This window comes from Fundidesulfovibrio agrisoli, assembly GCF_022808715.1.
In the GTDB taxonomy this organism is placed as follows: Bacteria; Desulfobacterota; Desulfovibrionia; order Desulfovibrionales; family Desulfovibrionaceae; genus Fundidesulfovibrio; species Fundidesulfovibrio agrisoli.
In genome coordinates this window covers 29,494-84,704 of the sequence record NZ_JAKZKX010000017.1, presented here as the reverse complement: position 1 = coordinate 84,704, position 55,211 = coordinate 29,494, and the positions used below count along the sequence as shown (strand labels likewise).

The following is a 55,211-nucleotide window of genomic DNA, read 5'->3' as shown; positions in this document are numbered from 1 at the left end:
CGTGATCCGCGGTGTCTCCAAGGTGGCCTGCGGGGGGACGGCGCAGGACGATGTTCTTCAAATATATCGGCGTGCGCCGTCCCCCCGCAGGCCACCTGGGAGACTCAAACCCAATTATACGGGAGTCCAGAGGGCCGAAGGCCCTTTGGCCGCCGGAGGCGCCTCCACCCATTCCCCCGCCTACACGGCCACCGGCTCCCCGCCGGGCACGGGCAGCTCCCTGAGGTCCGTGCGCAGGCGCATGCGCACCGTGGTCCCGTTGCCCGGGGAGCTTTCCACGCTGATGGAGCCGCCGTGCTCCTGCAGGATTCGCTGGGCCTTGGTCAGGCCCATGCCCACGCCCACGGGCTTGGTGCTGTGGAAGGGGTCCAGCACGTAGAGCATGTCCTCGGCGGTGATGCCGCGCCCGTCGTCCTGCACGGTGATGACCAGCCACTCCTCCTCTCGCCGGGAGCTCATGGCGATGTGCCCCTCGTCCTTTTCCAGGGCCTCCACGGCGTTGATGGCCACCTCCCGCACCGCCAACGCCAGCAGTTCGGCGTCGGCCCGCACCACGGAGCCGTCGTCCTCCAGGGTCCAGACCACCTGCTTGTTCATGGCCTGGGCCAGGGCCTCGGCGGCTGTCCGGGCCTTCTCCAGCAGGTCCGCGCCGGAGGTGGGGCTGAGCCTGCCCAGGCGGATGGCGCTGTACTCCTTCACGGCGGCGGTGATGTGCTCGATGCGCCGGGCGGCCTCCACGATGCCGTCGAGGTAGTCCAGGTAGCGCTCGCGCAGGGTGGGCTTCTTGAGCAGCAGCCCGGCCAGGCCGCCGATGATGGTGGTGGGGTTGCGCAACTGGTGCGCCACGGAGGAGGATATCTTCTGCAGGCTCTCGATGCGCCGGGCCACCTGCACCACGACCTCCTCGCCGGCGCGGCGGGCCTCGCGCAGGGCCTGCTGGGCCAGGTTGGCCTTGTCCTCCGCTTCCTGGCGGCGGGCCTCGATCTCGCTGATGTTGCGCCGCAGGATCTGCGTCATGCGGTTGAGCGCGGCCTGCATCCGGGTGGCCTCGTCGCGGCCTCCGGCGGAGAGCCGGGTGTCCAGGTCGCCCCCGGCGATGCGCTCGGCCGCGTCGGTCACTTCCGCCAGCGGACGCACCACGCTGTGGGCGATGGCCAGGCAGGCCAGGCAGAGCAGCGCCATCATCAGGACAGTGGCCCCGGCGGCCGCGCCGAGCACCGTCTCGAACAGCTCGGTGACCACGTTGGCGATGGAGCGCATCTCCCGGTTGACGCGGTCCAGGTAGACCCCGGTGCCGATCCAGAGGTCCGTGCCGGGGATGGGCTCGGCGTAGCTGACCTTCTCCTCGAGCACGCCGTCGGGCTTGGTGAAGACGTAATGCACGTAACCGCCGCCCAACTCGGCCTGGCGGGCCAGCTCCCGCACGTAGTAGACGCCGTTGCGGTCCACGAAGTCGTTGAGGTCGCGCCCCACCAGTTCGGGGCGGGGGGGCAGGGCCACGTTGGTGGTGCCCCGGTAGATGAAGAAGTAGCCGGAGGCGTCGTCCTCGAAGCGCACGGGGTCCACGGCCTTGCGGGCCAGCCTGGTGCGCTTGGCCTCGTCGGGGATGTCGGCCATGGCGTTGGCCAGAGCCAGGGACATGGAGTGCGTCAGGGCCTTGATCTTGATCTTTTCGGATTCGAGCAGGGTGGTCTGGGTGTGCCGGACCATCATCTTTTCCAGGCGCGTGGAAGCCAGGCCCAGCACCACGAGGGTGCCCACAGCCGAGAGCAGCACGAGCCCGGCAAGGCCGAACAGGCGCGCAGAGATGGAGAAGCGTCGGAGCATTGGTCCCCCGAGGGCGGCGGATGCTGTTTAGGCACCCATAGCACGGGGCGGGGCGGAAAGCATCCGCTTCGGGGCGGTTTTCGATCGGTTCGGAGCCCTTCTAGCCGTGAAGGGCGGCGTCCAGGTCCGGCGCTGCGTAGAGTTCGCCGCCCAGGCTGTCGTTGACCACCGTCAGGGGGAACTTTTCCACGCGCAGCAGGTGCAGGGCCTCTGGCCCGAGTTCCGGGTAGGCCGCGATGCTGACCTCCCGCACGCACAGCGAGAGCAGGGCCCCGGCACCTCCCGTGGCGGCGAGGTACACGGCCCCGTGAAGGCGCATGGCAGTGAGCACTTCGGGGCCGCGCGCGCCCTTGCCGATGGTGGCTCGCACTCCGGCCTGGAGCAGGCGCGGCGTGTAGGGGTCCATGCGCCAGGCGGAGCTGGGCCCGGCCGCGCCGATGGGCCGTTGCGGGGTCATGGGGCTGGGGCCCACGTAGTAGATCACGGCCCCTTCCAGCTCCACCGGGGGGCTGCCGCGCTCCAGATCCTCCAGGAGGCGCTGGTGGGCCGGTTCGCGCCCCGCCAGCAGGAAGCCCGTGAGGTAGGCCACGTCGCCGCTGCGCAGCTCCGAGGCGGCCTGGGCGCTGAGGGGCGTGGACAGGGCGTGGGTGCGGATCACAGCGTCACCTCCCCGCGCCGGGCCGAGTGGCACTGGATGGCCAGGGCCACGGGCAGGGTGCCGGGGTGGCAGGGCGCGGCCAGGGCGCTCACGCCCAGGCAGGTCGTGGCCCCGCCCAGGCCCAGCGGCCCTGCGCCCAGCCGGTTCGCGGCCTGTGTGAGGGACTGCTCCAGCCCGGCCAGGAAGGGGTCGGGGTTCTCGATGTCCAGCGGGCGCAGCAGGGCGCGAGCGGCAGCCTGCGCGGCCCACTCGAAGCTGCCGCCCACCCCGAGGCCGACCACCATGGGGGCGCACACGCCCCGGCAGGCCTCGGCCACGCCACGGATGGCGAACTCGCGCACGCCCTGCACGCCCAGGGCCGGGTCCAGCATGGCGGCGCGGGAATACTCCGCGCTTGCGCCCTGGACCATCATGGAGATGCGCAGCGTATCGCCGGGCACCATGTCGAAATGCACCACGGCCGGGGAGTTGTCCCCGGGGTTGTCGCGGGTGAAGGGGTCGCAGGTGGACTTGCGCAGGTAGCCTTCGCGGTAGCCCCGGACCATGCCCCGGTTGACGGCCTCGCGCACCGGCAGGCCTTGAACGCGCGCGTCCTCGCCGTGCTCCACGAAGAACACGGCCAACCCGCAGTCCTGGCAGAGGGGCAGGCCCAGCTGCCCGGCCAGTTCGGCGTTGTCCAGCAGTTGGCGCAGGGCCTCTCTGCCCAGCGGGCTTTCGGCGGCCTGGCGGTGCAGGAAGGCCCGGCGCACGTCCGGCGGCAGGTGCCGGTTGGCCGTGACGCACAGCCCGGCCACGGCGTCCTCGACGCTTTGGGATGAAATGACCCGCATGGTGTCTCCTTGGGAGGGGCCCCGGGCGGCCGAAGCCGCCCGGGACGCGAGGAGGGAAACGGGAATCGCCGCGCCTAGGCCCGGGCGAGGTTCCAGGGGAAGCCGATGAGCAGGAACGCGCCGAGGTAGACGATGCCGAACACCAGGCCGAGGATCCAGAAGTCCTTGCCCTTCACGTAGCCCGATCCGTAGTAGATGGGGGAGGGGCCGGTGCCGTAGGGCGTGATGACGCCCATGATGCCGAGCGTCCCGCAGAGCAGGATGGAGACCAGCCTGATATCCAGCCCGGGCACGTTCATGGCGGCGGCCAGCATCACGGGCAGCATGGCCGCCACGTGTGCGGTGACGCTGGCGAACATGTAGTGGCTCAGGAAGAACACCAGCACCAGGCCGACCATGGTGGCCGTTGGCGAGAGGCCCACCATGGAGCCGGAGATGCTCTTGGCGAACCAGGCCAGGAAGCCCACCTTGTTCAGCCCGTCGGCCAGGGTGACCAGGGTGGCGAACCAGGCCAGCACGTTCCAGGCCTGCTTGTAGCCGATCACGTCGTCCCAGCTGACCACCTTGAACACCACCATCAGGCAGATGGCGGCAAGGGCCACGGTGGTGGCCTGCACCTGGTCCTTCAGGAAGATCCAGCTCAGGAGGGCGCCCAGGGCCAGCACGGCCATGAGGATCTCGCGGGAGGTGATGGAGCCCAGCTTCTTGAGCTCGTTGCCCGCCCAGATGGGGGCGTCGTCGGAGGACTTCTTGGTGGGCGGGTAGAGGATGTAGGCCAGCAGCGGGGTGATGGCGAAGAGCACGATGCCCACCGGCAGGAAGCCCATGAACCAGTCGTTCCAGTTGAGCACGACCTTGGTGGTCTTTTCCACCAGGGACTGGGCCAGGATGTTGGGCGCCAGGCTGGTGAGGAACATGGAGGAGGTCACGCAGGTGGTGGCCAGCGCCGTCCACATCAGGTAGCCGCCGAGGCCGCGCGGGTTGTCCTCCGGGGTGGAGCCGTAGAGCGGGGGGATGTTCTTGATGACCGGGAAGATGGTGCCGCCGCTGCGGGCGGTGTTGGAGGGCATGAACGGCGCCAGGATCAGGTCCGCCAGGGCGACGGCGTACCCCAGGCCCAGGGCCTTCTTGCCCATGACCTTGATGAGCGACAGCGCCAGGCGCTTGCCAAGGCCGGTTTTCTCATAGCCCAGGGCGAACATGAACGCGCCGAAGATCAGCCAGACCGTGCCGTCGGAGAAGCCCGAGAGCGCCCACTTGATGGCGTCGGCCGCGGAGGGGTCCTTGCCGGCGGCCATGGGCACCAGCTTGAAGAGCGCCGCCAGGGTCACGCCCGCCAGGCCGGCCAGGGCCGGAGCGATGGGCTCCAGGATGAGGGCGACCACCACGGCCGCGAAGATGGCGAAATACGCCCATGCGTTGGGGGCCAGCCCGGCGGGAACCGGCAGCGCCCACAACACCGCCCCGACGATCAGCGGCGCAAGGGCCTTGAAGTTCAGGCTCATTTCCACTCCTGTGCTTGAGGTTGCTATGCCCGGAATCTTGGTCCGCCGCCTGCCCGCCACTGGCGGGGTGCGGCGCTCCCTTTAAGCAGGGACGATGCCAAATCGGCACGGGGTGGATTTATCCTGAAATGATAGGTGGTTGCGTCTGCGTGGAGGGCGGACGAAGGCCTGGTCGGTCATAACCAAAGTTATGGCCTTGCGGACCTTCTGAGATAATAGCTGTGATTACAAGTAGTTGGGCTGGTTATTTCCCGGTTGCGACCCCATAACCCTGGTTATGGCGTGGCAGAAGCGCATGAGCGTCAGCGCCGCCCACAGGGAACGCGGGCGGGGCGGCTTTGCGGCGGAGTGCGCCAAGGGGCGCGCGTCGCCAGGCTTGCCCGGCGCGGGGGCTCAGGCCCCGTCGTGGCGGCTGAGCTTCAGGCGCTTGCTCAGCGCGGGCTGCGAGATGCCCAGCAGCCGCGCGGCCAGGGTCTGGTTGCCGCCCGAGCGGCGCATGGCCTCGTCCACCAGCAGGCGGGCCGCCTCGGAGAGGCTGGGCAGGTTCTCGAAGGCGGCGAAGGGGTTCTCCGCTCCGGGCTGCGCTCCGGTTTCAGGGGCGAATCTGCCGAGGGCCTTGAGGAAGGGCTCCTGGGGCAGGGCCGCGCCGCGCCGCACGCTCACCGCGTCGTAGACCATGGCCCGCAGTTCGCGCACGTTGCCCGGGAAAGGGTAGGCCGCCAGCCGCCGCGCCAGTTCGGGCGGCAGGGCGGGCCTGGGCCGGCCCAGCTCCCGGGAGCATTCGTCCAGGAAGTGGGCCAGCAGGGGCTCGATGTCCTCCCTGCGCTCCCGAAGCGGGGGCACGTGCACGTGGTGGGTGCGCAGGCGGTAGTAGAGGTCGCGGCGGAAGGTTCCGGCGGCCTCCTTGGCGGCCAGGTCGCAGTGGGTGGCCACCACGATGCGGGCGCGGATGCGCCGGGGCTGGTCGCTGCCGAGGGGGTAGAACTCGCCCTCCTGGAGCAGGCGCAAGAGCTTCACCTGCGAGGCCACGCTCAGGTCGCCGATCTCGTCCAGGAACAGGGTGCCCTCGGCGGCCTCCTCGATCATGCCGCGCCTGGGGGCGTCCGCGCCGGTGTAGGCCCCGCGCACGTGGCCGAAGAGGGTGTCCGCGAAGACGGCGTCGTCCAGCCCGGCGGCGTTGAGGGCCACCAGCGGCCCGGCGCGCCCGCTCAGGGCGTGGGCCGCGCGCACCAGCTGCTCCTTGCCCACGCCGCTCTCCCCGGTGACGAGCAGGGGCTGGGGGCTGGCGGCCACGGCCTCCACGTAGGCGAAGATGGCGCGCATGGCCCGGCTGCGGGTGACGATGCCGGTGAAGGCCTCGGGCTGGCGCGGCCCGCCGGTGACAAGGCGGCTGGCCACCTCGCGGTTCTCGTCGCGTAGCTCCAGCATGCGCACGGCGCGCAGCACGCCGCCCACGATGCGCTCCTCCTCGTCGGTCTTCACCAGATAATCGTAGGCCCCCAGCTTCATGCAGCGGATGGCCCCGGCCAGCTGGTCCATGCCGCTGACCACGATGCAGGCGATCTCCGGGTGGCGCTCCGCGATCAGGGCCAGCAGCTCCTCGCCGCCGAGGCCCGGCATGTTCAGGTCCAGGAGCACGAGGCCCACGCCGCCGCGCTCCAGGATGCCCATCACCTGGGAGCTGTCCTGGCAGGGGAGGGTGTTGGTGATGCCCGCGGCGCTCTCCAGGGTCAGGGCCATGGAGCGCAGCCAGGCGGGCTCGTCGTCCACCAGCAGGATCGTGAAGGAAGGGGAGGGTGTGTTCACGGCAGTTGCTCCTCCGGGACGCCGGGAGCCGGGCCCGGCTGCGAAGCCTGTTGCGCGGCGGGCAGGGAGAGGGTCGCGGCGGTGCCGTGACCCGGGCTGGACTGGAACTCCAGCACGCCGCCCATGTCCTTGACGATGCCCGCCGACACGGAGAGGCCCAGGCCCGTGCCGCCCTGGGCGCGCTTGGTGGTGAAGAAGGGGTCCGTGAGGTGGGGCATGTGCTCGGGGGCGATGCCCACGCCCTCGTCGCGCACGGTGAGCTCCACGCAATCGGAGTCGCGGTTGTAGCGGGTGGCGAGGGTCACGGCGCGGGTGCGGTCCGGCAGGGCCTGGCAGGCGTTGAGCAACAGGTTGACCACCACCTGCTCGATGCGCTGGGCGTTGCCCAGCACCGGGGGCAGGCCCTGGCCAAGGTCCAGGGAGAAGCGGTCCGTGGCCTGGCGGATGGCGCGGTCCAGCAGGCGCGCGGCCTTGCCCGCGGCCTGGTTGACGTCCACGGGCTCACGGGCGCGGGCCTCGTCGCTGCGGGCGAAATCCTTGAGGTCGTTGACGATGCGCTTGATGCGCTGCGCGCCGTCGAACATCTCCTCCAGCATGGCGGGCAGCTCGCGGCGCATGCGCTCGTAGGGGATGCCGCCCAGGCGGAACTCCCCGTGCCGGGCGAGGTGCTCGTCCAGGATGCGGGCCGTGTCCGCCTGGACCTTGCGCAGGATGGGGATGTTCAGCAGGATCAGGCCGTTGGGGTTGTTGATCTCGTGGGCCACGCCCGAAACCAGGATGCCCAGCGCCGCCATCTTGTCCGCCTGCACCAGCTGCTGCTGGTTGCGGCCCAGCTGGTCCAGGGCGTTGGTCAGGGAGCGCGTTCGCTCGGCCACCTTGCGCCTGAGCGAATGCGACCAGAGCACCGTGGCCCCGAGCAGCAGCACCAGCGGGGCCACCACCGCGCCCACGTAGTAGAGCACGGCCTCCCACTGCACGGGGCGGGCCTCCAGCACGCCCAGCCACTTCTGGCGTATCTGCTCGTACTTGCCCGTCTTGTCGATGATGGCCAGGCCTTCGCTGAAGCGCTCCTTGAGGGCGGTGTTGCCCTTCTTCACGGCGTAGCCGTAGCGCACCGTGGCCACCGAGTTGGCGGCCACGTAGAGGTTGTCCAGCTTGTTCTCGCGGATGATGTAGAGCCCGGGGAGCATGGCCGTGACAGCGTAGTCGCAGTGGCCCGAGGCCACCATGCGCAGGGCGTCGGCCGGGGTGTCGCTGAAGTGCAGCTCGTCCGTGAAGCCCATGCCCGCCAGGGTGTCGTGCATGATGCCGCCCCGGTGCATGACGATGTTGCGGCCGCGCAGGTCCTCCAGGGAGGAGACGGGCGGCAGGTCCTTGCGGGCGAACACGGAGTGCACCACGGTGGTGTGCGGCGGGGTGAACTCCACCTCCTGCAGGCGCTCCTCGGAGTAGGACATGCCCTCCAGGATGTCCACTTCGCCCCGGGCCAGGGCGGCGCGCATCTCGGCCCAGGCCCCCAGGCGGAACTCCACGGTGAGGCCCATGACCTCGGCGATGGCCCGGCTGAGGTCCACGTTGTAGCCCGCGGGCTGGCCGTTCTTGTCCAGGAACTCGTAGGGCGGGTAGTCCCGGTCGCCCCCGATGACGATGGGGCGGCTCACGCCGGGGATCTCCCTGCTTTGGGCCGGGCAGGGCCGCGCCGGGGCGAGCAGGGCCAGCGCCGCCAGCAGCAGGCAGGCGGCCAGGGCCGTAAGCGAAGGGCGTTGGGTCGGTTGTATGCTGGGCATGGCTTGGGCGGCGCGGTGCGCCTCGGGCGGCGATACCAAAGCCCGGGCCGCAAGCCAAGGGGCTCCGGTAGTGCTGGACTCCGGGGCCGAGCCGCGCTATGTGCCCGCGTTGCGCGCCGCGCTCGCGAGGGCAGTCCTGTGCGCGCCCAATAATCCCTGCATCTCCAAGGTGATCGCCATGTCTCTTTCCATAGGCATCGTCGGGCTGCCCAACGTGGGCAAGTCCACCCTGTTCAATGCCCTGACCAGGGCCCAGAACGCCCAGGCCGCCAACTATCCCTTCTGCACCATCGAGCCCAACAAGGCCGTGGCCCCCGTGCCCGACCCCCGCCTGGACGCCCTGGCCCGCATCGCCAATCCCCAGCGCGTGCTGCCCGCCACCGTGGAGTTCACGGACATCGCGGGCCTGGTCAAGGGCGCGAGCAAGGGCGAGGGCCTGGGCAACAAGTTCCTGGCCAACATCCGCGAGACCCAGGCCATCCTGCACGTGGTGCGCTGCTTCGTGGACGACGACGTGGTGCACGTTCACGGCGGCGTGAACCCGCTTGAAGACATCGAGGTCATCGAGACGGAGCTGATCCTGGCGGACGCCCAGGCCCTGGAGAACCGCATGGACCGCCTGCGCAAGCAGGCCAAGGCCGGCAAGGAACACCAGGCCAAGCTGGCCGCGGCCGAGAAGCTGCTGGCACACCTGATGGAGGGCAAGCCCGCCTCCTCCATGCCTGGTTCCGACGAGGCCGCCATGGCCGAGCTCTTCGCGGAGATGGGCCCCATCACGGCCAAGAAGGTGATCTACTGCGCCAACGTGTCCGAGGACGGCCTCGGCGAGGACGGCCCCGAGGTGCAGGCCGTGCGCGCCCACGCCGCCAAGACCGGCTCGCCCGTGGTCAAGGTTTCGGCCCGCATGGAGGAGGAGATGGGCGGCCTCGACGACGCGGAGCGCAAGGAATTTTTGGAATCCTACGGGGTCGAAAGCTCCGGCCTCGATCAGGTGATCCGCACCGGCTACGGGGTGCTCGGGCTCATCAGCTACTTCACCGTGGGCCCAAAGGAGGTCCGCGCCTGGACCATCCAAGACGGCTGGAAGGCCCCCAAGGCGGCCTCGGCCATCCACACGGATTTCGAGCGCGGCTTCATCCGGGCCGAGGTCATCTCCTACAGCGACTACGTGGCCAACGGCTCCGAAGCGGCCTGCCGCTCGGCGGGCGTGCTGCGCCTGGAAGGCAAGGAGTACGTGGTGCGCGACGGGGACGTGATCCACTTCCTGTTCAACGTGTGAGCCCATCATGACCGGACCGGACCAGCCCAAGACCCCCGCGCCGGAAGGCCGCTGGCCCTGGGACGAAGCCTGCTGCGGCGTCATGGCCTCCTCCCTTGGGGAGGCCGTGGCCGTGCTGGACGCCTCCCGCCGCGTGCTCATGGCCAACCCCGCCTTCGAGGCCCTGCTCGGCGCGGCCGTACCAGGCTCCGGCGCGCCGGTTTTCGAACTGTTCCCCCAAGCCTGCCGCGCTCCGCTCGAAGCCCTGCTGGAGGCCTGCACCGAGGCCGAGCCCTCCCGGGGCGAGCTGCAGCTGCCCGCGCCCGGGGAAACCAGGCGCATCCTGGCGGCGGCCGCGCATCTGCCCGGCGCGCCCTCCGGCATGACCCTGCTCCTGGTTGACGTCACCGCCTTGGTGACCGAGCGGGAAGAGCTGAACCGGCGTTCCCTGGACGCGCTCAGAAGCAAGGAGCGAGACAGCCGCGCCCTGCTCGACGCCATCCTCGACTCCATGTTCCTGCTGGACCGCGACGGCACCATCCTGGACATCAACGAGCACGGAGCCCGCAAGATGGCCTCCCAGGACGCCCGCTCCGTGATTGGGCGCAACATGGCCGAGTTCATGTCCGCGGACGTGGCCCGCGAGCGGATGGCCCGCGTCGGCCGGGTGATCGAGAGCGGCCAGCCCATGCGCTTCGAGGACAACCGCGAGGCGCTGATATTCGACAACAACCTGCTGCCCGTGTTCGACGACGCGGGGGCGGTCACCCGGGTGGCCGTCTTCGCCCGCGACATCACCCAGCAGCGCGGCAACATGGCCCACCTGCGCAGGCAGGCCTTCCAGCAGGGCGTGGTGGCGGAGCTGGGGCTGTTCGCCCTGGCCAGCCAGAGCCTGGACGAGCTCATGGACAAGACCTGCAGGCTGGTATCCACCCTGTTCGGCGTCGAGCTGACCACCATGCTGGAGCTCACCCCGGAGGGCGACCTGCTGCTGCGCGCGGGCGTAGGCTGGCGGCCGGGCAGCGTGGGCACGGCGCGGGTGGCGCTGGACGCCTCGCACTCCGGGCTGGCGCTCAAGTCCAACGCGCCGGTCATCATGGAGCACATCGACACCGAGAGCCGCTTCAGGCCATCGCGGATCATGCGCGAACACGGCGTGGTCAGCGGCATGAGCGTGGCCATCCTGGGGGCGGAGCAGCCCTACGGCACCCTGGGCGTGCACTCCCTTTCCCCCCGGCGCTTCACGGAGGACGAGATCCACACCCTGCAGGCCGTGGCCAACGTGCTCTCCGAGGCGGTGGCCCGCCTCCAGGCCGAGCAGCGGCTGGAGGCCCTGGGCGAGCGCAACGCGGCCATACTCAACTCGGTGAGCCAGGGCATCTTCGGGCTGGACCTGCGGGGGCGCATCAGCTTCGCCAACCCGGCCGTGGAGAGGATCACCGGATTTTCTTCGAGCGAGCTGCTGGGGCACGAGGCGCACTGGCTCTTCCACCACACCCGCCCGGACGGCTCGGTCTATCCCCTGGAGGAGTGCCCCCTGGAGCTGACGCTCAAGGACGGCAAGTTCCGCCACATCACCGACGAAGTGTACTGGCGCAAGGACGGCTCCAGCTTCCCGGTGGAATATTTCTCCACGCCCCTGTTCTCTGGCGACAAGCTCTCCGGCGCGGTTGTGGTCTTCGAGGACATCACCGATCGCGTGCGCGCCCAGGAGCGGCTCAAGCGCCAGGCCTTCTTCGACGAGCTCACCGGCCTGCCCAACCGGGCCCAGTTCAAGCTCAGGCTGGACGCGGCCCTCTCCAGGCAGGGCGGCGGGCATGACTTCGCCGTGCTCTTCCTGGACCTGGACGACTTCAAGGTGGTCAACGACGGCCTGGGCCACACCCTGGGCGACAACCTGCTCATGGCCGTGAGCCTGCGCCTGCGCAGGACGATCGGCCCCCGGGGCATGCTTGCGCGCATGGGCGGCGACGAGTTCGCCGTGCTGCTGGAGGCGGGCGACTGCTCCGGGGCCGCGCTGGAGCTGGTGGAGCGCATCCGCCGGGAGCTTTCGCGCCCCGAGCACCTGCAGGGCTACGAGCTCTTCGTCTCCGCCAGCGTGGGCGTGGTTCTGGGCCAAGGGGGCTACAAAAGCTCCGAGGACGTGCTGCGCGACGTGGACACCGCCATGTTCAAGGCCAAGTCCCTGGGCAAGGGCGAGAGCTGCATCTTCGACCAGGCCATGCACAACGAGGTGCGCTCCAGGCTGATCCTGGAGAACGACCTGCGTCGCGCCCTGGAGCGCGGGGAGCTCTTCGTGGCCTACCAGCCCCTGGTCTCCCTGCCGGACGGCAGGCCCACGGGGTTCGAGGCCCTGATGCGCTGGAAGCACCCGGAGCGTGGGCTGGTGAGCCCGGCCGAGTTCATCCCCGTGGCCGAGGCCTCGGGCCTGATCCTCAACCTGGGCGAGTGGATACTCTCCGAAGCCTGCTCCCAACTGGCCCGCTGGCGCGCCTCCATTCCGGGCGCGCAGGGGCTCAGCGTGAGCGTCAACCTCTCGGGGCGGCAGTTCATGCAGGCGGACCTCACCGAACGGGTGGGGGCCATCCTGCGCGATTCGGGCCTGCCCAGCGGGGCGGTGAAGCTTGAGATCACCGAGAGCGTGGTCATGCAGAACGCGGAGCGCGCCGTGGAGATGCTTGGCGAGCTGAAGAAGCTCGGGCTGCAGATCATGATCGACGACTTCGGGACGGGCTACTCATCCCTGGCCTACCTCCGCCGCTTCCCGGTGGACGCCCTCAAGGTGGACCGCTCCTTCGTGCGCAACCTGGACAGCGACCGCGACAACCGCCAGATCGTCCGGGCCATCGTGCAGCTGGCCGCCAGCCTGGAGCTTTCCGTGGTGGCCGAGGGCATCGAGCGCCGGGAGGAGCTGGAGACGCTCGGCCACATGGGCTGCGCCCTGGGCCAGGGCTACCTCTTCGCCAGGCCGCTGGGGGCCGGGGCCGCGCAGGAATACCTCAAGACGGCGCTGGCCCAGCCCGATTAGGCTGCTCACTCCAGGCCTGAATCGATCAATTCAGCCTGTTCAAAATAATCGTTGGCAAGGCGCAAGAAAAAGTCAGGCCCGACGCGTAGTTGACATACGCGAGGGTTTGACTTTTTTGAAGCAACGCAGCCAGCGGGAATTTTGCAACAGGCTCCTAGCGCCTGAGCGCCGCCTCGGCCAGGGCGTTGACGCAGGCCGCCGCCAGGGCCGAGCCGCCCTTACGCCCGGCCAGGGCCACATAGGGCGCGTCGCCGCGCGCGATGAGCATGTCCTTCGACTCCGCCGCGTTGACGAAGCCCACTGGCATCCCCACCACCAGCGCGGGGGCCAGCCGGCCCTCATCCATCAACTCCATGAGCCTTAGCAGCGCCGTGGGCGCGTTGCCCACCGCGAAGATCAGCGGCCCCGCCAGCCCGGCGGCGGCCTCCACGGCCATCCTGGCCCGGGTGGTTCCGGCTTCGCGGGCCTTTTCGGCCACGTCCGGATCCTCCATGAAGCAGACTGTGCGGCAGCCCAGGGCGTCCATGCGCCGCCGGGGGATGCCCTTGAGGCACATGAAGGTGTCCGTGACTATGGTGGCCCCGGCGCGCAGGGCGGCCACGCCCGCGTCCACGGCTCCGGGGGAGAAACGCAGCAAGGACGGCATCTCGAAGTCGGCGGAGGTGTGGATCAGCCTGCGGGCCACTTCCCACTCCAGGCCCGTGAAGGGGCGGGGCTCGGGAACCTCGGAGTCGATGATGGAGAAGCTCAGGCGCTCGATCTCTTCAGGGAGCATGGGGGCCTTGATGTCTGGATTCGTCATGGAGCCTGCCTACGCCGTTTCGGGCCGCTCGCCAAGGGTTTGCATCCGCCCTGCTGTCCATGTATACTCTTTCGGAATGCAAGGATGTGAGGCCCTTGAAGCAGGGCCGGACGGAGTTGTGGCATGTGGGTGAGCGAGCTTCGGCCCGGCCTGACGCTGACCAGGCCCGTGCGCGACGTCAACGGCAGGCTGCTCATGGGCGAGGGAACCCTCCTGACGGAGCGGTTCATCTCCGTGCTCAAGGCCTGGGGCGTGGCCGAGGTCGCGGTGCTGGGCGAAGAGCCGTCCTGCGCCGGTGATGGCGCCGCCGATGACCCGCAGCAGGACGCAGACCCGGGCAACGCGGCTCTGGCCCGGGAGATCGTGGCCCTCAGGCTGGCCAACAACCCCGCATCCCACCCCTTCGTCGGCGACGTCCACCGCCTGGCGGTGGCCCGGCTGGAGGCCCGGCTGAACCGGGGCGACAGCTTTCGCGTGCCCCCCGGCGTCACCCCTCTTCCGCTGCAAGGCCCGCCCTCGCAGGCCCCGCTGGACCCCAAGGCCCTGGCCGAATCCAACCCCGTCATCGGGGCCATGCCCGAGGTGCTGGCCCGGCTGGCGCAGGTCATGGACGACCCTTCCGCCTTCCCCGTCGAACTGGCCGAGATCATCCAGGGCGACCCCGGGCTCTCCGCGCGGCTGCTCAAGGTGGTCAACAGCCCGTTCTACGGCTTCTCCCAGCGCATCGACACCATTTCCCGCGCGGTGACCATCATCGGCGTGCAGCAGCTTTCGGCCCTGGCCCTGGGCATGGCCGTGATGGACCTCTTCAAGGACGTCTCCCACGCCTCCCTGGACGTGCGCGGCTTCTGGCGGCACTGCCTGGCCACGGCCTGCGGGGCGCGGGCCCTGGCCTCGGCCGTGGGGCTGCCCAACACGGAGCGTTATTTCGTGGGCGGCCTGCTGCACGACGTGGGTCTGCTGCTCCTGCTGCTGCGCGAACCCCGCAAGGAGTGCGCCGCCCTGGAGCTTGCGCGCGGGCAGGGCTGGACGCTCTGCGCCGCCGAGCGCCACATCCTGGGCCTGGACCACGCCAAGGCCGGAGCAGCCCTGCTCAAAACCTGGAAGCTGCCCCCCGGGCTGGTCCAGGCCGCAGGCTACCACCACAAACCCCTCAATTGCCCCGAGGTGCGCGAGGCGGCCATCGTGCACACGGCGGACTTCCTGGCGGAGGCCCTGGTGTTCGGCTCCGGCGGCCAGACCGTGCTCATGCCGTTCTCCACGGAAGCTTTCGACCGCCTTGGCGCGCCCTCCGGCGTGGCCTGCACGGTTTTCGAACGGGTGGAGAACCAACTGGACCACCTGGAAAGGGTGTTCATGAGCCATGGCGCCAACTAGCGAAAAAATCTCCCTGGCCGGGGGCCTCGGCGACAACGCGGAGGAACCGGCGGCCGTCAGGCACCTGGAGGGCACCACGCGCTTCGCGCTGGACGCCCTGGACCAGGCCGCGGCCCTCTCCGACTTTTCCATGAGCATGGCCCGGCTGGACGGGCCGGAGCCCATCCTGCGCCTGTGCCTGGAGCGCATCGCGGGGCTTCTGCCCTTCACTTGCATGGGCATCATGCTGGTGGACGAGGCCGACTCCTCGTTCAGGTTCGCCCTGTGCCAGCCGGCTTCCGCGCAGCCCGAACTGCAGGAATTCGTCGACGCCCGCATAGACGACGGCTGCTTCGCCTTCGCCCTGCGCGAGAAGCGCGCGGTGCTCTCCCCCCTGTGCTCTGGCGGGTCGCGCCGCCTGCTGCACGTGGTCACCACGGCCTCCCGCACCAGGGGCATGTTCGTGGCCGAACTCGGGGACATGGCCGGGGGCGTCAGCGAGGTGACCCTCTCCATCCTCTCCATCATCCTGAACAACACCGCCCAGGCCCTGGAGAGCCACTACCTCTACCGGCGCATCCAGGACATGAACCAGGCCCTGGAGGAGAAGGTCGACCGCCTGGCCGCCTCCGAGGGGGAGCTGCGCCTCATCCGCGACGGCCAGGAGCGCCTCATCGAGGAGAAAACCTCCGAACTCAAGAGCGCCATGGACCGCCTCAAGGACGAGGTGCGCAGCCGCAAGAAGGCCGAGGCACTGCTGGAAGCCCTGAACCAGCGCCTGGAGAACAAGGTGGAGGTGCGCACCAAGGCCCTGTTCCGCAAGGTGGCCGAGATGGAGGCCGCCAACCGGCAGCTCAAGCAGCTGGAGCGCCTGAAGTCGGGCTTTCTCTCCTCCGTGTCGCACGAGCTGCGCACGCCCCTGACCTCCATCCTGGGCTTCGCCAAGCTCATCGAGAAGGACTTCCAGAAGTTCTTCACCCCCGAGCCGGGCGGCAGCCTGCAGCCCAAGGCCGAGCGCATCCTGCGCAACCTCGACATCGTGGAGAAGGAGTCCGAACGCCTGACCCGGCTCATCAACGACGTGCTGGACCTCTCGCGGATAGAGTCCGGCAAGATGGTCTGGCGCGACGAGATATTGGACGTGGTGGACGTCACCGCGGACGCGGTCATGGCCGTGGAGGGCCGCCTGGAGAACAGGCCGGGCGTGCAGCTCCGGCTGGACCTGCCCGTGACCCTGCCCGTGGTCCATGCCGACCGCGACCGCATCCACCAGGTGCTCATCAACCTGCTGGACAACGCCATCAAGTTCACCCAGGAGGGCCACGTGCTCGTGGAGGCCGGGGTGGACGAGCGCGGCATGCTCGTGGTCTGCGTGGAGGATACCGGCCCTGGCATCTCCCCGGAAGAGACCGAGAAGATCTTCGACAAATTCCACCAGCACGACCGCAAGGACACCCTCAAGGACAAGCCCAAGGGCACGGGCCTGGGCCTGGCCATCTGCCGCCACATCGTGGAGCACTACGGCGGGCGCATCTGGGTGGAGCCGGGGCAGGGCGGCGGCAGCGTGTTCAGCTTCACCTTGCCCGTGCACCGGCCCGGCTGATTCCCCTCCGTCCCCTCCTCACGAATTTCCTTGACCACCCAAGGGAAGGCCGCTAAACAGTATATCAACATATCTTGATATAAAGATTCACGCATGAGCATAGCCGCATATACACCCACCGCTTCTCGGTCCCTCTTCAAGGACGCCTCCCTCTCGGCCGTCACCGCCGGGCTGGTGGCGGTGGCCGTCTCCTTCGGGGGGCCGGCGGCCATCATCTTCCAGGCCGCCTCGGCCGCGAACCTCTCGCCCGCGCAGCTCTCCAGCTGGATCTGGGCCATCTGCATCGGCTCGGGCGTCACGGGGATCTGGCTTTCGCTGCGCTACCGCGACCCGGTGGTTACGGCCTGGTCAACCCCCGGGGTGGCCTTGCTGGCGACCGGCTGGGCGGCCTATCCGTACCCCGAGGCCATCGGGGCCTTCGTGGCGGCCGGGGCGCTCATCACGGTGGCAGGGGCCAGCGGCGTGTTCCAGGCCATGATGGACCGCATCCCCCGGCCCATCGTCTCGGCCATGTTGGCGGGCATCCTGCTGCGCTTCGGCGTGGACGTGTTCGGCTACCTGGCCAAGGCCCCGCTGCTGGCCGGGGTCATGGTGGCGGCCTACCTGGCGGCCAAGCGGCTCACCCCGCGCTACGCCATCGTCTGCACGCTCTTTTCCGGCTTCGTCGCCGCCTGGGCCCAGGGCGCGCTTGATTTCTCCACCGTGCACGCCTCCCTGGCCACGCCCGTGTTCACCCCGCCGGTGTTCACCCCGGGCGCGGTGGTGGGCCTGGGCCTGCCCCTGTTCCTGGTGACCATGACCGGCCAGAACGCCACGGGCCTCGGCGTCATGCGCGCCAGCGGCTATCACACACCCGGCAACCCACTGGTCTGGGTCACGGGGCTGGCCTCCACGCTGCTGGCCCCCTTCGGCTGCCACGGCGTGAACCTGGCGGCCATCACGGCGGCCATCTGCACCGGCCCCGAATCCCACCCGGACCCGGCCCGGCGCTACGTGGCGGCCGTGGTCTGCGGCGTCTTCTACCTGCTTGTGGGCGTGTTCGGCGCGGCCCTGGTGGGCCTGTTCACGGCGCTGCCCGGGGCGCTCATCGCCGTGGTCTCGGGGCTGGCGCTGTTCGGGGCCATAGCCTCGGGCCTCTCCCAGGCCATGGAGGACGCCACCCGGCGCGAGGCCGCCCTGGTCACCCTGTTGCTGACCATCTCAGGGGTGAGCTTCTTCGGCATCGGCTCCGCCTTCTGGGGCCTGATCGGCGGCCTGCTGGCCGACCGCATCCTCACCAGGACGCACCCGTGAGCGGCTGTCCCTGCCTGGCGGCCTTCAAGGCCCTGGCCGACGAGACGCGCCTGCGCCTGATGCGCCTGCTGACCCGCCACGAGCTCAACGTGGGCGAGATCGTGGCCGTGCTGGGCATGGGCCAGAGCCGCATCTCGCGCCATCTGCGCATCCTGGTGGAGTCCGGGCTGCTCACGGCCAGGCGCGATGGGCTGTGGGTGTTCTACGGCACCCAGCCCTCCGCGCTGCTCGAAGCCGTGACCCCGCTCATCGCGGACTGCGGCCCCAAGGAGGACCTCCAGCGTGCAAGCGAGGTACTGGAGGCCCGCAAACGCGAGACGCGCAGCTTCTTCAACGCCATCGCGCCGGACTGGCGGGCCATGCGCCGCGAGGTGCTGGGCGACCTGGACCTGGAGGGCCTGATCCTCAAGCGCCTGCCCCTGTGCGGCGTCATCGCGGACCTGGGCTGCGGCCCGGGCGAGCTGCTGGCCGCGCTTTCGGCCAAGTGCCGGCGCCTCATCGGGGTGGACGCCTCCCCGGCCATGCTGGAGCTGGCCCGGCGCGCCCCCGAACTGGAGGCCGCCAGCCTGCGCGTGGGGGAGCTGGAGCACCTGCCCCTGGCCGACGCCGAGGCCGACATCGCGGTGCTGAGCCTGACCCTGCACCATCTTTCCGACCCCGCCCGCGCCCTGCGCGAGGCGCGCCGCGTGGTGGCCCCGGGCGGGCGGCTCATCGTGGTGGACTATCTCAAGCATGACGCCGAGCTCATGCGGCAGCGCTACGGCGACCGCTGGCTCGGCTTCGACCCCGCCGAAGTGCGCTCCTGGCTGGAACAGGCCGGGTTCGCGGCGAACGGCATGGAACGACACAGCATAAAACTGGGCCTGGAGCTGGGCATTTTCGATGCCCTGCGGCCCGAAAAGTAAGGAGAACGCAATGAGCGTCAAACCCCTGGACCTGACCCTGTCCAACATGGTCGCCGACATGTCCCAGGCCGATTGGGGCCGCAAGGAAATGGTCATCGCCGAGAACGAGATGCCCGGCCTCATGGCCGTGCGCGCCAAGTACGGCCCGCAGAAGCCGCTCAAGGGCCTGAAGGTCGCGGGCAGCCTGCACATGACCATCCAGACCGCCATGCTCATCGAGACCCTGTACGAGCTGGGCGCGGACCTGCGCTGGGCCAGCTGCAACATCTACTCCACCCAGGACAACGCCGCCGCGGCCATCGCCGAGGCCAAGACCGCCGCCGTGTTCGCCTGGAAGGGCGAGACCCTGGAAGACTACTGGTGGTGCACGGAGATGGCCCTGACCTGGCCCGACGGCTCCGGCCCCGACCTGATCGTGGACGACGGCGGCGACGCCACCCTGTTCATCCACTACGGCGTCAAGGCCGAGAAGGACCCCTCCATCCTGGACAAGCCCTCCGACAACAAGGAGTTCGCCATCATCCAGGAGCGCGTGGCCGCCTCCGTGAAGGCCGACCCCACCCGCTTCCAGCGCATGGCCGCCAAGATCAAGGGCGTCTCCGAGGAGACCACCACCGGCGTGCACCGCCTCTACCAGATGATGAAGGACGGCGAATTGCTCTTCCCGGCCATCAACGTCAACGACTCGGTGACCAAGTCCAAGTTCGACAACCTCTACGGCTGCCGCGAGTCCCTGGCGGACGGCATCAAGCGCGCCACCGACGTGATGGTTGCGGGCAAGGTCGTGGTGGTGGCCGGCTACGGCGACGTGGGCAAGGGCTGCGCCCACTCCATGCGCGGCTTCGGCGCGCGCGTGATCGTCACCGAGATCGACCCCATCTGCGCGCTCCAGGCCGCCATGGAAGGCTACGAAGTGACCACCATGGACAAGGCATGCTCCATGGGCGACATCTTCGTCACCGCCACGGGCTGCTTCGACGTCATCAACGGCTCGCACATGGAAAAGATGCGCGACGGCGCCATCGTCTGCAACATCGGCCACTTCGACTCCGAAATCGCCATGCACTACCTGGAGTCCACCCCCCACTGCAAAAAGGTGGAGATCAAGCCCCTGGTGGACAAATGGACCATGAAGAACGGCAACTCCATCCTGGTGCTGGCCGAAGGCCGCCTGGTGAACCTGGGCTGCGCCACCGGCCACCCCAGCTTCGTCATGTCCAACAGCTTCACCAACCAGGCCCTGGCCCAGATCGAGCTGGCCCAGAAGGACTACGCGGTGGGCGTGTACACCCTGCCCAAGATCCTGGACGAGGAAGTGGCCAGGCTGCACCTGGAGCGCCTGGGCGCGCAGCTCGAGCGCCTGACCCCCGAGCAGGCCAAGTACATGGGCATGAGCGCCGACGGCCCGTACAAGCCGGAGCACTACCGCTATTAATGGCACGGCCTGACGGTCCTCCTCGCTTAGGAGGGCCGTCAGGCCTATGCGACGTTTCCCGGTCGAGGCGACGCCTCATCGGGAGAAATGAATGTCTGACCGGTGTTGGGGCGTTCGGCGAGCAGACGCCGTACGCCTACAGCAGCGAACGATAAATCCCCTCGATATCCGCAAGCTCGGGCTGGCGCGGGTTCAGGCGCGAGCTCCCGGCGGCCAGGGCGTCCTCGCTCATGGCCGGGATGGCCTCCTCCGTGACCCCGTAGTCCGAGAGCTTCGCGGGCAGCCCCGTCTCCGCGAACAGATCCTTGAGCGCCCACACCGCGGCCTTGGCCGAGGGCTCGCGGCAGCCCAGGGCCAGCGCCACCCCTCCCAGCCGCTTCTTGCAGCGCGACAAATTGTAGGCCGTCACGGCGGGCAGCAGCATGGCGTTGGCCGCGCCGTGCGGCACGCCGAACATGGCCCCCAGCGGGCGCGACATGGAGTGCACCAGCCCCACCGAACTGTTGGAGAAGGCCAGCCCGGCCTGGAGCTGGCCCAGGAGCATCTCCTGCCGGGCCTCCAGATCCTCCGGGTAGTCGAGCGCCACGGGCAGGTTGGCGGCGATGGTGCTGATGGCGGCCAGGGCCAGCGGGTCCGTGAGCAGGTTGGCCTTCCTGGAGAGATAGGCCTCGATGGCGTGGGTCAGGGCGTCCATGCCCGTGGCCGCCGTCACGTGGCGGGGCATGGAGACGGTCAGCTCCGCGTCCAGGATGGCCAGGGCGGGCACCATCATGTCCCCGAAGATGGGCGTCTTCCTCTTCGCGGCGGTGTCGGTGATGACGGCGATTCGCGTGACCTCGCTGCCGGTTCCGGCGGTGGTGGGGATGGCTATGACCGGCGGTCCGGAGCGTTCCGGGGCGCTGGCCTCGTAATCCTGGATGCTGCCGGGGTTGCCCAGCATGAGCGAGATGGCCTTGCCCGCGTCCAGGGGGCTGCCGCCGCCCAGGGCCACGATCAGGTCGCAGCCGCGTTCCCGGGCCAGGGCCACGCCTTTCTCCACCGTCGCAACCGACGGGTCCGGCTCCACCTCCGCGAACACCGTCACCTCCAGGCCGCCGCCCAGCAGGGCCTGGCGGACCTTCTCCAGGCTGCCGCTCTTGGCCGAGGAACCCCGCCCGGTGACGACGAGGGCCTTGCGCCCGAGCTTGGCGGCCTCGCCGCCGAGGCAGGAGAGCGAACCCGGCCCGTAAACGATGCGCGGGGGGGACAGGAAGAAATCGGCGGTGGAGGTGCTCATGCGGGAACTCCTGGACGCACGCGCTGCTTGCGCGCGGCGAGGTCAGATGACGATAAGAATGGCCGTGGGGCTTTGGCGAACACCCCTTTTCGGGCCTAGCCGGGCGATATCAGACAGATGGCCCCTCACCCCTGCTCGCCGCTCTCGCGGTCGTCCACCACGCGCTTGGTCTTGCCGAAGCTGCGCGGCAGCTCGCCTTGCCCAACCACCTCCACCCAGGCCCGCACCATCACCTGCTTGCGCAGTTCCTCCGACACGGCGTTGGAGAGGTTCTGGTCGTACGTGGGGTCGGTCTCGGGGCGGCGCTCCACCTGCAGGAGCATCTGGTCCTTGCCGCCTTTGCGGAAGAGCTGGATGCGGAACTCGCTGCCCAGTTCCTTGAAGTGTTCGATCACGGCCGCGATCTGGCCGGGGTAGATGTTCACGCCCCGGAAGATGATCATGTCGTCCGAGCGGCCCAGCAGCCGCTCGTGGCGCGGCATGCTCACGCCGCAGGGGCACTCCCCGGGGATGAGCCGGGTCAGGTCACGCGTGCGGTAGCGGATCAGGGGCGCGGCCTCTTTGCGCAGCGTGGTGACCACCATCTCGCCGATCTCGCCCGGGGCCACGGGCTCGAGCGTCTCCGGGTTCAGGATCTCGAGGATGTACAGATCCGCCCAGTAGTGGATGCCGTGGTGCGCGGAGCACTCCAGGCCGGTGCCCGGGCCGTACAGCTCGGTCATGCCCACGATGTCGAAGCTCTCCTGGACGCCGAGCATCTCGTGGATGCGCTCGCGCATCTTGTCGGAGTGCGTCTCGGCCCCGAAGATGGCCTTCTTGAGGGCGATCTTGTCCTTCAGGCGGCGCTTGTGCACCTCCTCGGCCATGAGCAGGGCCATGGAGGCGGTGGAGCAGAGCACGGTGGTGCCCATGTCCTCCAGGAGCTGCAGGTGGATCTCCATGTTGCCGGGGCCCACGGGCACGGCCATGGCCCCGAAGTGCTCGCAGCCCAGCTGGAAGCCCGCCCCGGCGGTCCAGAGGCCGTAGCCCACGGCGATCTGCACGCGGTCCAGCGCGGTGAGCCCGGCCAGCTCGTAGCAGCGGGCGAACATGTGCTTCCAGGTGTCGATGTCGCCCTGGGTGTAGGCCAGCACCTTGCGCTTGCCCGTGGTGCCGGAGGAGGCGTGCACCCGCACCACCTGCTCCTGCGGCACGGAGAGCAGGGGCAGGGGGTAGCCCTGGCGCAGGTCCTCCACGGAGGTGAGGGGCAGGCGCCGGAGGTCGTCCAGGGTCAGGGCCTGGCCCGGCTGCCAGCCGCTGGCGGCAAGCTTCTCGCGGTAGGCGGGGCAGCCCGCGTAGGCGTGGTTCAGGGTCCAGTTCAGGCCCTCGGTCTGCCGTGCGGCCAGTTCGTCCTCGGAGAGATGGGGGATGAAGCGCTGGGGAGTGGACATGGCGGCAGCCTACCCCAAAAACGCGATGAGAAAAACCCCCAGCACCATGAGGGCCGCGCCCGCCAGGCGCTCCCGCACGCTGCCCTCGCGCAGCACCAGCCACCCGAGTAGCACCGCGAACACCGCGCTCATGCGCTTCACCGCGATGACGTAGGGCACGATGGTCATGGTCAGGGCCTGCATCTGGCCGATGCAGGTGGCGGCCTCCAGCAGGCCCGTGGCCAGCAGGTACCAGGGGGCCTGAAGCACCTGGGCGAAGCCCCGGTGCGTCCTGCGCCAGACCAGGGGCGTGAGCAGGAGCGCCGTGAACCCGAAGGCGCAGGTGATCCAGAACAGCGGGGAGGAGTTGCGCAGCCCGATCTTGTCGATGTTGGCCGAGACGGACCACAAAAAGGCCACCAGCAGCATGTAGCGCGGCCCGGGCGCGCGCACGAGCGCCTTGAAGGGCTCGAACACGCCGTTCTTCATGTGGCTCAGGTTCATCACGTAGGAGCCCACCACCAGGGTCACGATGCCCACCAGGCCCATGGGGTCCGGGAACTCGCCCAGCATCAGGGGCGAGGTGAGCAGCAGGAAGAGCGGGGTGGCCGTGAGCATGGGGGCCGAGAGCGAGAGGTCGGACAGTTCAAGGGATTTGACGTAGAAGTGGAAGGTGACCACCGCCAGCGGCCCGGTGCAGGCCAGGCAGACCCAGAACATGGGCGTAATGGCGGGGATGCCCTCGCGCAGGGCGAAGGGCGCGATGAAGAGCGCGGTGGTCAGGCAGTAGGCCCAGACAACGGCCAGCCCGTCCACGCCCGCCACGCTGCGCTTGAGGCAGAGATCCTTCACGGCCTGGCAGAAAGCCGCAATCAGCATCAACGCGACCCAGGTCATTCGTTCGCGCCCCCAAAAAGGCGACGCGGCGGGCAGGCCCGCCGCGCCGGGAGTTGTCTCGTGTTTCACGCCGCAGTCGGGGTGCGGCGAAGCGCATTCTTATCCGCCCGCCTCGTGAGGCGGACTTTCGCCGCCGGAGGGAATCCCCCGGCAGGGCGTCAGGCCCGGCTCAGCGCCAGCCCTGCATGAAGCTCTCGCCGGTGCCGCCGTCGCGCAGGTGCTTGACCAGGGCCGAGCCGATGACCACGGCGTCGATGCGGTCCCCGAAGGGGGCCACCTGCTCCGGGCGCGAGATGCCGAAACCCAGGGCGATGGGCATGTTGAACATGGGGCGCACCTCGTCCAGCTTCTGGAGCACCTCTTCCGGCAGGCTCTCGCGCATGCCCGTGGTGCCCAGCACCGAGACGAAGTACACGAACCCGCGCGCAGCCTTGGCGTAGGCTTTCAAGCGGTCTTCCGGGGTGTTCAGGCCGATGAGGCAGATGATGTCCACGCCGGAGCCGGAGAGTATCTCGGCCACGGGCTCGGCCTCCTCCAGGGGCAGGTCCGGGATGATGAGCCCGGAGACGCCCGCAGCCGCGCAGTCCATGGCCAGGCGCTCCAGCCCGTACTGCAGGAAGGGGTTGTAGTAGCCCATGAGCACCAGCCCGGCCTTGAAGGTGCCCTTGCGGCAGCTCAACTCGTTCAAAATCCAGGCCAGGGTCACGCCCTGCTCCAGGCAGTCCAGGCTGGCCTGCTCCACGGTGGGGCCGTCGGCCACGGGGTCGGAGAAGGGCACGCCGATCTCGATGACGTCGGCTCCGCCCGCGTCCAGCGCGGCCAGCTCCTTCCAGAAGCGGTCGCGGTCCGGGAAACCGCCCGGCAGGTAGGGGATGACGGCCTTGCGGCCGGAGGCGTTGGCGGCGCGGATGCGTTCGGTGAGGATGGACATGAGGTTGCCTCCGATTGGCTGCGGTTGAATCTGTAAGAGTTCTGGTCGTTCGGGCCTTCTGCCTCCTCCCCCGGCCCCTGCTCCCCGAGGCACGCCGATATATTTGAAGAAAATCGTCGCGCCTCGGGGAGCAGGGGCCGGGGGAGGAGGCAGAAGGCGTCCGGGCCTCACTCTGGAAGTTCTAGGCCCTGCGCGATCCTTTCGGATTGCAGGGGGATAACACGAACCTGGATCGCCTGGAATACGGCTTCAGGGCTAGCAGCCCTTCTTGGCCTCGTACTCCTCGATGATGCCGATGTCCTTGTCGCCGCGCCCGGAGAGGCAGACCAGCACGTCGCTGCCCTTGGGGATCTCGGCCGCGTTCTCGATGGCCCAGGCCACCGCGTGGGAGCTCTCCAGCGCCGGGATGATGCCCTCGGAGCGGCTGAGCGTGTGGAAGGCGCTCAGGGCCTGGCCGTCGTTGACGGTGACGTAGCGGGCGCGGCCGCAGTCCTGCAGGTGGGCGTGCTCGGGGCCCACGCCGGGGTAGTCCAGGCCCGGGGCGATGGAGTGCGAGGGCTCGATCTGGCCGTCCTCGGTCTGCAGGAGCATGCTCATGGCCCCGTGCAGCACGCCGGGGGTGCCCAGGTTCAGGGGCGCGGAGTGGTGGCAGCCCGGCTCGCCGGTGCCGGCGGCCTCCACGCCGATGAGCTGAACGCCCTCGTCGGGGATGAACTCGTTGAAGGCCCCGATGGCATTGGAGCCGCCGCCCACGCAGGCCACCACGTAGTCGGGCAGCTTGCCCGCTTTTTTAAGCATCTGGGCCCTGGCCTCCCGGCTGATGACGGACTGGAACATGCGCACCAGCGTGGGGAAGGGGTGCGGCCCGGCCGCCGTGCCGAAGCAGTAGTGGGTGGTGCGCTGGTCCGCGATCCAGCGGCGCAGGGCGGCGTTGATGGCGTCCTTCAAGGTCTGCGTGCCGGATTCGATGGGCACCACCGTGGCGCCCAGCAGGCCCATGCGCCGCACGTTGTGCGACTGGCGCACCACGTCCGTGGCGCCCATGTACACCACGCAGTCCAGGCCCAGCATGGCCGCCGCCGTGGCCGTGGCCACGCCGTGCATGCCCGCGCCCGTCTCCGCCAGGAGCACCTTCTTGCCCATGTGCCTGCACAGCAGGCCCTGGCCCAGGGCGTTGTTGATCTTGTGCGCGCCCGTGTGGTTCAGGTCCTCGCGCTTGAGCCAGAGGTTGAAGCCCAGCTTCTTCGAGAGGTTGGGGCAGCGGTACAGGGCCGAGGGGCGGCCCACGTAGTCCTCCAGCATGGCGTTGAATTCTTTCTGGAAGGCCTCGCTGGGCACGATGGTGTTCATGGCCTCCTCGATTTCGAGGAGCGGCGGCATGAGCAGTTCCGGCACGAACATGCCTCCGAACGATCCGAAATAACCTTTCTGCATGGGTGGTAGCCTCTATTTGCTGCGTGCTGCGATGTCTATGGTTTGCGAAACCTTGTCCAGATCCTTGACGCCGGGCGCGGTTTCGACCCCGGAGTTGATGTCCAGTCCGGCGGGGCGGGCCAGCTCAAGCGCCTCCTGGGCGTTGAGCGGGGAAAGGCCGCCCGCCAGCAGCCACGGCCGGGGGACCTTGAGCCCGGCCAGGGCGGAAAAATCCAGGCTCGTGCCGTGGCCCCCGCCCGAGGTGCCCGCGTCCAAAAGCATCATGGAGCAGGAGTCCGCGTAGCGGGCCATCTCGGCCTCCAGCTCGGCAGGCGAGGCGTGGCGCTGGGGCCAGAAGGCCCTGATGACGCGCTCCGGCCCGACCTCGCGGCAGAAGGCCTCGTCCTGCCCGGCGTGGAGCTGGGCGAAGTCCAGCCCGGCCGCGTCCATGATGGAGCGCACCTCGGCGGCGGACTGCTCCACGAACACGCCCACGCGCCTGGCCCGCCCGCGCGCGATGGAGGCCACGTGGCCGGGCGCGACGCATCGCGGGCTCCTGGCCGCGAAGATGAAGCCCAGGAAGTCCGCGCCCAGGGCGTCTATGGCGGCAACCTGTTCGGGCAGGGTCATGCCGCAAACTTTTATGAGCGGTTTCACGTCGGCTCTACCTTCGTCCAGTCAGCCCGGCCAGGGCCGCGCCCGGGTCCTCCCCGCTCATGAGCGAGGTCCCCACCAGCACGGCGTCGTAGCCCAGCGCGGCCATGCGCTCCACGTCCTGCCGAGTCTTTATCCCGCTGGCGCTGATCCATATCTGGCCTTCCTGCTTGCGCGCGGCCAGCCGCTCGGACACGGCGAAATCCGTGGTCAGCTTGTCCAGGTCGCGGTTGTTCACCTGGATGATCTCGGGCTCCAGCGGCTCCACCTTGTTAAGGTCGGCCTCGTCGAACACCTCCACCACGCAGGCCAGTCCGAAGGCTTCGGCCAGGCCCAGCATGGCGCGCAGCTCCTCCGCCTCGCACATGCGCGCGATGAGCAGCAGGGCCGAGGCCGGGGTGGAGGCCGTGTGGATCACCTGCACGGGGTGCAGGATGAAGTCCTTGCGGAGCAGGGGCAGGCCAGCGCCGGCCATGCGGGAGAGGTACTCCAGGCTGCCCTTGAAGTAGACCTCCTCCGTGAGCACGGACATGGCCGCGGCTCCGGCCTTCCTGTAGGCATCGGCCGCCTGCTCGGGGGTGAGGCCCATGTTGATCTCCCCGCGCGAGGGCGAGGCCCGCTTGTACTCGGCGATCACCGCGCCGGGGCCGTTCTCCCACAGGGCGCGGATGAAGTCCGGGCGTTCGCCCTCGAAGGGCGGGGGCATGAGGCCCTCGTCCTCCAGTTTGACGAGGCGCTCGATCTCGGCCTGCTTGGCTTCGCGGAATCGGTTAAGCATGGGTCAACTGGCTCCAGAAGCCGGCGGCCGCGCGGGAGGCGATGGCGTCGCGGGCCTTGTCGATGCCTTGCTTGAGGGTCAGGGCGGGCTCCAGGAGGTGCAGGGCGGTGCCCAGGTTCAGGGCCAGCATGTCCTTCATGGCCTGGGGGCCGTCGCCCTGGATCAGCTCGATGAGCACGGCCACGGCCTCGTCCTTGCTGGCCACGGCCACGTCGGAGAGCTTGTGGCGGGGGATGCCGTAGTCCAGGGGGTCGATGCGGTCGCGGCGCATCCAGCCGTCGCGCACCCAGCAGACCTCGGCCGGGCCGAAGGGCGAGAGCTCGTCGAAGCCGCCCGCGCCGTGCACCACGGCGGCGTTGCGCACGCCCGAGAGCGAGAGCGCCTCCGCGATGAGCGGCACGAAGGAGGCCGTGGGCACGCCCAAAAGCTGATGCGTGGGCCGGGCCGGGTTGAGCAGCGGCCCCATGAGGTTGAAGAGCGTGCGCGCGCCGAGCTCCTTGCGGATGGGCATGATGCGCTTGAAGGCCGGGTGGAAGTTGGGCGCGAACAGGAACACGAAGTTGCGCTGGGCCAGGGCGTCGGCCACGGCGTCGGGCTCCACGGTGAGGCCAACGCCGAGCGACTCCAGCACGTCGGCCGAGCCGCAGGTGGAGGACACGGAGCGGTTGCCGTGCTTGACCACCTTGTGGCCGAGCGCGGCAAGGTACATGGCCACGGCCGTGGAGCAGTTGAAGGAGCAGGTGTTGTCCCCGCCGGTGCCGCAGGTGTCGATGCGGTCGCCTTCGAGGCCGGGCACCAGGCGGGCCTCCTCCAGGGCGGCCTTGACGCCGCAGGCGATCTCCAGCCCGGTCTCGCCCTTGGTCTTGAGGCCCATGAGGAACGCGCCCACGCAGGAGGCGGGCATCTCGCCCTTGTACATGGCGCGGAACGAGGCCAGCGCCTGCTCTTCGGTAAGGTTCTTGCCTATGGCCAGATGTTCGAGGACTTCCATCGCGGGCTCCTTCTTGCCTGTCGTTTCGGCGTCGCCCGGCGCTCGCCGGGCGGGAAAATCGTTCAGCGTTTTATTTGCGCATCACCGGGCAGTTGAACAGCGTCGAGCGCGTCACCCTGTCCGAGAGCCCCTCCCGCTTGATGATGGCCAGCGAGAGCTCGTACTGCCACGGCTCGGAGAGGGGCGAGACGTAGATGCTCTCGATGATGTGCGCCGGTTCCACGGTGATGTGCAGGCCGTTTGGGTCCAGAAGCCGGGGGTTCTGGTCGCCCTCGTCGTTGATGAAGATCAGCCGGAACTCCTTCTCGTGCTCGAAGGGCCTGCGCTTGAGCAGGGAGAAGTCGTAGATGTCGCTGATCTGGCAGTCGTCCTGGGCCACGTCCTTGTAGAGCACCTTGCCTGCGGTGAGGTCGTGGGGGGCCAGTTCGCTGGACAGAGCGCCGAAGGTGGTCTGCACCGCCAGGGAGTGGCCGCTGCCCCCGAAGAGCTTCCACATGGCCTCGGACTCGTGCTCGCTCACGTGCCAGGAGTTCACGAACACCTTGGAGCGCTCGTTGCTGATGTAGTCGTCGTGGCGCTTCAGGAAACGCTTCCAGCTCTCCGGGCTTTCCTCGTCCCTGGCGGTGGCGTACATGCCCGGCGGCATCAGGCACTCGTAAGGGTCGTGGAGACGGTCCACGCGGCGGAAGTACAGACGCTTCATGAGCAGGAAGTCGAGAAACTTCTCGAACGTCAGGTACTTCCACAGGGTGGTTTCGCTCCCGGCCTCGTCGCCGTTGGAGAGGTTGCGGATGGAGAGGGGCATGGATCACTCGCCTAGCTTTAATTTTGCGTTATAATTATTTGCTGTAGTTACCATCGGAGATAATCATACGTATCTTTCTCCGCGGTTTTGGTGTGTCGTTAATTAGCTCGTTTCTGGCACTGAGAATCCTTAATTGAGCGTCGTTAAGCTTTGATCCGTATAAAGAGTTCACAGATAATAGTTGGTTTGGCTGTATTAATGTATTTATTAAATTGCAATATATAAAGAACGATCCAGCTAAGTCCGAATTTGTGAACGACGTTCCGTCAAGTTCGCAGTGGTCAAAGTATAACTCCACATTTTCGTGTTGAGTGTAGTATAATTTTGATGCGAATTTGTCTTTCATGCGGAATATTCTTGTGGTTTCCATCCCAAGCGTATTTTTGATTTTATCAACAATTGATGGGTATGTTATTTCACCTAGGCTTCCGGAGTGTTTTATTTTTGTTTCATCATTCCCTGGGATTGAGTTGTCAATGGCGTATCCCTTAACAAAAATATTATTTTTTGGGCAGGATTGTTTCGAGATGTTGTTAAATGTACATCTTTCTAGATTTGAGTGAGTAAAGCTCGTTCCAATCATGCATGCATTTATAAAATTACTGTCTCGACATGTTGAATTATAGAAATTTGCTCCTCTGAGGTCGGCACCAGAAAAGTTAGAGTTGTTAACAATCGTGTTAGAAAAGTTTGAAAATGAGAGATCGCTTCCAGTAAAGTTAGCATGATCGAGCCCCTTTACCCCATCGACATCAAGGCCAGACAAGTCGATGTCGTGCAGATCAAGCTTATAAATTGTGATTAACTCTTTTGTTGACTGAATTATGCTTTTATTTTTCGCTTCGTCTCCAGCTAATGATAGCAGTATTGTGAGCGGGTTGAAGTAGTCAGGCTTTATTGGGCATGTGCTTTTCTGTATCTCTATCAATCTTTGAAGGGCAACTTGTCTTGTTTCTTTGTTCGATATTTGCGATGAAACCGTTGATAGTCGCGTCTCCAGGATTTTTGCTGCACTGTCATGCCTTGTCATGGCGAGTGTGAATACTGCTGTATAAACGCCAACTGCCCACAGTGCAAAGGTGGATGGTTTTTCATTGGACTGATCAGATTTTGGAGGAGAAACCATCCACCAAATTGCTTTAATTCCTGAGTAATTAAAAAGAAAACCAATCATTTTTCGTGGGAAACTGCACCACTCCTGCGCACGTATCCCTTTTGCTGATTGGTGTTTGATACTCTTTTTCATGATCGTTCAAGCTGTTCAGGATTAACTAATCTTCTCCGGGAAATTCTTGAGCAGCTTCATGCCGTCGGGCGTGAGCACGCTCTCCGGGTGGAACTGCACACCCACCCAGGGGCGGTCCTTCCACCTGAGCCCCATGACCTCGTTCTCGTCGGTCCAGGCGGTGATCTCCAACTTCTCCGGGGCCTTGTGCGCCAGAACCAGCAGCGAGTGGTACCTACAGACCTCCATGGGGTTGGGCACGCCCTCGAAGAGCCCCGTTTCCCGGTGGGTCACCTGGCTGGTCTTGCCGTGCATGATCCTGTCCGCCACCACCACGGGCGCGCCCGCGTAATGCCCCAGGATCTGGTGCCCCAGGCACACGCCCAGAAGCGGCGTCTTCTTGGGCAGGTGGTTCAGGAACTCCAGGCAGAGCCCGGCGTTCTCCGGCCTGCTGGGGCCGGGGGAGATGCAGCAGCGCTCCACCTTGCCGGACTTGGCCAGCTCGATGATCTCCGGGTCGTCGTTGGTCTTGACCACGGGGTCCAGGCCGAGCTGCTGGAAGTACTGCACCAGATTGAAGGTGAACGAATCGAAGTTATCGACGAGCAAAAACATCGCCTTCCTCCTGTTTTGCAAGCACTTCGGCGAGCACGCGGGCCTTGTTGTGCACTTCCTTCCATTCCATCTCGGGGATCGAGTCGTAGACGATGCCCGCGCCGGTCTGCCAGTGGACCATGCCGTCCTTGAACCACATGGAGCGGATGAGGATGCCGGTGTCCAGGTCCACGCGGCCCTTGTCCAGGCCGAGCCAGCCGATGGCCCCGGCGTAGGGGCCGCGCGCGATGGTCTCCAGCTCCGCGATGATCTCCATGGCGCGGACCTTGGGCGCGCCGCTCACCGTGCCCGCCGGGAACACGGAGCCGATCACGTCCAGGGCGTCCAGGCCCTCCTTGAGCTTGGCCGTCACGTAGGAGGTCAGGTGCAAAACGTGGGAGAACCGCTCCACCTGCATGAATTTCTCAACGCGCACGCTGCCCGGGGTGGCGATGCGGCCCAGGTCGTTGCGGCCCAGGTCAACGAGCATCACGTGCTCGGCGCGCTCCTTGGGGTCGGCCAGGAGGTCCTGCGCGAACTGTTCGTCCTGGGCTTCGTCCTTGCCGCGCGGGCGCGTGCCGGCGATGGGCGCGGTGGTCAGCTTGCCGTCCACGCAGCGCACCAGGAACTCCGGGGAGGAGCCCACCAGCGTGAGCCTCGGCAGGCGCACGAAGAACATGTAGGGCGAGGGGTTCACCTGCCTGAGCCTGCGGTACACTGCGAAGGGATCGCCGTTGAAGGGTGCGTGGAAGCGGTTGGAGAGCACCACCTGGATGCACTCGCCCTGGCGGATCATCTCCTTGGCCTTGCGCACGTTCTCAAGGAAAGGCTGCTCGCCGGGGTGGTGCAGCACCGCGCCCATCTCGGGCTTGTCCATCGTGCGCAGCACGTTGGTGGTGTCCAGCTTGGGGCGCATGCCGCCGCCCAGGGTGAGCAGGCAGCAGCGGTGGCGCAGGTGGTCGAAGAGCACCACGTGGCCGGGCAGCACCAGGGTCACGTCCATGTCCTTGGGGGGGATGACCTTGGCCAGCTTGGGCGTGAACAGCGCGGCCGAGGCGTAGCCGAAGTAGCCGTAGAGGCCCCGGGTGATGGCCGGGAGCTCGCCCGCGTCGTCCGGGGGGGTGACGGTGATGGCGGCCATGAGCTGGCGCACGCCGTCCAGGAAGGGCAGGCCCGAGAGCTCCTCGAGGGGCTTCAGGCGGTCGTCCCGGGTGGTGAGCAGGAGCTTGCCCTCCTGGCATTGGGCCGTGAGGCGGAAATCCCAGGCCAGGATCGAGTAGCGGCCCAGGCGGCCGTCCACCTCGGCGGACTCGAAGAGTATGCCCGGCCTGTCGCCCACCAGCCCGAGGTACAGGCTGATTGGGGTCTGCACGTCGGCGGGCAGCCACTTTGCTTCTTGCAGGAGCTCGATCATGGCGCGTCCTTGTCGTAGTCGTTGCTTCGTTTCGTTGTATGTCGTCCAAGCGTGCCGGGAAATGCCTCCGGCGGCCAAAGGGAGTTCCTCCCTTTGGAATCCCACATCGTGGGACTGCTCATTCGCATCGTCCGTTGCCCGGCCCTGTCCCGCTCGTTGGTGAAATACCATATATTTGAAGAATATGGCCTTTCACCTTCCTCGCGGGACAGGGCCGGGCAACGGCTCGCGTCACCGCGTTTTCAATCATCTGCGGTCGGATTCTTTCTGTCTCGCATCCAACCGTGCGGCCTGGGTCCGTGGTGGCCCCCCCCCCCCCCCCCCCCCCGCCGAATATAAAAAAAAAATTGAAAGCGGGGGGAGGGCGAGGGGGCCCCCTCCGGCAGCCGCACCCGGGTCATATTCTTCAAATATATGGCACGGGTGCGGCTGCAGGAGGGGCACCACGGGCCATTATGAAAAAGAAACCCTTATTTCTTCCCCCGCGAAAAACCTTTCGCTCCGCCCGGCTTGCCGCCATCCGGCCACCAGCCTTTGGCCCGCTCCACCAGCAGCTCCAGGTCGCCGCCGGCGGCCACGTTCAGGTAGTTCCTGTACGAGCGCACGGCCTCCAGGCTGTAGGGGTTGGCCTCGAACAGCAGCCTGAACAGCCCCGCGTCCTCCAAAATCAGCTTCCTGGCCGATTCGAGGCGCCGCATGAACGACGGCGTCAAATAGCGGGCGAACTCCTCGTGGTTGGCCTGTGAGGCCAGATAGGCCACCGTGGTCACGAAGTTGAGCCCCTGCACGTAGGCCATGGCCCGGTCATGGTCGTGGGCGTCGGCGTTGAAGGGCGCGAAGCCAAGCCGGGCCATCAGCTCCGTGGCCTGGCGGCAGGCCTCCTCCCCGCGCCCGTGGCATACGGCCACGCGCAGCGGCTCCCCCTCGGGCGGCACCGGCCCGAACAGCGGGTGCGTACCCACCACCGGCCCCTGGTGCAGGGCCAGCATTTCGTCCATGGGCCGCACCTTCACGGAGCAGATGTCCGCCACGATGGTGCCCTTGGGGATCATGGGCTTAAGCCAGGCCAGCACCTCTGTGAGCGCCTGGGCGGGCACGCACAGGAGCACCAGGTCCGAGCGGGGCAGCACGCGCCGCGCCTCGGCCTCGTCCAGGGGCTGGTCCAGCTCGTGGCAGGCCAGGCCCTCCTTGCGGCAGCGGGCCACGATCATGCGGCCCATCTTGCCCTTGGAGCCCACCACGGTGAGCGTGCGGATGGCTTGCGCTGTGCTCAACGCGTGCGCCCCCACTGCTCGAAGAACCCGGGGAAGCTCTTGGCCACGCAGCCGGGGTTGTCCAGCCGCACCTCCACGCCGGCCAGCTCGAAGAGCGACATGCTCATGGCCATGCGGTGGTCGTCGTAGGTGCTGAACTCGATAGCCCGCCCGGTTGGGATCGGCCCCGGAGTCACGGTCAGGCCGTCGGCGAAGGTCTCCACTTCGGCCCCGGCCTTGCGCAGCTCCTGGGCGCAGGCTGCCAACCGGTCGGACTCCTTGATGCGCAGGTGCGCCACGTTGCGGATGGTGGTGCTCCCGGTGGCCCGTGCGGCCACGGCGCAGACCGTGGGCACCAGGTCAGGGCAGGAGCCCATGTCCAGCTCCACGCCGCGCAGGCCCCGGGGGCTCACGGTGACGCCGGATTCGCCCCAGGCGATGCTAGCGCCCATGCGCTCGAGGATGTCCAGGATGGCGCGGTCGCCCTGCAGCGAGTCCCGCCGCAGCCCGATCACGCGCACCGGGCGCGGGCCCACGGCACCGGCCGCCAGGAAGTACGAGGCGTTGGACCAGTCGGCCTCCACCACGTAGGGCCGGGCGCGGTACTGCCCGGGCTTGACCTCGAAGCGGATGCGCCCCGGGGTCACTCTGGTCACGTCGGTGAAGGCGGTGGAGACCCACTCGTCGCCTTCCAGGGTCTTCACCTCCACGTCCGCGCCGAAGTCGGCCATGGCCATGAGCGTGAGCGACACGTAAGGCCAGGAGACCACCTTCTCGCCCGCCACGCCCACGGTGAGCGGCCCGGCGGCCATGGGCGCGGCCAGCAGGATGCCCGAGAGGTACTGGCTGGATTCGTCCAGGGCGATGGCGGTCTCGCCGCCGGAGAGGCCCTCGGTGCGGATGACGAAGGGCGGGTAGCCGGGCTGGCCCTGCCACTCGAAGCGCGGCCCCAGCGGGACCAGCGCCCCGGTGAGCTGCCCGATGGGCCGGGAATGCATGCGCCCCTCCCCGTGCACCAGGAACATGCCCCGCCCGGCGGCCAGCACAGCCGTGAGCAGGCGGCAGGTGGTGCCGGACTCCCCCACGTTGCAGTCCGCCGGGGAGAGCGCGCCGCCCTTGGGCTGGCCGCCCACGCCGGTGACGCTCCAGCCTTCGGGGATCTTCTCGAACTTCGCCCCGGCGGCCTCCAGGCACTGCCGGGTGCGGATCAGGTCGTCGGATTCCAGGGCGCGGCTGACCAGGGAGGTCCCCCTTGCCAGGGCCGCGCAGATCATGGCCCGGTGCGAGACCGACTTGGACGCCGGGGCCTGGATGTCGATGGTGTCTGCCATTGTTATCCCCTCTCCACCACGGCGGAGCCGGAAACGTCCAGGTGCGGGCCCGTGGGGTAGCTGCCCAGGATGCGCAGGGAGTGCAGCTCGTGGCGCAGGTCGGACACCACGGCCTGGAACTGGTCCGCGCCCAGGTCGCACTGGAGGTCCGCGAAGAAGACGTATTTCCACTTCTCGCCGCGCAGCGGGCGCGACTCCAGCTTGGTCATGTTGATGCCCTCGCCCGCCAGGCGGGAGAGCACGGCCGAGAGCGCGCCCGGCTTGTCCGGCAGGGTGAACAGGATGGAGGTCTTGTCGCGGCTGCCGGTCTTGGTTTCGCTTGGCCCGATCACCAGGAAGCGGGTCCAGTTGTCGGGCAGGTCCTCGATGCGGGTGGCCAGGACGTTCAGCCCCAGCATCTCGGAGAGCTTCACGTGGCCGATGGCCGCCGCCTTGGGGTTGTAGACCACGCGCCTTGCCGCCGCAGCGGTGGACTCCGTGGGGATCACCCGGGCCAGGGGCAGGTGGGCCTTGAGCCAGGCCCCGCACTGGGCCAGGGGCTGCGGGTGGGAGTAGACCTCCTCGATGCGCGAGAGGTCCGTGCCCTTGGAGAGCAGCGAGTGGCTGATCTTGCAGTACATTTCGGCCTGGATGTACACGTCGTGGCGCAGGAACATGTCCAGGCTCTGGCCCACGGTGCCCTGGAGCGAGTTCTCCAGCGGGATCACGCCCAGTTCCGCGTCGCGCAGGCTCACGGCCTCGAACACCTCGTCGATGCCCGAGCAGGGCTGGAAGTCAGCGCTGGCGCCCAGGTAGCTCGACGCCGCGAAGTAGGAGAACGTGCCCTCCGGCCCCAGGTAGGCCACCTTCTGGGTGCGCTGCAGCCTGCGCGAACTGGAGAGTATCTCCCGGTAGATGGCGCGCAGGTGCTCGTTGGGCAGGGGGCCGGGGTTGGCGCGGGTGAGCTTCTCCAGCACTTCCTTTTCGCGGAAGGGCTTGAACACGGGCTCGTTGCTGCCCGCCTTGAGCCGGCCCACCTCCAGCGAGTAGGCCGCGCGCTTGTTGAGCAGTTCCAGGAGCTGCTTGTCCGCCGCGTCGATGGCCTCGCGGATGTGGTCCAAGGGGGCGTCGCGCGCGGGATCGTCCGTCTCGAGCGTCATCCTAGCCCTCCTTGATCTCTTCGCAGATGCGCATGCCGAAGTGGCGGCCGGCCTGGTCCGTGCTGCAGAGGATCTCGTCGCCCTCCTTGAGGCTGACCACGCTCACGGGCTCGCCGCCGGGGCGGGTGAGGCGGATGGTCTCGGCGTTCTGCAGGAACACGGTGCCCTCGGCGTCGCCGCAGCGGGCCGTGATCTGGAGCATGGGCCGCACCTCCACCTTGACCCGGCCGATGGTGGCCAGGGAGGTGGCTCCGTCCGCGCCCACCACCAGCACCTCGTCCCCGGAGGAGAGCTCCTCCAGGTAGTTGGTCTTGTCGCCTGGCATGATGGCGTAGGCGTGCACGGCCCCGGCGTTCACGCGGAAGGGCCGCGCGGCCACGTACGGGTTGGATTCGGTCTCGGCGTGCACCAGGAAGGTGAAGGCGCTGGAGTTGCCGATGAGCATGCCCTGGCCCTTCTTGAACATGCTCATGGTGTCCACGCAGACCCGGTGGCCGAGCCCTGCGGGCTTGATGGCCGTGACCACGGCCTTGGCCAGGCGGGCGCAACCCTGTGAGAGCTTGACGTCGGCCACGATCTTCTTGAGCTCCTTCGCCGCCTCGGGCAGCACCACCACCACGTCCACGCCGCGCTCCAGGATGCCCGCGGCCAGGCGGGCCTGGTCCGCGTCGGCGACCTCCACGCCCAGCCCTTCGGACTGGGCCAGGATGTTCTCCACGGGGATGATCTCCCAGCCGAGCTTGAGCACGGACTTGCCGCCGGATTTGAGCGCGGCGATGGCCGTGTCCTCGTCGGCCTTGGAGGAAAGCGTCACGTAGGTGACGTTCTCCGGGGTGAGCACCTCCACGCGGCCCAGGGCGCGCACGTCGCCCGCGTGGGCTGTGTCGGTCACGATGGCGTCAACGCCGGACTCCAGGGCCAGGGTGACCAGGGTCTTGTCGAAAGGCAGGGCGGAAAACCAAACGGATTTCATTAATTTCGTCTCCTAGCAGCCCGTAGCTGAATCGATTTGTTCAGCCTGTTCAAAAAGCTCGCTGGCAAGGCGCAAGAAATAGTCAAGGCCGAAGCGTATCTGGCATACGTGAGGGTTTGACTTTTTTGAAGCAACGCAGCCAGCGGGAATTTTTCAACAGGCTGCTAGTCCTTGAGGAGTTCCATGGCCTGTTCGACTTCCCAGTTCAGGTGCACCACGCCGTGCAGGGCCTGCACCAGGCGCGCGGGCTGGGCGTACTGGAAGATGTTGCGGCCGATGGACAGGCCGGAGCCGCCCGCCTGCACGGAGTCGTGGGCCATGGTCACCAGGTCGCGCACGTCGGAGAGTTTGGGGCCGCCCGCGATGACCACCGGGATGCAGCAGGCGTCGCAGACCTGGGCGAAGGTCTCCACGTCGCCGGTGTAGGGCACCTTGACCACGTCCGCGCCCAACTCCAGGCCGACGCGGGCGCAGTGGGCCACCACGCCGGGGTCGTACTCGTTCTTCACCTTGGGGCCGCGCGCGTAGACCATGGCCAGCACGGGCACGCCCCACTCGGAAGCGGAGGAGCTGATGCGGCCGAAGTCCTCCAGCATGTGGCGCTCTGTCTCGTCGCCCAGGTTGATGTGCAGGGACACGGCGTCCGCGCCGAGCTTCAGCGCGTCTTCGACGGTGCCCACCAGGGTCTTGGCGTTGGGGAAGGGGGAAATGGTGGTGGAGGCGGAGAGATGGATGATGAGGCCCACGTCGCGGCCGCGCCCGCGGTGGGAGCAGCGCACCAGGCCCTTGTGCATCAGAACCGCGTTGGCGCCGCCCTCGGCCACCTGGTTGATGGTCTCGCGCATGTCGATGAGGCCCTCGATGGGGCCCACGGTGACGCCGTGGTCCATGGGGACGATGATGGTGCGGTTGTTGTTGCGGTTGAAGATGCGTTCCAGACGTACGGCTTTTCCGATGAGCATTGTACTTTCCCTCCGGTTTTGCACCGATTTCCGCCTTCCCCGGCGGACTCCTGGATAAAACAAAAGGGCCGCCGGCGTTTGCCAGCGGCCCTCGGTGTGGTGTGGTTAACTTGCGTTACCGTGCACCCCTCCCCGAACCGCTGGCGCGGCTAAACCAAAAATAAAACCAGTTAAAGAAGCCAGCGGCAAAGTTGGGGGTCTGCATGGGCCGTATGGGTACGCGCCCCCGGCGAAGGTTGTCAAGCGGGTTTTGCGAAAAACCGCAAACGCGAGGGGGGCGCCGCCTTGGATCGGCTAGATGTCCCGCCGCTCCCGCCGGGTGGCGGTGCACTCCCCGTCTTCCAGGGCCTTGGCCCCCTGGGGGGTGAGCCACTGGTCGAAGGCGGGCTCCCCGGCTTCGGCGCGCCAGCAGGCCTGCACCGAGCCGTCCTTCAAATTCACGTAGATGGTGGCGTTGAAGGCCAGGCAGTCGTGGGGCTTGCAGGCCGTGATGACGATGGCGTCCTGCTGCTTCTCGATGGGCGAGACCACCACGTCGTTGATCCTGTTGCCCCAGCCCCGCACCAGTTGGGCGAAGCGGCGCGGGCCCAGAGTGGCGACGAGCAAAGGTTTGAGGCGCGGGTCGTTCAGGATTCGGGAGTCGGGGTACTTCCCCACGAGCGATTCCAGGAAGGCCGCCGTATCGGGGGGCAGGGCGCTCTGAGCCGCCACGGCCCGGGGCGACAGCGCGCCGAAGGAGAGCGCGGCGATCACGGCCAGCGCCAGCAGGAGGGGCCGGAGGGGCGGGCGGCTACGGGTGAGGCGCATCGGCGGGCCTCCCTACGGGTTCCCGGCGGTCACCGGGAAGTCGAAATAGGTCTTGGGGAAGGGCTCGTTCTTCAGGGTGAAGTGCCACCACTCGTAGTCATAGGGCGCGAAGCCATGCTTCACCATCAGCTCGCGCAGCCTGAGCCTGTTGGCCTTGGCCTCGGCGGGCACGTCGCCCGTCAGCGGGTGGGATTTCTCGTCCATGCAGTCGTAGCCGGTGCCCATGTCGATGCCGCCGTCGTTGTAGCGCTGGCCGTAGGGCGCGGTGCAGGGAGTGAGCGGCTGGCCCGGCGCGTAGGCCCCGGGCTGCGGGGCGGGCAGGGGGATGATGGTCAGGTCCACGGTGGACCCGCGCGAATGGCCCGACTTCTCGGCCACGTAGCCCAGCTTGAAGAAGTCCTTCTTGTCCACGTTGGGGTAGAACTCACCCTTGGTCTTCTGGTCGCCGGGGAGCTTGCTCCAAGCCACGAAGTCCTCCACGGCGCGCTGCGGGCGGTAGCAGTCGAACACGAGCACGCCCTGGCCGCCGGCGGCCAGCTCGTCGGCCACGGCCTTGAGGGCGTCGGCGGCCTGTCTGCTCAGGATGCACTCCGGGGCCTCGTAACCGGCCACGGGGCGCCCGAGGAAGTTGTGGGAGCCGTGGTAGCGGATGTCCTGCGGGATGCCCGGGGCCACGGCGCGCAGGCGCACGAAGCCCTCGGGCAGGGCGTCGTCGCGGGCGGAGAGCACCGGGACAAGGAGAAGCACGATGAGCACGGCCAGGGAGCGGGCGCGCATGTGTACCTCCAGCGGGGTCGAAATGGAGACGGGGGCAGATTAACCGATGAGGCCGAACTTCCGCAACTCGTCAATGAGCTGCTCCGGGTCCACGGGCTTGGTCAGGTAGCTGAGCGCCCCGCCCTGGAAGAAGGCCCGTTTGATGTCCTGGCTGCCGCCCGAGCCGGAGACCATCAGCACCGTGGCCTCCTCGGCGGGGGTGAGGCCCGCGTCGCGCTCCATGCCGCGGATCTTGCGCAGGGTCTGGTGGCCGTCCATGCCGGGCATCTGCACGTCGAGCAGCACGGCGTCGAAGGCGCTGGTCGAGTTCATGGACTTGCGGAACAGATCGAGCCCCGACTCGCCGGAGTCGGCCGAAGCCGTCTCCGCATAGGGGGACAGGACCTCTTGCAGGTAAAGGCGGTTGACCGGGTCGTCGTCGATGATGAGTGCGCGCATGGGTGGTTGCTCCGGGCGGGGTGCTCATACCCCGAGCCCGGCACCGTGTCAAAGCTCGGCTCACCCGAAGGGGTTTTCCGGCTCTTTTTTTGCTCCCGCGGCCATGAAACCCATGGCCTGGGCCTTCTTGGCGGCGGCCACGGGCGCGCAGGCCAGGCCGCAGAACCCTGATGGCTCGCCGCCCTCCTGGTCTTCGGCGAAACGCCACATCATGCACTGGGCGCCCTGGCAGAAGCGCATCTTGCCGTCGGGGGTGGCCAGCAGGGGGCAGACCTTGAAGCGGGCGTCCTTCTCGGGGAGGATCATGCGTTACGCTCCGGGTTGAGGGGTTTGAGCACCAGCAGGGTCACGTCGTCGGCGGAGGGCACGTCCTGCTGGAAGGCGCTCAGCTCCTCCAGCACGGCCTCCATGATGGCGGCCGCCGAGCGGGAGGCGTTGGCGCGCATCACCTCGCGCACGCGCTGCTTGCCGAACATGGTCCCGTCGGGCCCGCGCGCCTCCCAGATGCCGTCGGAGCCGATGAGCAGCACGTCGCCCGGGGCGGGCCAGGCCTGCTCGGACTGGGCGAAGGAGCGCTGCTCCAGCACGCCCAGGGGCACGCCCTGGCCGTGCAGCTCGTCGAAGGTGTCCTCCCCGGCCCGGTAGAGGATGGCCGGGTCGTGCCCGGCGCGCACCCAGGCCATGCGCCGGGAGCGGGCGTCGAGCTCGATGTAGAACATGGTCATGAAGCGGCCGGTGCCGTAGGTGTCCTGGGCGAGCAGGGCGGAGACGTCCGTGATGGTCTGGGCCGCGTTGCCGGGCTGCCGGACCCGCATGCGCACCAGGGCCCGCGCCGTGGCCATGAGCAGGGCCGCGTCCAGGCCGTGGCCGGAGACGTCGCCCACCATGGCCGCCGTGAGGCCGGGCAGCCCGTGCGCGCGGGGGATGACGTCGTAGGAGTCTCCGCCGGTGTCCTCGCAGGGTATGGAGCGGGCGGCCATGTCCAACCCGGCCACGGTGGGCAGGGTGCCGGGCAGCAGCAGGCGGTGCACCTCCCTGGCCAGGGCCATGGAGTGCTTGAGCCGGGTGTGCTCCTCCAGATGGGGGATCATTTCGTTGAAGCTCTGACCCAGGGCGGTGATCTCCCCGCCGCCCCCCGGCTTCACGCGCACGGTGAAGTCGCCGTGGGCGACCTTCTCCCAGGCTTCGGCCAGGGCCGTGATGGGCCGGGTGAAGCCCCGGGCCACGAACCAGGCGGCGGCCACCACGGCCAACAGGGCGGCCAGCAGGATGACCAGGGTCAGGTGCAGCTGTTCGCTGAAACTGGTCTGGATGAACTCCGAGGCCCGCTCCGCGTCGGCGGCGGCGTCGCTCTTGGGCGCGATGAGCACCAGGGCCGTGTTCTTGACCCCGGTGGGGGCGTAGGCCCAGAGGTAGTCCTTGCCGTTGATCTCGGCTTGGCGCACGCCGCTTAATCCGCGCTTGAGGTCGCTCCTGACCAGGGACATGTCGATGGGGTCGTCCGGCGTGAGCCAGCGCGGCGCCGAGAGCCCGAGCATCCCCTGGCCGTGCCCAGCGCCGTGCATCATGCCCTGGCCCATGCTCTGGCCCATGCCCTGGCCCATGCTCTGGCCGGACGCGCCGGCTGGCTCCTCCGGGTTGGGGTCGGCCTCGCCGATGATGGAGAAGCCCTGGCCGGGCGTATCCGGCGGGTCGTAGTCAACCAGGAAGGTCTTGGAGCGCTCCGAGATGGAGCGCATGTGCTCCCGGCTGAAACCGCCGATGGAGAACGGCGCGGTGAGCGCGGTGACGCCCAGCACGCGGCCCGAGGCGTCCTTGATGGCGGTGGAGAGGGTGATGCCCACTCGCCGGGTGCCCGGGTCGATGACGGGCGCGGTCCAGACGATGCCTTGCCCGCCCTGGGCCAGGCGGTACCAGATGGTCTGCCTGGCGTCGAAGGAGCGGGGCATGCGCGCGCTCTCATTGGAGGAGATGACGCGCCCGTCCTCCAGCACGGTGATCTGGCCGCGCAGCGGGGTGTCGCCCGGCGGGGTGGAGAGGCGGTAGGCCTCGGTCAGGTCCGTGTCGCGGCTGGCCTCCAGGGCGTCCTCCACGGCCACGGCCTGGACGCGCAGGGTCTGCTGCAGGAGCTGACCCTCCTTCTGCCAGAGCTGGGCGTGGTCCTGCACGAGCAGCAGCATCTGCTCCTTGGCCTTGGCCACCAGCAGGCGGGCGGAGCGGTTGGTCAGGTGATCGGCCAGGGTCTGCATCGCCACCCGCCCGTTGAGGCGCATGAGCAGCATGGGCGCCACGGTCAGCGCCAGCAGCAGCAGGAAAAGCCTGACCCGCACGCTCACGTTTCAAGCTCCAGATAGTCTGAGAGGATGACCTTGAGCCCGAAGCCCGGGAAGTTCACCCGGCACTTGCCGCCGTCCAGGCGGGCCACGATCTTGCCCCGGCCGAAGATTTTGTGGCGGCAGAAGCCCAGGGGGCCGTCCGAGGAGGAGGCGAAGGGCGACGGCCCTGAGCCCACTGCGGCCGGGTTGGCCACGGGGGCTTGCGCCGGGGCCGGCGTGGGCGCTGGATGCCCGGACGGGCGGTGGCTCATCGGGGCCAGGGATTCCACCCTGGCCGAGGCGTCGGCCAGCGCGCCGGAGAAGGTCTCGCGCTTTTCGCTGTAGAGCTCGCGCGGCAGTTCGCGGATGAACAGGCTGGGCATGGCCGGCTGGGAGCCGCCCCCGCCCCGGTTGAACACGGTGCCGGGCACGAACAGGCTCAGTTCGTCCTTGGCGCGGGTGCAGGCCACGTAGAGCAGGCGGCGCTCCTCCTCCAGGTCCTCCGGGCGGGCCAGGGCGTGGCGGGAGGGGAAGCGGTCGTCCACCAGGTCGATGAGGATCACGGCGGGCCACTCAAGGCCCTTGGCCGAGTGCACCGTGGAGAGCACCACGGCGTCCTCCCGCACGCCCTTGCGCTCCTCCTCGGGGTTCTCCAGGGCCAGGTCGGCCAGGAAGGGCTCCAGGTGGGCGTAGTTCTGGGCGATCTGGCCCAGCTGCTCCAGGCCGTGCAGGCGGCGCGGGTAGTCCTCGGGGTGCAGGTGCATGAGCGTGGGCGTGTAGAAGGCCACGGCGCGCTCCAGCATGGCCTGGGGGCCGCCGGGCTCGGCGCGCAGGTCCTCCAGGAAGGCGAACAGGGCGTTGAGGCCGGGGTTCTTCTTGCGGTGGCTCTCGATCACCCCGCCCTCGCCGTCGCGCACGGCTGCGGCCAGCTTGAGGGCCGTCTTCTCGCCCACCTTGTCCACCAGGGTCAGCACGCGCTTCCAGGCCACCACGTCGCGGGGGTTGTGGGTCACGCGCAGGAAGGCCACCGCGTCCTTGACGTGGGCCGCTTCCGAGAAGCGCAGCCCACCGAATTTCTGGAAGGCGATGCCCTCCTTGTTCAGCCCGATCTCCAGCGAGTAGGACTGGTACCCCGCGCGGAAGAGCACCGCGATCTCGCAGGGCATGTAGCGGCGCTTGAGCTCGCGGACCTTCTCCACCACCAGGCGGGCCTGGGTCTGGTCGGAGTAGGCCTTGATGAGCTCGGGGCGCGGCCCGTCCAGGCGTTCCGAGAAGAGGTTCTTGTCGAAGCGGTCCTTGGCGTGGCGCAGCACCTCGTTGGTCAGGTCCAGGATGGGCTGGGTGGAGCGGTAGTTCTGCTCCAGGCGGATCACCCGCGTGCCCTCGTAGATGCGCGGGAAGCTCAGGATGTTCTCCACGTTGGCGCCCCGGAAGGCGTAGATGGACTGGGCGTCGTCGCCCACGGCCATCACGTTGCCCGCGTCGCCCGCCAGCAGGCGCACCAGCCGGGCCTGCACCAGGTTGGTGTCCTGGTATTCGTCCACCATGATGTAGCGGTGGCGGCGGCGCATGGCCTCGAGCATCTCCGGGTTCTGAAGGAGCACCCGCTCCAGGGTGAAGAGCATGTCGTCGTAGTCCAGCAGGCCGTGGCTCTGCTTGTACTCCTGGTAGGCGTCGCCCGCCTCCTCCAGCGTGGCCGCGTGGGGCAGGAGCTGGTAGGCCTCGCGGGAGAGCACGTCGTGGACGGTGAGCTCCTTGTTGCGGGCCTTGCTCAGAAGCTCCAGCACGAAGCCCTTCTTGGGGAAGCTCTTGTCGCCCTTGCCCGCGCCCAACTGGCCCAGCACCTGGCCCATGACGTCCTCGGCGTCGGAGCGGTCCATGACGCTCACCCCGCCCGCGCCCGCCAGTTGCGGGTAGCGCCTGAGCGTGGCGAAGCAGAAGGAGTGGAAGGTGCCGCCCTGCACACCGCCCAGGGTCATGCCCAGGAGGCGCTCGGCGCGGTGCAGCATCTCCGTGGCGGCCTTGCGCGTGAAGGTGAGCAGCAGGATGGAGGAGGGCTCCACGTTAAGCTCCACCAGGCGGGCCAGGCGGTGCACCAGGGTGCGCGTCTTGCCCGAGCCCGCGCCGGCGATGACCAGCACCGGGCCGTCGGTGGCCATCACCGCCTCGAGCTGGGCCGGGTTCAGCTGGCTGGCGAAGTCTATGGCCACTGGCGGGCCTCTGGGGTCAGGCCGAAGTGGGCGAACAGCTCGCGCCCGGCGGCGCTGACGGTTTCGGGCGCGGAGCCCGCCGAGTCGTAGAAGAAGGCGTCGCCGGGGGTGTGGCAGCCGAAGCGGCCGTAGAGCCCGGTGAGCTCGGTGCGGTTGAACTTGCCCGTGAGCGAGATGCCGGGCATCGGCTCGCAGATCAGGTCCGGCGCGCGGGAGACGAAGGGGCCGGAGTAGATCTCCTGGGCCTCGTGCACGGCGGCCAGGGCGGGCTTGCCGTCCACGCGCAGCTCCATGAGCGCGGCCTTGAGCTCGCCGCGCAGCTTGTCCGCGATGTACTGGTGGAACACGCCGCGCGCGAAGCGCTCCTTGACGTTGATGTAGATGCGGCCGGGGTCCAGGGCGAAGGCCGCGGACTCGTGGGGCGCGATGGCCTGGCTGTCGAATTCGTTCGATCCGAGCCCCTTGAGCTTGAGCAGCCCCTGCTGCATGAGCCAGACGTTGAGGTCCAGCTCAGCGGTGCATTCGGTGAAGCCGTGGTCCGCCAGCACGACCAGGCGCTTCGGCTCGGGCAGCGCGTTGTACAGCTCCAGCACGAAGCCGATGAGCGCGTCCCACTCGGCGAGCAGCTCCATGAAGGCCCCGTGCAGGGCGTGCTCCGGGTTGGCCACGGCCGGATAAAAGAAGTGGAAGATGCGGTCCGTCTCGGTGAGCACCAGCATGAAGGCGTCCCAGGCCAGGTCGGGCCAGAACAGGTCCAGGGCCTTGCGTCGGGAGCGCAGCGTGAGTCGCAGCTGGGAGAGCAGGTAGTCCGGGTCGGAGACGCCGCGCGTGGTGTCGGCCTCCAGCACGTAGCCCTCGCCCTCCAGGATGGAGGCCAGGAAGGGCGGGTGCACCGCGCGGGCCAGGTCGTGCGCCACGAAGCCGGCCACCAGCATGCCGGGCATGGGCCGAGCCGGGTAGGCTCCGGGCAGATTGATGACCTTGGAGGTGCGGTGCTGCGCCCCCAGGCGCTCGAAGAGCGTGGGGGCCTGGATGGCGGAGGAGTCCGTGAGCGAGAGGGTGTACGTGGCCGGATCGATGCGGCTGAAGCCGAACACGCCGTGCCCGCCCGGGTTCAACCCCGTGACCACCGAGGCCCAGTTGACCGGGGACAGCTCGGGCAGCTCGGCGCGCATGGCGCGGGCATTGGGCGAGAGCGCAAGCGTCGCTAGATTGGGCAGCTTGCCGCCCGCGCAGAGCGAGCGCGCCAGGGAAAGAGGCAGGCCGTCCAGGCCCAACACCACCAGCCGGTTGCGTGAGTGTGACATGGGCGAACCCATATCAGCAGGAACCCCCGGGGCCAAGACCCGTGATTGACGGCACGGATGCGGGCGGCTAGAAACAGCTTCCCTCACGATGCCCGAGTGGTGGAATTGGTAGACACAAGGGACTTAAAATCCCTCGGAGGCAACTCCTTGTCGGTTCGAGCCCGACCTCGGGTACCATTCAAAATAGCGCGCCAATTGAGAGTGCTGGATCTGTTCTACACCCTAATCCCTGCGGTTTAGTCCCTGGCGTATCCCGGATTTGGGTGGCCCGGTACTATTGTTGCGATCACAACTTTTGCGGCTTGGTTTTCCAGGGGCGCCCGGCCTCGTCTGCTTCAGTCTGCCGCGTTCGGCTCAAGTTCCTTCAATTGTTGCACGCAAGAAGCCTCCATGCTCCGTATCCGACCTTCGATTTGCAGGGTTGGCCAGGCTGATCCCGTTCTCAGGGCATTTATGGGTGGCTGGCTGGTCAGCCTCGGCCTCTTGTATTTCCTGGCGGCCTGAGTTTCGGATAAACCTGGTGTTCCGCATCGCGGTCATCGGGGGGACGCTGTGGTTGCCTGCGCGGAGCATTGCCGGGCCTGCTCCGGGGGGGGCGGTTGGTGTCTGTCAGGGAGGGATCGCCCTTGCAATAACCCCGCAGAGTTGGAACTCAGGAGAAAATTTGAGGTTGCGGTTGCACCGCGATCTGCCCTGTGGTTATATACTTATTGGGTCGTCATCCGGTGTGGATCGTCCCGATCGCAACCATCTTCCAGGCCCGACTCCGGCTGCGGGCTCCACGTTTCGAGATTGAACCGTTTGTTTCCGCCGTACAGGGCGTTCTGATGCGCCAGGACATTCTCGTCATTATAGAACGGTCGCGCACAGCTGTATGCGTCTGGTTGTAAGAGGACAAACTATTGCAACAGGAGCGAAGCTTCATGAGTGTAATTTCCAGGGCAAAATTCATTTTGTACGTCATGCTGTTGTCCGTTGCGATCCCCTTTGGCTCCAGCCAGGCCAAAGACAATCCCTTTGAGGCCGTTGCGCTTGGCGTGGAGGCCTACATCTACGGGTACCCGCTTGTGACCATGGAAATGACCAGGCGCGTCATGACCAACGTCGAGAAGCCGGAAGGAACGCGAGCTCCAATGGGGCAGTTTGTCAGGATGCGCGAGTACCCAACGGCCGAGTTCCGCGACGTGACCGCGCCGAACGCCGACACGCTCTACACCACAGCGTGGATCAACGTGAGCCAGGAGCCCTACGTGCTCACCTTGCCGGACGCCAACGACCGCTATTACCTCTTCCCCATGCTCGACGGCTGGACGGACGTCTTCCAGGTCCCCGGCAAGCGCACCACCGGAACGGGACCGCAGAAGTACGCCATCACCGGCCCGGGCTGGAAGGGCAAGCTGCCCGAGGGCGTGAAGGAGTACAAGTCGCCCACCGGCATCGTCTGGCTGCTCGGGCGCATCTACTGCACGGGAACGCCGGAGGACTACGCGACCGTGCACAAGCTGCAGGACGAGATCTCGCTCGTTCCGCTCAGCGCGTATGGCAAGCCGTACACGCCCCCTGCCGGGAAAGTGGACCCCGCCATGGATATGAAGCTTGCCGTGCGTGAGCAGGTCAACGCCCTGAGCGCTCACGACTACTTCAACCTGCTGGCGCAGCTCATGAAGGACAACCCGCCGGCCCCCGCCGACAAGCCCATGCTGGCGAAGATGGCCAAGCTCGGGATCGTTCCGGGGAAGCCCTTCGACGGGAGCAGGCTCAGCCCGCTAGCGCTCGAGGCGTTCTCGACCGTGCCGCGGATCGCCAACGACAAGATCATGCTCTGGCTGAAGGAGGGCATTGTCGCGGGCGACATGAAGCTTGAAAACGGCTGGGTCTTCACGACCAGGACCGGCCTCTACGGCACCAATTACATCCAGCGCGCGCTGATAACCGCCATCGGGCTGGGCGCCAACAGGCCCCAGGACGCCGTGTATCCCACCTCCGAAGGCCCCAACGTCCTCGAGTCCTATAACGGCGAGAAGAATTACGTGATGCACTTCGAGAAGGGGCAGCTTCCCCCGGCGGCGGGTTTTTGGTCGCTGACCATGTATGACAAGGACTACTTCTTTGTAAAAAACCCGATCAACCGCCAGAGCATCAGCGCCAGGCAGAATCTCAAACCGAACCCCGACGGCTCGGTCGACCTCTACATCCAGCACATGAGCCCCGGGGCGGACAGGGAATCCAACTGGCTCCCGGCGCCCAAGGACAAGTTCATCCTCATGCTGCGGCTCTACTGGCCGAAGGAGACGAAGCCTTCGATACTGGACGGCTCATGGACCGTGCCGGCGGTCAGGGAGGTCAAGTAGCCTCGACCGCTTCATGACCGCACGCTTGTTCATGAGGTTCGGCTTTGTCGCTCCCGGAGGGGCTTCAGAGCCGAACCTCAAGTCATTTTCGGCAGACGGCCGCCTCCCGGACGAAATTGGAAGCTGCGGGATGCAGGGTGGGGCGGGCGTTGGGCGCACCGGATCAAGCCGCGGGAGTCCGCTGGCCAGGACGCACCCCGGCCCGGCTCCGTGCGCCATGCGGACGGCGCGCGGCCTGCCGGGGCCTGGGTGCCCCTCAGGGATTCATGGCCAGGTTCTGGGCGTGTTCGGCCAGGAACTTGGCGTACCCCGGCTCCAGGCTTCGCGAAGAGAACAGGTAGACCGCCCCTGTGCTGGTGGCCGTGAAGGCGATGTCCTCGAACGCGGGGTTTTCGGCCATGGCCCGCAGGGCGTCGCCGATCTGTTCCGGGGTGAGCCCGAAGGGCTCGGCCTCGAACAGCTCCACGGGCACCGGGCGTGGGTATTCCCGAGAGTTGGCGCGGATCTCCTCGGCCATGAGCAGCGTCGGGCTCGCCTTGCGGTCCATGATCCCGGCGTAGGTGGCGCTGAGCAGGGCGGGGTCGTGGTAGCGCGCCGCGCCGTCCGCCCCGGCGAAGCAGGCCAGGCCCGCATGGGCGCGCAGGGCAGCCTCCGCCTTCTCGCCGGCGTCCGGCGATGTGACGTCGAAGCCTCGCGCGGCCAGCGCCTCCAGCACCTCGGCCGCCGACACGGCCCGGCCCTGGCGGCTGGCCTCCCTGACGGCCTCGGCCGCTGCCTCCTCCCAGTCCTCGCCTGCGGAGTTCATCCTCTGGTCCCCGGCGTCAGCTTCAGGGCCTGCATCCGCCTGCCCACGTCCTGGAGGCCCAGCCGGGCGTACGCCTCCATGGTGGGCGCGCCCGTGGCGCGGTCCCAGTCCATGACCTCGTAGAACAGGTCCATGGCCTTGGCGATGTCCTCACGGTCCATGCGGGTGGTCCCCTTGCTGAAGGGGGCCGCGCCGTTGGCGTCCTTGAAGACCCAGTCGGGCACGGTGTCGTGGCGCGAGCGAAGGTCGGGCTCGCCCATGTCGCGCTGGGTGAGGGCCCGGTGCAGCACGAAGATGCGCTCGCCCATCCGGTCCAGCTCCTCCCGGTTTGTTTTCAGGCCGGTGGCCAGGCTGAAGAACTTCGACTCCAGGCTGTCGTCGCCGCCGTAGTCGCGCTCCTTGAGCGGGGAGGCCACCCAGGGGCCCATCCAGTTGCACAGGCCCAGGGAGTCGTGAAGCTCCTTGCGGATGAGCGCCCACTTGGCCCGGCGCGCCTTGTAGACGTTGGCGGGGGTGTAGTCGCCCACGGCGTCCACCGCCTCGGGCGAGCCCCAGGTCTCGGCGGCCAGCCGCTTCTGCACCGCCAGGGGCAGGCCGTTGCGCACGAAGTTGACGTGCGAGTGGCATTGGGCGTCCCGGTTGTACTGGGTGTTGATGATGACGCCGCACTGGCCGTCGTCCTCGTTGGCGTGGTGCTTGGGGTGGCCCATCTTCCAGTAGGCCGTCTCCTTGTCCTGGCTCCAGTCCCGCTCGGTGATGGACCAGGCCGTGAACAGGCCCGCCGTGCCCTGGCTGAGCACCGCGCCGAGCTCCCCTTGGCGGTTGGCGATGCGCGGGATCATGTCCAGCAGGAAGGCGGGGTCGCCGCTCTCGTACTTGTCCCAGGGGATGGAGTCGTACTCCTTGGCCCCTAGCTTGGCCTTGAGCGTGCCGTCGTAATAGAGCTTGATGAGGTCGCGCTGGAGCTGGCCGTAGTTGCACCAGAGCCCCAGGTCGTCGGCCAGGTGCATGCCCAGCATGCAGGCCTCCAGCGAGGTGTGGCTCTTGTCCCCGGCGGCGAGCTTCCTGAAGAAGCCGCGCCCGAAGAGCAGCCCGGCGCAGGTGTTCTGCCCCATCTCCCCCACGCCGTATTTCGCCGCCACCGAGGGCACCTTGACGATGGTGTGGCAGCGTATGGGGCAGCCCGTGCAGCCGTTGCCGCGCACCGTGTACTGCCAGGCGTTGGCGCCCAGGTAGAAGGCCGCGCTGTTGGTGCGGTAGGCGATGCGGTTGAGGTCGCGGATGTTGCCGGTGATCTCCACGGGGGGCTCGGCCGCGCCCCAGCGCCTGCCCGGCTCGCCCACCCAGCGGGAGCCGGGGTTGTAGTATTCCGACTGCGGCGTGGGGAAGCTCGGCACCACATGCTGGTTGTTGCCGCCCAGGATCGAGAGGTGAAACTTGACCAGCCGCTCCCACTCGCCCTTGTCCCCGGCCAGGCGCACAGCGCCGTCGCCCTGCACGGCCACGGCCTTGAGGTTCTTGGAGCCCATGACGCCGCCCACGCCGCCCGCCGAGTGGGAGACGGAGTTGGCCACGATGGCCATGGGCGCGAGCTTCTCGCCCGCTTGGCCGATGGCCGCCACGGCGCACTCGCCGCCCATCTCACGGCTGATCTCCAGGGTGGCGCGGCGGATGCCCTCGCCCCAGAGGCCGCGCGCGTCGCGTATTTGCACCTGGGAGTTGCGGATGCTGATCCACACCGGGCGGTCGGCCTTGCCTTCCACGATCAGGGCGTCGTAGCCCGCGTACTTGAGCTTGGCCGCGAACTGCCCGCCCATGTGCCCCGAGCCCACCAGGGGCTTGGGCCAGCAGGTGGGGAAGATGGTGGTCACGGCGGTGCGTCCGTTGCAGGGCACGCCCGTGCCCGCCAGGACGCCCGTGGCGAACACGATCTTGTTGGCCGGGTCGAAGGCGCCCGTGCCGGCGGGGACCTCGTCCCAGAGCACGCGGTAGCCGATGCCCGTGCCCCCCAGGACGTCCAGGTATCTCTCAACGGTGCTTTCGGTGCTGACTGCGCCCGTGGAGAGGTCCACCCGCAGAACTTTTCCGGCAAAGCCTCCTGTCGCGCTGGCCATGGGAAACTCCTTGCCGTGCTATTTGGTGACGGTCCCGGGGCGTCCGGGCACGTGGCATTCCAGGCAGGATGCGGTCTTCTCGGGCGTTATCAGGGAAAGGGACGCGGCCCTGGCCGGTGCCTCGCGGGTCGTGTCGCGCCAGGGGACGTAGCGCAGGGCGTCGGCCGGGCAGGCCTCCACGCATTTGGGGCTGCCGCCGCAGAGGAAGCACTTGGTCGTCTTCTGGGTTTCCTCGTCGAAGACGAGCATGTTCCAGGGGCAGGAGCGCTGGCAGAGCTTGCAGCCCACGCAGGCCTGGCCGTCCACCACGCGCGCCCCGGTGGCGGGGTCGAGGCGGATGGCGTCGTTGGGGCAGGCCGTGGCGCAGGGCACGGGGTGCGGGCACTGGCGGCACACGCCCTGGACCACCAGGCCGTTGCCCCAGGCCCCCTGCGCGCCGCCCGGCCCGCCTGGGCCGAAATTGAGGGATCGGGAAATCTTGATGCGCGCCAGCGACGGCTGGGACCTGCCCTCGTTGTACTCCACGCAGGCCAGCTCGCAGCGCTGGCAGCCCACGCAGCGGGTGGGGTCGGCCAGGATCATGCCCTTGGCGTTGTCCAGGATGACCAGCGGCGCGTCCGCGCCCAGGGCCTCGCAGAGGCCCAGCGCGGTGACTGCGGCGGCGGTGGATGCGGAAAGGAGCAGGAACCCCCGCCGGGAGAGCGCTTCCCCCATCCCGGCGGCGCGGGCGGCCTCGCGGATGCGCGTGATGTCGAAGTCGCGGTCCATGCCACCTCCCGCCTGAACGGCTCAGGGCCGGCTCCCGGGGCGGCCGGGCTTGGCCTTTCCGGTCAATGTCTGTAATCCCTAGCGCAAGCAGGCCCGGCAGGCAATCGCGGGCGCGGCGGAGCGAACATGGCCACGGACCACCCTTTCGATGTGCTCGAATACCGCGACGGCGTGTTCCGGGCGGCTCGCGTGCGGGCCATCCGCGAAGTGCCGTTGCGCATGGTGGTCAACGGGCGGGAGCTCGTGCGGCTCATGTTTACCGGCGCGCACCCGCGCTTCCTGGCGGCGGGGTACCTGCTCTCCTGCGGGCTGATCGAATCCGCGCGGGACATCGCAACCCTGGACGTGGAAGAGGGGCCGGACGCCCTGGAGGCCCGCGTGGCGCTGCGAAACAGCCAGCCCCGGGCGCACGCCCTGAGCGTGACCTCCGGGCTCGGGCGCGTGCTGGCGGGCCAGGGGCAGAGGCTCCGGACCCAGCTGCCGCTCGCTAAGGGCTGGGTGGACCCGGCGGCGGTCGTCCGCCTGGCTGCGGAACTGCACGCCCGCTCGGACCTCTACCGCCTGACCCGCGGCTGCCACAACGCCTCGCTGTGCTCGGCCGGAGAGATGCTCCTGTTCCGCTCGGACATAGGCCGCCACAACGCCATCGACACCCTGGCGGGCCAGTGCCTGCTGGAAGGGCTGCCCACCGGGGACAAGATGGTCGTGAGCACCGGGCGGGTGGCCTCAGAGATCGTGCACAAGGCCGTGCGGGCGGGCATCCCGGTGCTTGCCTCCACGGCGGCGGCCACGGCCCTGGCCGTGGAGTCGGCGCGGGAGCATGGGCTGACGCTCATCGGCAACGTCGACGCGGGCGGCTTCAGGGTCTACAGCGATCCCGGAAGGCTGGCTGGCTAGGACCGGCCCCGGGGCGCCATGCCCCTCGGGGATGCGTGCGGCCAACGAAGAGGCTCGCGATTCACGCCCAAAACCCTCGCACCAATTGGCCTGTAGTATATGCAAGCAGCCCTTGTTGTGCTATGTGGTTCCCGACAGCAGACGTAGGGTTGTCTTCGTAATTTGTGAGGGTCACGTATGAAATCCGTTCGGGCAATGTGTATCGCCCTATGCCTTGTATTGACGATTGCCGCGCCTTGTCTGGCTCAGGCATTGAAAAACGTGCTGGTCGTCTATGACGGCTCGGGCACAAGCGCCTGGAACGGCGAGCTCTCCACGACGCAATTGAAGAATCTGCTCAGCCACTTCAACACGGTAGTGGTTTCGCATCCGGTCGACGCCTATACGCAAAACGAGTCCGCCGCCTATGATGTGGTGTTCTACCTGGGCACGACCTTCAATGCGGCCCTGAACCAGAACTTCATTCAGGACGCACTGAACACGAACACGAAGCTGGTCTGGATCAACTACAACCTGCACAGGATCGCCTGGGGCTCGACCCAGGCCCAGTTCCAGGAAAAGTTCGGCCTCAACTACGTGAAGATAGTCAACTCCACGGACTGGTCCGCCGTGGAGTACAAAGGGACGGACCTGCCGCGAAACGGCGGGGACCTGACCATGACCACGCTGGAGGACCGCCCCGACGCGCGGGTGATCGCCCTGGCGAAGAGCTCCGGCGAGACCACGCCCTACATCCTGCGTTCGAAGAACCTCTACTACGTGGCGGACAATCCCTTCGACAACGTGGTCTATGCGGACAGGGCCCTGGCCTTCTGCGACGTGTTGCACGACGTGCTGGAAAGCGGCGTGAGCGAAAACCACCAGGCCGTGCTGCGCATCGAGGACGTGCACACCCACCAGAACCCGGCGCAGCTCAGGGCCATCGCGGACTACCTGTATTCCCGCAAAATCCCCTTCGCCATAAGCGTGATCCCCCAATACGAGGACCCGCGCCACGTTTACGAGAAGCCGTATTCCTCCACCTGGACCGAGGCCCCGGAGACGCTGGCAGCCGTGCAGTACATGACCAGGCGGGGCGGCCGCGTCATCATGCACGGCTACACGCACCAGTATTCCACCGTGAAGAACCCCGAGACCGGGGTCAGCGCGGACGACTGGGAGTTCTACCGGGTGACGCGCAAGGCCGACGGGTCCACGCGCTACGTGGGCTTCATCCCGGAGGACAGCGAACAGTGGGCCACGGACAGGCTGACCACGGGCCTGAGCCTGCTCAGGAAGGCCAACCTCTACCCCGTGGCCTGGCTCACGCCGCATTACCTGGCCTCGCCCACGGACTACGGCGTGTTCGCCCGCTTCTTCCCCCTGGCGCTGGACCGGGGCGTCTATTTCGCCCTGGACAACAACGGGAAGTACCAGTTCAGGGAGCAGTTCGCCCCCTACACCATCGAACGCGACGCCTACGGCACGAGACGCCTGCCCGAAACCTGCAACTACATAAGCCCCTATGAGACGCCCCCGCGCCTGCCCGCCGACGCCATCGCCCTGGCCCGGCTGGTGAAGGTGGTGCGCGACGGCTGGGCTGGCTGCTACTTCCACCCCTTCCTGGACATCGCCTACCTCAAGGAAATGGTGGAGGGCATCCAGGCCGAGGGCTACACCTTCGTGCCGGTGGGCAAGGCGCCTCCGGTCGCCCCGGTGGGTGGGATAAGCGCGCTGCTGCTCTCTGGACAGTGAGGCGCGCCGCCCCGCGAACGCCTTGCCATCCGGGCGCATTCGCGTACTTTCCGTATCACTTCGCAACGCATACGGAGGGCGCATCCATGCTCAGATTCCTGAAAGCTTCCGCACTGGCCCTGGTGCTGGCCGTCTGCCTCTGCGGCCAGGCCCTGGCGGCCGAGGCCCAGGGCAAGTGGATCCACTACGGAAAGACCACCCTCAACGCCAACCAGCACGCCACCGTGACCCTGCTCAACCCCATCGAAGGGGCGGACGAGGCCCAGGTGGCCGCCAAGATCAAGGATGCGGGCGGCGCGCTGCCGCTAGTGATCGCCGTGCAGTTCTCGCAGCCTTCCGTGAGCTTCTACACGCTCAACGCCCGCGCGAGCGACCCCAAGGCCGCCGTGGAGGCCTCCCGCAAGGCCAGCCAGATGTACAAGAAAATCAATGAGTTTTTAAAATCCGGCGAGACCTACCTCGACCTGGGCGAGTGAGCCCCTGCCCGAAAACGAAGCGGGGGGGGCGCCGGGGGGGGGGGGGGCGCGGGGGGGTGGGTGGAAGAAATTTT

The 55,211-nt window shown here is 67.8% G+C and carries 45 protein-coding genes and 1 tRNA gene; 12 read left to right on the top strand and 34 right to left on the bottom strand.

Features of this window, described 5'->3' with window-relative positions:
- Positions 1-180: 180 nt before the first annotated feature.
- The 6 genes from MLE27_RS12785 to MLE27_RS12760 form a co-directional block, all read right to left on the bottom strand.
- A complete protein-coding gene (locus MLE27_RS12785; RefSeq protein WP_243312466.1) occupies positions 181-1,827 on the bottom strand; it encodes a cache domain-containing protein in 1,647 nt (548 codons plus the stop codon).
- A gap of 100 nt (positions 1,828-1,927) precedes the next feature.
- Positions 1,928-2,482, bottom strand: coding sequence for a fumarate hydratase C-terminal domain-containing protein (locus MLE27_RS12780; protein WP_243312469.1), 555 nt, complete (start codon positions 2,480-2,482; stop codon positions 1,928-1,930).
- Entirely contained in the window at positions 2,482-3,315 is an 834-nt protein-coding gene (locus MLE27_RS12775; RefSeq protein WP_243312465.1) for a fumarate hydratase, read from the bottom strand. The genes MLE27_RS12780 and MLE27_RS12775 overlap by 1 nt, the downstream gene beginning before the upstream one ends.
- 74 nt (positions 3,316-3,389) lie before the next feature.
- The gene (locus MLE27_RS12770) at positions 3,390-4,820 is read right to left on the bottom strand and encodes an anion permease (RefSeq protein ID WP_243312464.1); all 1,431 of its coding nucleotides are present in this window, start codon (positions 4,818-4,820) and stop codon (positions 3,390-3,392) included.
- A gap of 393 nt (positions 4,821-5,213) precedes the next feature.
- Positions 5,214-6,626 (bottom strand): sigma-54-dependent transcriptional regulator, encoded by a 1,413-nt coding sequence (locus MLE27_RS12765; RefSeq protein ID WP_243312463.1) that lies wholly within the window; start codon positions 6,624-6,626, stop codon positions 5,214-5,216.
- The gene (locus MLE27_RS12760; protein WP_243312462.1) at positions 6,623-8,413 is read right to left on the bottom strand and encodes a transporter substrate-binding domain-containing protein; all 1,791 of its coding nucleotides are present in this window, start codon (positions 8,411-8,413) and stop codon (positions 6,623-6,625) included. Before MLE27_RS12760 ends, MLE27_RS12765 begins: the two co-directional genes overlap by 4 nt.
- 178 nt (positions 8,414-8,591) lie before the next feature.
- Here MLE27_RS12760 and ychF point away from each other — a divergent pair, with 178 nt between their 5' ends.
- Positions 8,592-9,692 carry a redox-regulated ATPase YchF gene (ychF, locus tag MLE27_RS12755; protein WP_243312461.1) on the top strand — a complete coding sequence of 367 codons (1,101 nt, stop codon included), beginning with the start codon at positions 8,592-8,594 and terminating at the stop codon, positions 9,690-9,692.
- Positions 9,693-9,699: 7 nt separating this feature from the next.
- Positions 9,700-12,699: a sensor domain-containing protein gene (locus MLE27_RS12750; RefSeq protein WP_243312460.1), complete on the top strand. Its 3,000-nt coding sequence runs from the start codon at positions 9,700-9,702 to the stop codon at positions 12,697-12,699.
- A gap of 154 nt (positions 12,700-12,853) precedes the next feature.
- Here the strand turns inward: MLE27_RS12750 and MLE27_RS12745 are convergent, their stop codons facing one another.
- Positions 12,854-13,501, bottom strand: coding sequence for a precorrin-8X methylmutase (locus MLE27_RS12745; protein ID WP_243312459.1), 648 nt, complete (start codon positions 13,499-13,501; stop codon positions 12,854-12,856).
- 129 nt (positions 13,502-13,630) lie between these two features.
- On the opposite strand from MLE27_RS12745, the gene MLE27_RS18200 reads away from it, so the two are divergent.
- From MLE27_RS18200 to ahcY, 5 genes are all read left to right on the top strand, one after another.
- A complete protein-coding gene (locus MLE27_RS18200; protein ID WP_243312458.1) occupies positions 13,631-14,878 on the top strand; it encodes an HDOD domain-containing protein in 1,248 nt (415 codons plus the stop codon).
- Complete coding sequence (locus tag MLE27_RS12735; protein WP_243312457.1) at positions 14,865-16,460, top strand: sensor histidine kinase; 1,596 nt, start codon at positions 14,865-14,867, stop codon at positions 16,458-16,460. The genes MLE27_RS18200 and MLE27_RS12735 overlap by 14 nt, the downstream gene beginning before the upstream one ends.
- Before the next feature lie 93 nt (positions 16,461-16,553).
- Positions 16,554-17,753, top strand: a complete 1,200-nt coding sequence (locus MLE27_RS12730; RefSeq protein ID WP_243312456.1) for a benzoate/H(+) symporter BenE family transporter — start codon at positions 16,554-16,556, stop codon at positions 17,751-17,753.
- Positions 17,750-18,658 carry an ArsR/SmtB family transcription factor gene (locus tag MLE27_RS12725; protein ID WP_243312455.1) on the top strand — a complete coding sequence of 303 codons (909 nt, stop codon included), beginning with the start codon at positions 17,750-17,752 and terminating at the stop codon, positions 18,656-18,658. Before MLE27_RS12730 ends, MLE27_RS12725 begins: the two co-directional genes overlap by 4 nt.
- 10 nt (positions 18,659-18,668) lie before the next feature.
- Positions 18,669-20,093 carry an adenosylhomocysteinase gene (ahcY, locus tag MLE27_RS12720; protein ID WP_243312454.1) on the top strand — a complete coding sequence of 475 codons (1,425 nt, stop codon included), beginning with the start codon at positions 18,669-18,671 and terminating at the stop codon, positions 20,091-20,093.
- Positions 20,094-20,229: 136 nt separating this feature from the next.
- On the opposite strand, the gene MLE27_RS12715 is transcribed toward ahcY, so the two are convergent.
- From MLE27_RS12715 to MLE27_RS12600, 24 genes are all read right to left on the bottom strand, one after another.
- Positions 20,230-21,369 carry an iron-containing alcohol dehydrogenase family protein gene (locus tag MLE27_RS12715; protein ID WP_243312453.1) on the bottom strand — a complete coding sequence of 380 codons (1,140 nt, stop codon included), beginning with the start codon at positions 21,367-21,369 and terminating at the stop codon, positions 20,230-20,232.
- Between the two features lie 125 nt (positions 21,370-21,494).
- Positions 21,495-22,799, bottom strand: a complete 1,305-nt coding sequence (locus tag MLE27_RS12710) for a phenylacetate--CoA ligase family protein (protein WP_243312452.1) — start codon at positions 22,797-22,799, stop codon at positions 21,495-21,497.
- 9 nt (positions 22,800-22,808) lie between these two features.
- On the bottom strand, positions 22,809-23,675 hold the full coding sequence (locus tag MLE27_RS12705; protein ID WP_243312451.1) for an EamA family transporter: 867 nt from the start codon (positions 23,673-23,675) through the stop codon (positions 22,809-22,811).
- Between the two features lie 169 nt (positions 23,676-23,844).
- Complete coding sequence (gene trpA, locus MLE27_RS12700) at positions 23,845-24,606, bottom strand: tryptophan synthase subunit alpha (protein WP_243312450.1); 762 nt, start codon at positions 24,604-24,606, stop codon at positions 23,845-23,847.
- 255 nt (positions 24,607-24,861) lie between these two features.
- On the bottom strand, positions 24,862-26,040 hold the full coding sequence (gene trpB / locus MLE27_RS12695) for a tryptophan synthase subunit beta (protein WP_243312449.1): 1,179 nt from the start codon (positions 26,038-26,040) through the stop codon (positions 24,862-24,864).
- A 12-nt stretch (positions 26,041-26,052) separates the two neighbouring features.
- The gene (locus MLE27_RS12690) at positions 26,053-26,649 is read right to left on the bottom strand and encodes a phosphoribosylanthranilate isomerase (RefSeq protein WP_243312468.1); all 597 of its coding nucleotides are present in this window, start codon (positions 26,647-26,649) and stop codon (positions 26,053-26,055) included.
- A 34-nt stretch (positions 26,650-26,683) separates the two neighbouring features.
- Positions 26,684-27,451 (bottom strand): indole-3-glycerol-phosphate synthase, encoded by a 768-nt coding sequence (locus tag MLE27_RS12685; protein WP_243312448.1) that lies wholly within the window; start codon positions 27,449-27,451, stop codon positions 26,684-26,686.
- On the bottom strand, positions 27,444-28,442 hold the full coding sequence (trpD, locus tag MLE27_RS12680; protein ID WP_243312447.1) for an anthranilate phosphoribosyltransferase: 999 nt from the start codon (positions 28,440-28,442) through the stop codon (positions 27,444-27,446). The genes MLE27_RS12685 and trpD overlap by 8 nt, the downstream gene beginning before the upstream one ends.
- A 70-nt stretch (positions 28,443-28,512) precedes the next feature.
- On the bottom strand, positions 28,513-29,247 hold the full coding sequence (locus MLE27_RS12675; RefSeq protein ID WP_243312446.1) for a hypothetical protein: 735 nt from the start codon (positions 29,245-29,247) through the stop codon (positions 28,513-28,515).
- Positions 29,248-29,281: 34 nt separating this feature from the next.
- Positions 29,282-30,493, bottom strand: a complete 1,212-nt coding sequence (locus MLE27_RS12670) for a pentapeptide repeat-containing protein (RefSeq protein WP_243312445.1) — start codon at positions 30,491-30,493, stop codon at positions 29,282-29,284.
- A gap of 21 nt (positions 30,494-30,514) precedes the next feature.
- Entirely contained in the window at positions 30,515-31,087 is a 573-nt protein-coding gene (locus MLE27_RS12665) for an anthranilate synthase component II (protein WP_243312444.1), read from the bottom strand.
- Positions 31,068-32,480, bottom strand: a complete 1,413-nt coding sequence (locus MLE27_RS12660) for an anthranilate synthase component I family protein (RefSeq protein WP_243312443.1) — start codon at positions 32,478-32,480, stop codon at positions 31,068-31,070. The genes MLE27_RS12665 and MLE27_RS12660 overlap by 20 nt, the downstream gene beginning before the upstream one ends.
- A gap of 470 nt (positions 32,481-32,950) precedes the next feature.
- Positions 32,951-33,754, bottom strand: a complete 804-nt coding sequence (locus MLE27_RS12655) for a prephenate dehydrogenase/arogenate dehydrogenase family protein (RefSeq protein WP_243312442.1) — start codon at positions 33,752-33,754, stop codon at positions 32,951-32,953.
- On the bottom strand, positions 33,751-35,064 hold the full coding sequence (gene aroA / locus MLE27_RS12650; protein WP_243312441.1) for a 3-phosphoshikimate 1-carboxyvinyltransferase: 1,314 nt from the start codon (positions 35,062-35,064) through the stop codon (positions 33,751-33,753). The genes MLE27_RS12655 and aroA overlap by 4 nt, the downstream gene beginning before the upstream one ends.
- A 2-nt stretch (positions 35,065-35,066) precedes the next feature.
- Positions 35,067-36,203 (bottom strand): prephenate dehydratase, encoded by a 1,137-nt coding sequence (gene pheA, locus MLE27_RS12645; protein WP_243312440.1) that lies wholly within the window; start codon positions 36,201-36,203, stop codon positions 35,067-35,069.
- Position 36,204: 1 nt separating this feature from the next.
- A complete protein-coding gene (locus tag MLE27_RS12640) occupies positions 36,205-37,176 on the bottom strand; it encodes a 3-dehydroquinate synthase II family protein (RefSeq protein WP_243312439.1) in 972 nt (323 codons plus the stop codon).
- Between the two features lie 164 nt (positions 37,177-37,340).
- The gene (locus MLE27_RS12635; protein ID WP_243312438.1) at positions 37,341-38,138 is read right to left on the bottom strand and encodes a 2-amino-3,7-dideoxy-D-threo-hept-6-ulosonate synthase; all 798 of its coding nucleotides are present in this window, start codon (positions 38,136-38,138) and stop codon (positions 37,341-37,343) included.
- A gap of 294 nt (positions 38,139-38,432) precedes the next feature.
- Positions 38,433-38,945, bottom strand: a complete 513-nt coding sequence (locus MLE27_RS12630; RefSeq protein ID WP_243312437.1) for a hypothetical protein — start codon at positions 38,943-38,945, stop codon at positions 38,433-38,435.
- A 12-nt stretch (positions 38,946-38,957) separates the two neighbouring features.
- Complete coding sequence (locus MLE27_RS12625) at positions 38,958-39,722, bottom strand: M15 family metallopeptidase (RefSeq protein WP_243312436.1); 765 nt, start codon at positions 39,720-39,722, stop codon at positions 38,958-38,960.
- Positions 39,723-39,761: 39 nt separating this feature from the next.
- Complete coding sequence (locus tag MLE27_RS12620) at positions 39,762-40,160, bottom strand: response regulator (protein WP_243312435.1); 399 nt, start codon at positions 40,158-40,160, stop codon at positions 39,762-39,764.
- 60 nt (positions 40,161-40,220) lie between these two features.
- Positions 40,221-40,466: a hypothetical protein gene (locus tag MLE27_RS12615; protein WP_243312434.1), complete on the bottom strand. Its 246-nt coding sequence runs from the start codon at positions 40,464-40,466 to the stop codon at positions 40,221-40,223.
- Positions 40,463-42,496: a SpoIIE family protein phosphatase gene (locus tag MLE27_RS18195; protein WP_243312433.1), complete on the bottom strand. Its 2,034-nt coding sequence runs from the start codon at positions 42,494-42,496 to the stop codon at positions 40,463-40,465. Before MLE27_RS18195 ends, MLE27_RS12615 begins: the two co-directional genes overlap by 4 nt.
- Positions 42,493-44,685 carry an ATP-dependent helicase gene (locus tag MLE27_RS12605; RefSeq protein ID WP_341482535.1) on the bottom strand — a complete coding sequence of 731 codons (2,193 nt, stop codon included), beginning with the start codon at positions 44,683-44,685 and terminating at the stop codon, positions 42,493-42,495. Before MLE27_RS12605 ends, MLE27_RS18195 begins: the two co-directional genes overlap by 4 nt.
- A complete protein-coding gene (locus MLE27_RS12600; protein ID WP_243312432.1) occupies positions 44,676-45,992 on the bottom strand; it encodes an alkaline phosphatase family protein in 1,317 nt (438 codons plus the stop codon). Before MLE27_RS12600 ends, MLE27_RS12605 begins: the two co-directional genes overlap by 10 nt.
- A gap of 90 nt (positions 45,993-46,082) precedes the next feature.
- On the opposite strand from MLE27_RS12600, the gene MLE27_RS12595 reads away from it, so the two are divergent.
- Positions 46,083-46,169, top strand: a tRNA-Leu gene (locus tag MLE27_RS12595).
- A gap of 746 nt (positions 46,170-46,915) precedes the next feature.
- Positions 46,916-48,343: a DUF1254 domain-containing protein gene (locus tag MLE27_RS12590; RefSeq protein WP_243312431.1), complete on the top strand. Its 1,428-nt coding sequence runs from the start codon at positions 46,916-46,918 to the stop codon at positions 48,341-48,343.
- Between the two features lie 256 nt (positions 48,344-48,599).
- Here the strand turns inward: MLE27_RS12590 and MLE27_RS12585 are convergent, their stop codons facing one another.
- From MLE27_RS12585 to MLE27_RS12575, 3 genes are read right to left on the bottom strand one after another with little or no spacing between them, the layout of a single operon-like run.
- Positions 48,600-49,148: a hypothetical protein gene (locus MLE27_RS12585; RefSeq protein WP_243312430.1), complete on the bottom strand. Its 549-nt coding sequence runs from the start codon at positions 49,146-49,148 to the stop codon at positions 48,600-48,602.
- Positions 49,145-51,262, bottom strand: a complete 2,118-nt coding sequence (locus tag MLE27_RS12580; RefSeq protein WP_243312429.1) for an aldehyde ferredoxin oxidoreductase — start codon at positions 51,260-51,262, stop codon at positions 49,145-49,147. Before MLE27_RS12580 ends, MLE27_RS12585 begins: the two co-directional genes overlap by 4 nt.
- A gap of 18 nt (positions 51,263-51,280) precedes the next feature.
- A complete protein-coding gene (locus MLE27_RS12575; protein WP_243312428.1) occupies positions 51,281-52,030 on the bottom strand; it encodes a 4Fe-4S dicluster domain-containing protein in 750 nt (249 codons plus the stop codon).
- 126 nt (positions 52,031-52,156) lie between these two features.
- Between MLE27_RS12575 and fdhD the strand changes: the two genes are divergently transcribed.
- The 3 genes from fdhD to MLE27_RS12560 all read left to right on the top strand — a co-directional run bounded on the left by fdhD (position 52,157) and on the right by MLE27_RS12560 (position 55,137).
- Complete coding sequence (gene fdhD / locus MLE27_RS12570) at positions 52,157-52,927, top strand: formate dehydrogenase accessory sulfurtransferase FdhD (RefSeq protein ID WP_243312427.1); 771 nt, start codon at positions 52,157-52,159, stop codon at positions 52,925-52,927.
- Between the two features lie 261 nt (positions 52,928-53,188).
- Positions 53,189-54,661 carry a polysaccharide deacetylase family protein gene (locus tag MLE27_RS12565; RefSeq protein WP_243312426.1) on the top strand — a complete coding sequence of 491 codons (1,473 nt, stop codon included), beginning with the start codon at positions 53,189-53,191 and terminating at the stop codon, positions 54,659-54,661.
- Between the two features lie 86 nt (positions 54,662-54,747).
- Entirely contained in the window at positions 54,748-55,137 is a 390-nt protein-coding gene (locus MLE27_RS12560) for a hypothetical protein (protein ID WP_243312425.1), read from the top strand.
- The last annotated feature ends 74 nt before the right edge of the window (positions 55,138-55,211 follow it).

What these genes read in the sequence shown, in the direction of transcription:
- trpD (WP_243312447.1), bottom strand. Translation starts at nt 28,442, where the DNA reads ATGGAAGTCCTCGAACATCTGGCCATAGGCAAGAACCTTACCGAAGAG.
- MLE27_RS12620 (WP_243312435.1), bottom strand. Translation starts at nt 40,160, where the DNA reads ATGCGCGCACTCATCATCGACGACGACCCGGTCAACCGCCTTTACCTG.
- MLE27_RS12750 (WP_243312460.1), top strand. Translation starts at nt 9,700, where the DNA reads ATGACCGGACCGGACCAGCCCAAGACCCCCGCGCCGGAAGGCCGCTGG.
- MLE27_RS12735 (WP_243312457.1), top strand. Translation starts at nt 14,865, where the DNA reads ATGGCGCCAACTAGCGAAAAAATCTCCCTGGCCGGGGGCCTCGGCGAC.
- aroA (WP_243312441.1), bottom strand. Translation starts at nt 35,064, where the DNA reads ATGGCAGACACCATCGACATCCAGGCCCCGGCGTCCAAGTCGGTCTCG.
- MLE27_RS12730 (WP_243312456.1), top strand. Translation starts at nt 16,554, where the DNA reads ATGAGCATAGCCGCATATACACCCACCGCTTCTCGGTCCCTCTTCAAG.
- MLE27_RS12600 (WP_243312432.1), bottom strand. Translation starts at nt 45,992, where the DNA reads ATGTCACACTCACGCAACCGGCTGGTGGTGTTGGGCCTGGACGGCCTG.
- MLE27_RS12775 (WP_243312465.1), bottom strand. Translation starts at nt 3,315, where the DNA reads ATGCGGGTCATTTCATCCCAAAGCGTCGAGGACGCCGTGGCCGGGCTG.
- MLE27_RS12770 (WP_243312464.1), bottom strand. Translation starts at nt 4,820, where the DNA reads ATGAGCCTGAACTTCAAGGCCCTTGCGCCGCTGATCGTCGGGGCGGTG.
- fdhD (WP_243312427.1), top strand. Translation starts at nt 52,157, where the DNA reads ATGGCCACGGACCACCCTTTCGATGTGCTCGAATACCGCGACGGCGTG.
- MLE27_RS12670 (WP_243312445.1), bottom strand. Translation starts at nt 30,493, where the DNA reads ATGAAAAAGAGTATCAAACACCAATCAGCAAAAGGGATACGTGCGCAG.
- MLE27_RS12625 (WP_243312436.1), bottom strand. Translation starts at nt 39,722, where the DNA reads ATGCGCGCCCGCTCCCTGGCCGTGCTCATCGTGCTTCTCCTTGTCCCG.
- MLE27_RS12705 (WP_243312451.1), bottom strand. Translation starts at nt 23,675, where the DNA reads ATGACCTGGGTCGCGTTGATGCTGATTGCGGCTTTCTGCCAGGCCGTG.
- MLE27_RS12590 (WP_243312431.1), top strand. Translation starts at nt 46,916, where the DNA reads ATGAGTGTAATTTCCAGGGCAAAATTCATTTTGTACGTCATGCTGTTG.
- MLE27_RS12745 (WP_243312459.1), bottom strand. Translation starts at nt 13,501, where the DNA reads ATGACGAATCCAGACATCAAGGCCCCCATGCTCCCTGAAGAGATCGAG.
- MLE27_RS12575 (WP_243312428.1), bottom strand. Translation starts at nt 52,030, where the DNA reads ATGGACCGCGACTTCGACATCACGCGCATCCGCGAGGCCGCCCGCGCC.
- MLE27_RS12560 (WP_243312425.1), top strand. Translation starts at nt 54,748, where the DNA reads ATGCTCAGATTCCTGAAAGCTTCCGCACTGGCCCTGGTGCTGGCCGTC.
- MLE27_RS12660 (WP_243312443.1), bottom strand. Translation starts at nt 32,480, where the DNA reads ATGATCGAGCTCCTGCAAGAAGCAAAGTGGCTGCCCGCCGACGTGCAG.
- MLE27_RS12630 (WP_243312437.1), bottom strand. Translation starts at nt 38,945, where the DNA reads ATGCGCCTCACCCGTAGCCGCCCGCCCCTCCGGCCCCTCCTGCTGGCG.
- trpA (WP_243312450.1), bottom strand. Translation starts at nt 24,606, where the DNA reads ATGTCCATCCTCACCGAACGCATCCGCGCCGCCAACGCCTCCGGCCGC.
- MLE27_RS12585 (WP_243312430.1), bottom strand. Translation starts at nt 49,148, where the DNA reads ATGAACTCCGCAGGCGAGGACTGGGAGGAGGCAGCGGCCGAGGCCGTC.
- ahcY (WP_243312454.1), top strand. Translation starts at nt 18,669, where the DNA reads ATGAGCGTCAAACCCCTGGACCTGACCCTGTCCAACATGGTCGCCGAC.
- pheA (WP_243312440.1), bottom strand. Translation starts at nt 36,203, where the DNA reads ATGACGCTCGAGACGGACGATCCCGCGCGCGACGCCCCCTTGGACCAC.
- MLE27_RS12760 (WP_243312462.1), bottom strand. Translation starts at nt 8,413, where the DNA reads ATGCCCAGCATACAACCGACCCAACGCCCTTCGCTTACGGCCCTGGCC.
- MLE27_RS12710 (WP_243312452.1), bottom strand. Translation starts at nt 22,799, where the DNA reads ATGTCCACTCCCCAGCGCTTCATCCCCCATCTCTCCGAGGACGAACTG.
- MLE27_RS12675 (WP_243312446.1), bottom strand. Translation starts at nt 29,247, where the DNA reads ATGCCCCTCTCCATCCGCAACCTCTCCAACGGCGACGAGGCCGGGAGC.
- MLE27_RS12685 (WP_243312448.1), bottom strand. Translation starts at nt 27,451, where the DNA reads ATGCTTAACCGATTCCGCGAAGCCAAGCAGGCCGAGATCGAGCGCCTC.
- MLE27_RS12580 (WP_243312429.1), bottom strand. Translation starts at nt 51,262, where the DNA reads ATGGCCAGCGCGACAGGAGGCTTTGCCGGAAAAGTTCTGCGGGTGGAC.
- MLE27_RS12785 (WP_243312466.1), bottom strand. Translation starts at nt 1,827, where the DNA reads ATGCTCCGACGCTTCTCCATCTCTGCGCGCCTGTTCGGCCTTGCCGGG.
- MLE27_RS12640 (WP_243312439.1), bottom strand. Translation starts at nt 37,176, where the DNA reads ATGAAATCCGTTTGGTTTTCCGCCCTGCCTTTCGACAAGACCCTGGTC.
- MLE27_RS12690 (WP_243312468.1), bottom strand. Translation starts at nt 26,649, where the DNA reads ATGACCCTGCCCGAACAGGTTGCCGCCATAGACGCCCTGGGCGCGGAC.
- MLE27_RS12615 (WP_243312434.1), bottom strand. Translation starts at nt 40,466, where the DNA reads ATGATCCTCCCCGAGAAGGACGCCCGCTTCAAGGTCTGCCCCCTGCTG.
- MLE27_RS12635 (WP_243312438.1), bottom strand. Translation starts at nt 38,138, where the DNA reads ATGCTCATCGGAAAAGCCGTACGTCTGGAACGCATCTTCAACCGCAAC.
- MLE27_RS12665 (WP_243312444.1), bottom strand. Translation starts at nt 31,087, where the DNA reads ATGTTTTTGCTCGTCGATAACTTCGATTCGTTCACCTTCAATCTGGTG.
- ychF (WP_243312461.1), top strand. Translation starts at nt 8,592, where the DNA reads ATGTCTCTTTCCATAGGCATCGTCGGGCTGCCCAACGTGGGCAAGTCC.
- trpB (WP_243312449.1), bottom strand. Translation starts at nt 26,040, where the DNA reads ATGCAGAAAGGTTATTTCGGATCGTTCGGAGGCATGTTCGTGCCGGAA.
- MLE27_RS12715 (WP_243312453.1), bottom strand. Translation starts at nt 21,369, where the DNA reads ATGAGCACCTCCACCGCCGATTTCTTCCTGTCCCCCCCGCGCATCGTT.